The following is a 43,560-nucleotide window of genomic DNA, read 5'->3' on the forward strand; positions in this document are numbered from 1 at the left end:
CCTGCTCGGTGACGTCCACTTCACCGGGGCCACCGCACTGATCACCATCGTGTACGGCGTCCTGGTGCTCCTTCCGGCCATCCTCGGTCTCTCGTTCGGCATGCGCACCACCATCGCCCTCTACGTGGTGGAGATCGTGGTGCTGGCCATCTTCGTGATCGGCGTCCTGGTCCAGGGCGGCAAGGACGGCCTCAGCCTCCTCCCCCTCACCCTGCACGGAGTCGCCGATCCCAAGAGCCTCGCCCTGGCGCTGTCCCTCACCGTGCTCGCCTACGGCGGCTTCGAGGCCGCGGCACCGTTCGCCGAGGAGACCGCCAACCCTCGCCGCAACGTGCCGATCGCCCTGCTCGCCAACGTCGCGATCAGCGGGCTCATCTACGTCCTCGGCTCCTACGCCCTGGTGCTCGCGTTCGGCGTGGACCACATGGACACGATGACCAAGGACCCCAACCCGTTCGTGACCGCGGGCCACGCCTTCGTCCCCTTCGTGGCGGTCGCCGTCAGCTGGGTGTTCATGTCCAGCATCACCAGCTCCTACATCGCCGCCAACCTGGAGACCTCCCGGGTCATCGCGGCCGGCGCACGCGGGGGCCTGTGGTGGGGCGGCCTGTCCCGGCTGCACCCGAAGTTCGGCACGCCCTGGGTGGCGGTCGTCGGCTTCGTGGTGCCGAGCGTGGCGATCGGCGCGCTGTCCACGCTGTTCACCGACCCGGGCACGGCGGCCGGCTTCCTCGGCACCTACGGCACCATCGGCTTCCTGCTGATGTACGTGGTGACCAACGTCGCGCTGGCCGTCGAGTGGTTCAAGGACCGCCGTGCCGGGGAACACGGACACGTCTTCTCCCGGCTGATCTCGCCGATCGTCGGAGCCCTGGTGCTGATCATCCCCTTCTGGGGCGACTTCCAGCCGGGTCAGGCCGCGCCCTACAGCTACCTGCCCGTACTGACGGTCCTGCTGATCCTCGCCGGGTTCGTCTACATGTGGGTGCTGCGCAGCCGCAAGCCCCACGTCATGGCTCGGGCGGCCGCCCTCCTCAGCGGAGAGGAGCCCGACGAGAAACCGGCCGCGGTCATCGACTGACCCGGCCGGCCCGCCGGCACGGCACCGGAGGATCGTTGCGATCCTCCGGTGCCGTGATTGATCAACGCCCTGCCTTGGAGCCGTGTTCGGCCGGGAGGCCGGACGGGGCCGCCGGGCCGGACCCGGGGCGGGCGGACCGCAGGGTGACGGCGGCCAGTACCGCACCGGCCAGGGCGATGAGGCCGGCGCCGAGGAAGGCGGCGGAGAAGCCGTCGGTGAGCGCGGGCAGATTCCCCGGCTCGTCGGCGCCCTGTGCTGCGGCGATGGCGGTCATCGCGGCCAGGCCCAGCGCCGAACCGACCTGGTAGCTGGTGTTGACGATGCCGGAGGCCAGGCCGCCCTCCTCGGGACGGGCGGAGGAGATGGCCGTCCCCAGGGAGGGGATGAAGGCCAGTGACATGCCCAGCGCCGCCACCAGCGAGGCGGGCAGGACGTCGACCTGGAAGTTCCCGTCGGGCCGGACGAACGACAGCCAGCCCATGCCCGCCGCCAGCACCACCAGTCCGGCCACGGTCATCGCCTTGGGGCCGAACCGGCCGATGGCGCGCGGGGCCAGGGCGACCATCCCGATCATGATCAGCACGGTCATCGGCAGCAGCGCCGCACCCGAGGGGAAGGCGCTGTAGCCCAGCACCTGCTGCAAGTACAGGTTCAGGAAGAACCACATCGGGATCCACGCGCCGCCCAGCAGCAACTGGGCGAGGTTGGCCGCGCCCAGGTTGGGCGTACGGAAGATCGACAGCGGCATCAGCGGTTCACGGCGGGCCGCCTGGAACCCCAGGAACACCGCCAGCAGCATCAGACCGGCGGCCATCACTCCCCACGTCCGGGCCGAGGCCCAGCCGACCTCCGGGGCGCGGACGATCGCGTAGACCACGCCGCCCAGGCCGAGGGTGACGGTCAGCGCGCCCAGCACGTCCACGGAGCCGCGTGCCCCGGCGCCGCCGGCGGGCATCAGCACCGGCGCGGCGACCAGCGCCAGGACGGCGATCGGGATGTTGAGGTAGAAGATCCACGGCCAGGACACGTACTCGGTGATGACGCCGCCCAGGAAGACGCCCGCGGTGCCTCCGGCGGGGGCCGCCGCCCCGTAGAGGGCCAGGGCCCTGGTGAGTTCGCGCGGGTTGGCGCCGAACAGCATCATCAGCAGGGTCAGGGCCGAGGGCGCGATGAGCGCCGCGCCCACCCCTTGCACAGCGCGGCCGGTCAGCTCGACCGCCACGTTTCCGGCGGCTCCGGCCACGGCCGAGCCCACCAGCAGGATGAGCCAGCCGGTGCCGAACAGCCGGCGGGCGCCGAACAGGTCGGACAGGCGGCCGCCGAGCAGCAGCAGACCGCCGAAGGCGACGACATAGGCGTTGAAGACCCAGGACAGGTCCCCCTGGGAGAACCCGAGGTCTTCCTGGATCCGGGGAAGCGCCACCCCGATGATCGAGGTGTCCATGATCACCATGAACTGCGCCAGGGCTATCAGCGCCAGCGCCCACCAGTGGCGGGCGGCGGGTGCCGCGGACGAAACAGACATGATCACTCCTACCCCTGGGGGGGTATCGACTGCCGAGGAATGTACCCCTAGGGGGTATCAATTGCCAAGCCCTCGGCATCGACGCGATGCGCCAGGGGCGGGTGTCGCGGTGGAGTCTGCTTTGGCGTGGGCCATCCGGAGTAGCCGCGACCGGGGGAGGAGGGCGGCTGCTACCTGCACATGCTGCGACGCGAGGTGCGGCTATACCCCGTATGGGTAAGCGCCCTCACTGTGAGGACCGGTGCGCGCCGCAGCCGGCGGCTGGCAGGCGGGGCACCGCGATGCTCGGATCGGCGGGCTCCCGCACGGCGGCGCCTGTGCGGTTGTGACGGTGGTGCCGCCACTGGTGGCCTGCGATGGTGCGGCGTGGCGTCTCTGACGCCGGACGGCCGGCGGGCCGGCGTACCGGCCAAGGCGATGTCGGTACGCCGGCCCGCTCACCCGTCCACGACCTTGGTGCCGCTGTTGAGCCGCCGGTCAGGCGCGGCCCCTGAGCATGCCGTGCCAGTAGAGGGCGGGCAGTCCGTAACGTTTGAGGTACCACATGTCGCGACGCTCCTTCTTCAGGTTGATGAAGGGGATGGAAGGAGCGAGAGCGAGGTCGTAGTCGAATTCGGCGAGGAGCATCTTGTCGCGTGCCGTGACGAGCGGGCAGGAGGTGTAGCCGTCGTAGCCACCGGTGGGGGAGTGGCCCGTCATGCCGGCGATGAGGTTCCTGACGACGACGGGGGCCTGTTTGCGGACGGCCGCGCCTGTCTTGGACGTCGGCAGGTTGGCGACGTCGCCGAGGGCGTGGATGTTCGGGTAACGCGGGTGGACGAGGGTGTGGCGGTCGACCTCGACGTAGCCGTGGGGGCTGGCCGGGTCGGCGAGGGAGCTCGTTTTCACCCAGTCCGGGGCGCTTTGCGGCGGGGTGGCGTGGAGAAGGTCATAGGAGATCGTTTCCTTGCCGCCCGTGATGTGGTCGGCGAGTGTCAGTTCGCGGCGCTCGGGGTCGAGGGACAGGAGTTCCGTCTGGAGGCGGGTCTCGATGCCGTATCGGGCGGCGACCTTCTCCAGCTCGCGGGCGTAGGTCTCGACCTTGAACATCGTCGGCTCGGCAAGAGCGAGGACGATGCGGATGTCGTTCAGCCTGCCCTCCCGCCGCCAGTAGTCGGCGGCCAGATAGGCGATCTTCTGCGGGGCGCCGCCGCACTTGATCGGGCCGGCGGGGTGGGTGAACACGGCCGTGCCGGACCTGAGGTTCCGGATGAACTCCCAGGTCTTCGGGGCGTACTCCGGGGAGTAGTTGCTGGATACGCCGTCGCGGCCGACCGATTCGGCGAGGCCGGGGACGGCGGCCCAGTCGAGCTGGAGACCGGGGGCCAGCACCAGGTGCTCGTAGCGGAGTTCGGTGCCGCTCGCGGTGGTGATCGTCCGGGCGTCGGGGTCGACGGCGGTCGCGGCGTCGCGGATCCACTCCACGCCGGGCGGGATGACGGACCGCTCGGACCTGCGGGAGAGCTCGACGGTTGCCTGGCCGCCGCCGGCCAGGGTCCACAGCGGCTGGTACCAGTGGGTGTCGGAGGGGTCCAGGATCGTGATGCCGCTGACGCCCTTGCGGCGCAGCCTGGCGGCGACGGTGATCCCGGCGGTGCCCCCGCCGATGATCAGAACATGGTGGTGGTTCGAGGTGGTGGACATGGATTACTTCCCCCGAAGTAGGGGCGCGCCCTGCCTGGGATAGGTCCCATGCAGGGCGCGCCGGGCTGGATCAGGCTTCGGCCGGGGCGTAGGCCGCGGCCCAGGCGTTGTAGCCGCCGAGCAGGTCGGCGACCTCGGTGCGGCCGGCTCGGCGCAGCAGGCTCGCGGCGACCGAAGAGCGGGCGCCGCCGGCGCAGTGGACGACGACCCGCCGGTCGGCCGGGACCTCGTCCAGCCGCCCGGGCAGCTGGGCCAGCGGGATGTTGACCGCCCCCTCGATCTTGCCGTTCGCCAGCTCGCCGGCGTTGCGGACGTCGATCAGCAGCGGCGGCTCGGCGCCGTCGAGCTCCTCGCGCAGGTCGGTGAAGGTGATCCGCTCGGCCTGGGAGATCTGCTCGGGTGCCTGGGTGAAGGCGTCCTCGGGGTCGGCCAGGTAGCCGGCGGCCGTGTCCAGGCCGATCCGGGCGAGGCGGACGATGGACTCCTCCTCGCGCCCCTCGGGGGCGACCACGATGATCTCCTGCCCGGGCTCGATGACCATGCCGGCCTGCTCGGCGAACCGGCCGTCGGCGGGGATGTTGATCGAACCGGTGAGGTGGCCGGCGGCGAACTCCTGCGGGTCGCGGGCGTCGACGACGACCGCACCGGTGTCGCGGCGCGCGAGGACGTCGGTGAGGGACAGCTTCGTCAGGTGCGTCTCGATCTGCAGCAGCTCCCGCTCCCTGCGGTTGAGGAGCGCGTCGTAGACGAAGTACTTCGGGGCCGGGGGCTGGCCCTCGGTGACGATGTCGACGAATTCCTGCTCGCTCATGGGGAGGCAGGCGTAGTTGCTCAGCCGCTGCGCGCCGATGGTGGACTGCAGTTCGGTCGAGAGGTTCTTGCCGCAGGCCGAGCCGGCTCCGTGCGCGGGGAAGACCCGGGTCTGGTCCGGCAGGGCCATCAGCTTGTGTTGGACGGTGTCGTAGAGCATCTTGCCGAGTTCGTCGGCGGTGACGCCGATGGAGGCCAGCAGGTCCGGGCGGCCGACGTCGCCGATGAACAGGGCGTCCCCCGTCAGGACGCCGTAGGGCACGGTGTCGTCGGAGTGCTCGAAGAGGAGGACGCTGATCGACTCGGGGGTGTGGCCCGGGGTCTCCAGGATCTCCAGGGTGACGTCGCCGAGGCTGATGCGCTCGCGATCGTGCAGCTCCCGAATCGGGAACTCGGCCTCGGCCCGCGCGCCGTAGCCGATCCACGCCCCGGTGCGGGCGGCCAGTTCCAGGTGGCCGGAGAGGAAGTCGGCGTGGAAGTGGGTGTTGATGACGCCTTCGATCCGCAGGCCGTTGGCCGCGGCGTCGTCGAGGTATTCGGAGATGTCCCGGCGCGGGTCGACGATGACGGCGCGTCCGGTCTGCTTGTCGCCGATCAGATAGGAAGCCTGGGACAGGCACTCCAGGTAGTGCTGAGCGAAGTACATGCGGCTCTCCATTGCTCAGGTGTCCTTTCGTGGGGTAGGGGGTCGGGAAGCGGCGGTCCCCACGCGGTGGACCGCCTGACGGTGAAGGTGGTCGCCCTGCTGCGGGCGACCGGCATCGGCGACCCGCCCAGCAGGGCCGAGGTCGGCATGACCGGGAATCCGCCGCCCACGCCGGCCGGGCCGCCCGCCGCGCCCTCCAGGGACGGGTCTGCCGAGTCGGGCGCGCAGGCTCACGAGAATCAGGCTCGTGGAGGTGTCCAGCATCGACGGTCCTTTGCCTCGGTACAGGGGCCACGGTCCTCAGGCCGCGGATCTGTGGTCCTCATGGGTCGATGGTATACCCCTGGGGGTATGTCTGGCACGGTAGGCGACGAGGGAGGATTTGGCAAATACTCCCCGGAGCCCTGGATCGTCGGCGCCCCCGGCCGAGGAGGCCGGGTCAGGGCCGATGCCGGGCAGTCGGGGTCCGCCTGCGGTCGTGCGGGCCGGCCGGTGGTCCCGGCGGCGCGGGCCACGGTCTCCGCGGCGACCACACCGGCTTCCGTGGCGGGACCCCTACCGCTCGATCACTTCCGAATCGTGCGATGCCTTCCAGGCTCGGGATGCGACCCATTCGCCGACGTCTCGGCGGAATAGCAGGAGGACCCCGGCGCACAACGCCAGCAGAGGCACGGCCAGAAGGGGGTTCGGCAGGCCGTAATCAAAAGACAGAGACGCTATCAGGAGAAATGCAAAACAAAGAATTCCTCCCAACCCCTTCAGGAGTTGGACGGCGACCCACGCGCCCCGCCATGTGCCGTAGAGCATCATGGTGAACGGGAGCGTGACGAGCAACAATCCTGTCATCTGCTCATCACCGTCCATGGGAATAAAGGACGCCTGAAGTGATCCCACAAACAGTGCGGTCAACGCCACGCTCACGTTGACCGCCCAGGGGCGGGCGCGCGGTGCGGCGGGCAGCCCTGGCACGGCGAGGCCGGCTCGCTGGTAGACCGGCCAAATGGCGAGGGGGAACGCGGTCTTGACCCAGGCGGAGTACTTGACCAATTTGTGCACGTGCACCTCGGGATCGTCCTGGCCGAGAACGGTCAGATGCGGTGTCCAGTCGGCATCGAACCAGATGGCCGCTTGGATGTGACTGTGCGGTGGCTCTGTGAAACTGACCGGATCATCGGGATGGGGAGGCAGGCCCTTGGGGAAAAGGTCCCGTGTCGCGGCCCTGAACGACTCGTACTGCTCGGTGTCGCGAACGCTGATGAGCACGAGTTCCTCGGGACGATTCCTGGAGACCACCTGCTCCACCTCCCAACGGAGGCTTCGCCCAGGTCCGCAGGCCAGCAGGATGAGGCCGGCCCGATCCAGACCGGCCAGCACCTGGGCTTTCCAGTCCTCATCCGAGGCGTAGTGCCTGTTGGCGCCCACCTGCGGCAGGGTGTCGCTGGGCTTGCCGAGCGCCACCATCGTGCCGAACGGGGCCACGGCGAGAGCCAGTTGCTCTTCCTCGGTGTCCATCGTCGCCGCCCATGGACCTTTCGACGGACCTTCCTGAACGGCCGCGAACCCATCGTCGTCGGCGAACGCGCGCAAGAACAATACGATCTTTTCGCTGTCGGGGAGTGCGTCAAGAGGCTCCATGGCCTGCGTCCGGTTCCGCCGCCCCTGGCGGCCCAACCAGCGTCCGCCGCCCAGCAGAACGGTCATCATCACCAGTTCGATGGCCGTTGCCGGCCAGCCTTGCCTCAACGCGGAGTTGGGGTTCCGTATGGCCGTATAGGCGACGCTGCCGCTGATCAAGCCGGCCGCCATGGCCGCCCAGCCGATGATCTGCAGCACGTATCCCCATAAAGATCGCTGGCGAATCCGAGCAGCCGATCGCGGCGGGCGCGCGTTCGGCGGTCGTTGCCGATCTCCGGTCATGTCGCCTTCCCCTTCTTGTCCAGTCGTGACCAACGGTCACCATAAGCATGACAAAATGTGTCGGCGTGGAGAAGGTGAGAGCATCAGCGGGGCAACAGGTCTGGGAGTCGCAGAGCATGTGGTCGCAGGCGGCCGACGCGGCCAAGCGGACGATCGCCAGGGCCCGGATGGCCGGTTTGCTCCTGGGGATCGCCGCCGCGGGGTTATCCACGGCCGGTGTTCAGGCCATGACATGGAATGCGGCCCTCGGCAGGTCCCTGGTGTTCTTGGGCGCCGCCTCGGCCGGCCTCGCGCCTTTGGCCGCGGCCCGTTCAGGCCCGACGTCACTGCAGAACTGGACCAGACTGCGGTCGGTCAGCGAGGCGCTGAAGAGCGAGCTCTACATGTACCTGGCTTGTGTCGGCGTCTACCGCACAGCGGACGCGGCACGGGCGCTGCTGGACCGCGCCGACCGTATCGTCATGGACGCGGCTGATCTGACGTATCTCACGACTGCCTTCATACCCGTGGCGCGTCCGATTCCGGCGGTCTCCGATGTGGACTCCTACGCAACGGTCCGCCTGGCCGGGCAGATTCACGACTATTACCGGCCGCGTGCGGACCTCATGCGCCGGCGGACGATCCTCATGCGCCGCATCGAGTTCACCCTTGCCGCCGCGGCGGCGACGCTGGGTGCGGCGGGGGCGGCCTTCGGTGCGGAACGGGCCTCCGCCTGGGTTCCGACGCTCACCACGATGGTCGCCGCCGTCACCGCCCATGCGGCGGCCTCTCGCTACGCCTATCAGGAAATCGAGTTTTCCCGCACCGCCGCGGAGTTGGACAGCCTGCTGGCACGGTATAAAACCGAATGTGAATCCGAGGCGGAGGCCGATGATGCCTTCGTCGGCAATTGCGAGGACGTGATTTCGGCGCAGAATGAAGGGTGGATGGCGAAATGGTCGGCAGCATAGGCTCTGCGCTGCCACCGCCGCGCGGCCGGGTTCACGGGCGTCCTGGCGCTCGCCGGGGGAGGCCGCCGGTGCCGAGGACGTGACTCACCCCGCGCCATAGCCGCCACCGCCCGGCGTCTCGATGACGAAGACGTCTCCGGTGCCGACGGGCAGCGAGTCACAGCCCTTCATCGGCGTCACGGTCCCGCCGGTGCGTTCCACCCACTGCCGCCCCACCGCGCCGGGCCGGCCGCCCGCCATCCCGTACGGCGGGACGCGCCGGTGGCTGCTCAGCGTGGTCACCGTCATCGGTTCGAGGAACCGGATGCGCCGCCGGCCGCCATCGCCCCCGCGCCAGCGTCCCGCTCCGCCGCTGCCGCGGCGGATCTCATGGCTTTCCACAAGGACGGGGTAACGCCACTCCAGCACCTCGGGGTCGGTGAGCCGGGAGTTGGTCATGTGGGTCTGGACGGCATCGGCGCCGTTGAAGCCGTCCCCGGCGCCGGAGCCACTGGCCACCGTCTCGTAGTACTGGTGGCGCTCGTTGCCGAACGTGACGTTGTTCATCGTGCCGGAGCCCTCCGCCATCACTCCCAGCGCGGCGTACAGCGCGCCGGTCACGGCCTGTGAGGTCTCGACGTTGCCCGCGGCCACGGCCGCCGGATACTCCGGCGAGAGCATCGTGCCCGGCGGGATCGTGACGTGGATCGGGGTGAGGCAGCCGGCGTTCAGCGGGATGTCCTCGGCCACCAGCGTGCGGAACACGTACAGCACCGCCGCCATCGCCACCGACGACGGCGCGTTGAAGTTGCCGGCCGACTGGGGGGAGGTGCCGGTGAAGTCGATCTCCGCCGTCCGGGCGCGGCGGTCGACGCGGACCGCGACCGCGATCACCGCCCCGCTGTCGAGTTCGTAGGTGCAGGACCCGTCGCGCAGCGCGGTGATCACCCGGCGGACCGCCTCCTCGGCGTTGTTCTGCACGTGACGCATGTAGGCGTGCACGACGTCCAGGCCGAAGTGACGGACCATGTCGCGCAGTTCGCGCACGCCCTTCTCGTTGGCGGCGATCTGGGCGCGCAGGTCGGCGAGGTTGTCGAGCGGGTCGCGGGACGGGTGGACCGCCGAGCGCAGCAGCTCGACGGTCTCGGCCTCCCGCATCCTGCCGCCCTCGACGAGGAGCCAGTTGTCGATCAGGACGCCTTCCTCCTCCACCCTCGTGCTGAAGGCGGGCATGGACCCCGGTGTGATGCCGCCGATCTCGGCGTGGTGGCCCCGGGACGCGACGAAGAAGGAGATCTCGGCGTGCTCGCCCCGGGCCGGCGCGGACTCCACGTCCCCGACGAAGACCGGGGTGACCACGGTGACGTCGGGCAGGTGGGTACCGCCGTGGTAGGGGTCGTTGAGCACGTACACCTCGCCCGGCCGCATGCCCCCGGCGGTTCGCCGCCGCCTGATGAGTTCCTTGATGGACGCCCCCATCGAGCCGAGATGCACGGGGATGTGCGGCGCGTTGGCGATGAGGTTGCCGCCCGCGTCGAAGATCGCGCAGGAGAAGTCCAGCCGCTCCTTGATGTTGACCGAGTGCGCCGTGCTCTGCAGCCGGACGCCCATCTGCTCGGCGATGGACATGAACAGGTTGTTGAAGATCTCCAGCATGACGGGGTCGGCGTCGGTGCCGATGGCGTGCCCGCCGGACCGGGCCGCCACCCGGGTGAGAAGCAGATGGCCGAGGTCATTCACCGCCGCCCGCCAGCCCGGATCGACGATGGTCGTGGCGTTGGCCTCCACGATGATCGCCGGGCCCGTCACCATGTCGCCGGGCCGCAGCCGTTCCCGCCGGTGGAGGCTGACATCGCGCCATGCGCCGTCGACGTGCATCCGGACGCGCGCCGCCTCGGGCGCCCCTCGGCGGCCGCCCGGGACCGGCGTCTCGGCCGCCCGGTCGATGTCGCCCACGGCCTCGACCGACACGGCCTCCACGACGATCTGCCTGTCCCGCATGAGAAAGGAGAAACGCCGCCGGTAGATCTCCTCGAACTCGGCGACCATCGCCTCCACGGCGTCGACCCGGACCAGCAGGGCGGTGTCGGTACCCGCGTAGCGCAGGTGAGCACGGTGCAGGACGCGCTTTGTGCTCGTCCCCTCGTCCCGCAGCTCATCGCGTGCGTCACGCTCCAGCCTCTGCAGTATCGCGCTCAGTTCGGGCAGCACTTCCTCGTTCAGTGGCGCCTCCACCGCGGCCTCCCGCATGGCCGTGACGTCGGCCAGCCCCATGCCGTACGCCGACAGCACCCCCGCCAGCGGATGGATGAGCACCTGACGCATGCCGAGGGCGTCGGCGACCGCGCAGGCGTGCTGGCCGCCGGCACCGCCGAAGGTGGCCAGCGCGTATTCGGTGACGTCGTAACCGCGCTGGACGGAGATCTTCTTGATCGCGCCGGCCATGCCGGCCACCGCGATCTCCAGGAATCCGGCCGCGACGTCCTCGGGCGGACGGCCGTCGCCGATCTCGGCCGCCAGGGCGGCGAAGCGGTCCCTGACGACGCCGGCGTCGAGGGCTTGATCGCCCGTCGGGCCGAAGACGTGCGGGAAGTGCTCGGGCCGGATCCGCCCCAGCATCACGTTGGCGTCGGTGACGGTGAGCGGACCGCCGCGGCGGTAGCAGGCCGGACCGGGATCGGCACCGGCGGAGTCGGGGCCCACCTGGTACCGGCCGCCGTCGAAGCGCAGCACCGATCCGCCGCCGGCCGCGACCGTGTGGATGCTCAGCATCGGCGCCCGCATCCGCACCCCCGCCACCTGGGTCTCGTACTGGCGCTCGAACTCGCCGGCGAAATGCGAGACATCGGTGGACGTGCCGCCCATGTCGAAACCGATGACCCGCTGGAAGCCCGCGGCGGCCGACGTGCGCGCCATTCCCACGATGCCTCCCGCAGGGCCGGACAGGATCGAGTCCTTGCCCCGGAAGCCGTGCGCCTCGGTGAGCCCGCCGTTGGACTGCATGAACATCATCGGCACGCCGTCCAGCTCAGTGGACACCTGGTCGACGTACCGGTCCAAGATGGGCGAGAGGTAGGCGTCGACGACGGTGGTGTCGCCGCGCGAGACCAGCTTCATCAGCGGGCTCGTCGCATGCGACTCCGAGATCTGGGTGAAGCCGATCCTCCGCGCGATCTTCCCGACGGCGACCTCGTGGCGGGAGTGGCGATAGCCGTGCATGGACACGATGGCGACCGAACGGAAGCCGTCGTCGTAGGCCGCGCGCAGATCACGTGCGACCGCGTCCTCGTCCAAAGGGACGAGGACCCGTCCGTGCGCGTCGATGCGCTCTCTCGCCTCGATCACCCGCGTGTACAGAAGTTCGGGCAGCACGATCTCCTGGGCGAAGATGCGCGGCCGGTTCTGATAGGCGATCCGCAGTGCGTCGCGGAAACCTTCGCTGATGACCAGCACGGTCGGTTCGCCCGTCCGTTCGAGCAGGGCGTTCGTCGCCACCGTCGTACCGAGCCGTACGCCCGTGATCTGCTCCGTCGGGATACGTTCACCGGGCGCGACCCCGAGGAGGTGCCTGATCCCGGCGACGGCCGCGTCCTGATAGCGCTCCCTGTCCTGCGAGAGGAGCTTGTGGGTGACGAGTACGCCGTCCGGCCGCCGGCCCACCACATCGGTGAACGTGCCGCCACGATCGATCCAGAACTCCCAGCCGGACGAGGGCGGCGCGACAGGCGACCCGGGCGCACCCGAAACGGCGTCCCCGGATGGAGACGGGCTGAGCGCGTCGTCAAGCGCCATACTCAACGTCTACCACCCCGGCGGACGGGCGGCAGGAGACCGGCACGCGGCTTCCCGGAGACCGTCACCCTCGCGGGTGTGCGTGTGTACTGACGCGGCTGCCGGCCGATGATGGTCCGGTTCCGCCTCGCTTGCGCGACCCTTACCGTGCCCGGCCATATTGGGCCGGTTCGCTCCCCGGTCCGCCCGGCCGTGTGACACTCAGATCGTGACCGATCATTCCGCCGGAAACACCCCGCAGGACGGGCCGTCCGATCGGATCCGATCCGATCGACCGCACTCGGCTCGGGTCTGGGGATATCTGCTGGGCGGCAAGGAGAACTACCCCGCCGACCGCCAGGTCGGCGACATGATCCAGGAGATGTTCCCCGACATCGCGCTGCTGGCGCGCGTGCAGCGCTACTTCCTGGCCCGCGCGGTGCGCTTCCTGGCCGGCGAAGCAGGGATTCGGCAATTCCTCGACATCGGGGCCGGGCTGCCCACCGTCGACAACACCCACGAAGTCGCCCAGCGCGTGGCACCCGAATCCCGGATCGTCTACGTCGACAACGACCCCCTCGTCCTGGTGCACGCCCAAGCCTTGCTGACCAGCACCCCCGAGGGCGCCTGCGACTACATCGACGCCGACGTCCGCGACCCGGAACTGATCCTGAGGAAGGCGGCCAAGGCCCTGGACTTCACCCGGCCGATCGCGCTCACCCTGCTGGGCATCATGGGCCAGATTCCCGACTCCGACGACCCGTGGGGAATCGTGGAACATCTGCTGGACGCGCTCCCGGCCGGCAGCTACCTGGCCCTCAGCGACGGCACCAACACCAATGCGACGCTGAACCACGCCATCGAGACCTACAACGCCAACTCCGCAAGCTCCTACCATCTGCGCAGCCCCGACCAGATAGCCCGATTCTTCGACAGGCTGGAACCGGTGGAACCCGGCGTGGTCCCCACCTCCATGTGGCGGCCGGACCTGCCCGATATCGGCGACACACCGGCGAACGTGGATTCCATGTGCGGAGTCGGCCACAAACCGGCCTGACATACAGGACAAGGCACGGCAGCACGGCCGCCGATGAGCACCCTCGTCAGGATTGCAAGCGCCGCGTCCAGGCAGGTGGCTTTCTCATACACCATCTACCTGGGCGTGGCCTCCGTCCCGAGAAGGGATACGCGGGCTTCGGGCGATAGAGAGCGTGACCACCCTCTATGCCTCCGGAAGGGTCCTGCATGGCCATCCCTCCAACGCCGCAGGTCAAGCCATGACGGGCGCACCCTCCGGGGTCGACACGTCAACGCAGCCGGAAGAACCATCGGACGCCGACGTCATCGCCGCGGCATGCCGTAATCCCGAACGGTTCGCGATCCTCTTCGACCGTCACTATGGGGAGATACACCGCTACGTCGACAGGCGGCTCGGAGCGGATGCCGCGGACGACATAGCCGCGGAGACCTTTCTGATCGCGTTCCGCCGTCGTGGAGTGTTCGACACCGCGCGTGTTTCCGCGCGGCCCTGGCTCTATGGCATCGCGACGCGGTTGATCAGCCGCCACCGCCGTGACGAACTGCGCCGCTACCGTGCGATGGCTCGCATGCACACCGATGACGTCGTGGAGAGCCACGAGAACAGCGTCGCCGGCGCGGTGACGGCGGCAAGCTCGGGGTTAGGCCCGGTACTGGCCCGGCTGAAACATGGCGACCGTGACGTCCTGCTGCTGGTGGCCTTGGCCGAACTCAGTTACCCCGAGGTCATCAGGTGCGCCGCCGCCTGTTGTCGGGAACATGGTGCTTGTTGGCCGTCTCACCGGGCTTCAACAGCGTTGTGGAGGAGGATTCTCTTTGATTCGAGGTTCACTGCCCCGCAGGGCGTTGAAGGTTCATTGAGGTGACCTGATCCGAAGCGTCGGGAACGTCGTATCCGAGGCTGCGTACGACTCGTGTCGTGTCGTTAATGGTTGCCTGGTCCGCCGAATCGCCGCGGATCAGAGTCTGGAGTCTGATGGGCGGCCCAGGTGCGACGAGGGTGGGGACGAAAGAGGGCTGCTCTTTCCATCGCCGTTCGCGGGAGTTCCAGGTGAAGGTGAACCGGGCGACGAGCCCTTCGTGGGTGGCTTGGGCGTTCGCGGTCGGATTGGCGACCTGATTGCCCATTCCGTACGCGACCCACTTGCCGTTGATCTGCTCGAAAGGCTGAACGACGTGTACGTGGTCGCCGAGGATCAGGTCGACATTGCGGGAGCGTAGCAGTGTCGCCGCCAGGTGCCGCTGCTCGGGTGTGGCTTCGTGCTGGTATTCCTGGCCCCAATGGAGGCTGACTATCACGACGTCGGCACCGGATTCCTTGGCGCTGCCCGCGTCTGCGAGGATCCTGTGGGGGTTCAGCCCGTCGTTCACGAGCCAGGGTTTTCCAGGGGGCTCCGGTATGCCGTTGGTGCCGTATGTGTAGGAAAGGTGTGCGATCTTGACCCCTTTGACGTCCAGGATGTTGATCTTCTTCGCCTCTTCCGCGCCGCGGGCCGTGCCGGCGTGCCTGATGCCCGCCTTGTCCAGGGTGTCGAGCGTGCGGCGCACGCCCGGTTCCCCCTGGTCGATGGAGTGGTTGGAGGCGGTGGAGCAGGTGTCGTAGCCGAGCCCGCGGATCGCGTCCACGATCTGTGGCGGTGAGTTGAACACCGGGTAGCCGAGGAAGGGGCCCGATCGTGAGGCCAACGGCGTCTCGATGTGGCAGACCCCCAGATCCGCTTGGCTGATCACGGGCTTGAGTTGGGCGAGCATCGGCATGAAGTTGTACCCGCCCTGTCTTTTGGTGCGCGCGTCGGAGGCCGCCTGATCGATCAGTACTCGGTGCAGAAGAAAATCGCCGGTCGCCGCGACGGTAAATCGATCCGTTTTGTGGCCGTCCGTTTTAGCTGCCCGCTGCAGGCTCGCGGAATGGTGGTCATCGTCGTCGCAGCCGGTCACTGTGGCGAGCCCGAGCGCGCCGATCAACAGGGCGCTTGTCGCGAGCCTGCCCATGGTGGGCCGTTGCCCGTTCGGGAGTTTTGGAATTGATGCCGAAGTTCGCATAGTTGCTTTATTGACATCTCATGCCACTTGAAACAGTAATTTACTGGAAGGTTGATCATCGTTGATAATGCTTTTGTTGGTATTGTGTAGAGCGAATACCGAAGGTGCATATCGCCGGTACGGTGACGCGCGCATCGGTTCGGAGGGGCTGACGGCGCGCATCTTCTGGGCGGTCGTGTCTGTTGGGTTCTGGGTCTTTTGTGCCGGGGTAAACGGGGTTATGAGTACGGGTGCCGATGGTTCGGTGGTAGCCCTGACGTGGAAATGGGGTGCTCGGGTGCCGTTCCCGCTGGTCTGACACGACTCGGCGGCGGCTCGCGAGCTTTCATCGTCGGCTGCGAACCTTGAGGGGAGAGCCGGATGCGACAGCGCGGCCAGTGATCCGCCACTGTGCGCGTCCCCGGTTCGGGATTGAGGTGTTCCGGGTCCGATCCGGTGTCCACCCACCTCGGCCTTCTACGCTCCGCTGTGTGCCCCGTGGCTACCCGAGGGCCCGCGTTTCGTCGTCGCCGCCACGTGCGGTCTCGGCTGTCGACTCGGTGGTGTCCGGCATGGTGCCGCTGCGGCAATGAGTGTGATTTGTGCCGTAATCTGCCTATGTGTCGGTCAGTCTTGCCAAGCTGCTGAACAATCGGGACCTCTCGCTCAGGCTGTGCAACGGAAGCCCGGACGTGGAAGTGGACTGGGCCGACATCAGCGAGCAGGAGGACCCCACGCCGTTCCTCGAACCGGGCACCATGTTGCTGACGACCGGGCTGAGCCTCCCCCCGGGGACCGGGCGCTGGGCGGGCTATGCCGAGCGGATCACGCGGGCGGGCGTTCCGGCGCTGGGGTTCGGGGTCGGGCTCACGCACGGCCGTGTGCCCGAGGAACTCCTGGCCGCGGCCGGACGGCACGGCCTGACCGTGGTGGAGGTGCCCCCGGACACGCGGTTCAGCAGCGTGGTGCGCGCCGTGGCCGACGGCCTCACGTATGACGAGAGGTCCCAGCAGAATCTGGCGTTGGCGCGGCACCGGGCGCTGTTGCGCGCGGCCGCGACGCCGCCGGCCCATCGCTCGCTGGTCGTCGTGCTGGCCGAGCAGCTGAACGCCTGGGTGCTGCTGCTGTCACGGAACGGCGATCTGCTCGCCGGCGCCCCGGACAATGCCCGGCGGCACACCGAGCGGGTCCGGCTCGCGGTGGAACGCCAGCGTTCGTGGCGCGCGGCGGCGTTCGACATCGGTGACGCACAGGTGACGGTGCTCCCGGTCGGGCGAGCCGAGCGGCCCTCCGGGGTGCTCGCGGTCGGCAGGTCGGCCCCGTGCAGCGCCCACGAGCGCGGGGTGATCGATGCGGCGGTCGCGCTGCTCGGCCTGGACGTCGCCCGTGCCGCCGACCTCCTGGACAGCGAGCGGCGAGAGCGGGCCGCCGTGCTCGGACTCGTTCTCGCGGGGCAGTACGAGCTGGCCGAACGGGTGGCCGCCCAGCTGGGTCTTCCGCTGCCCGAGGAGCCGGTCCGGCTCGCGGTGCTCACGACCGAGCCGGAACTGCGCGGTGACCTGCTGGAGGTGCTGGAGAACAATCGCAGCCTGCAGATCGTTTCGGCGCTGGTCGCGGGAGATCCCCGGGGACGCGTCGTGGCGGTGGTGCCCACCGTGGAGGGGGACATCGGCGTGCTGCAGTCGGCGCTGAGCTCGGTGGGCGGGAGCCGCGGCGCCGTCAGCGACCCGCTCTCCATAGCGGAGATTCCCCGGGTGTGGCCGCGGATCGCGGCGCTCGCCGACACGCTGCCCCCCGCTGCCGTGCACCGGCTGCTGACGGTCGGCGACGTGGCCGCTCTGGGGCTCCTCGCGCACGTCGACCCGGGGACCGCGCGCGCCTGGGCGAGCGCGCTGCTGGCGCCGCTGGCGGCTGCGGAGTCGTGCCGCATCGACCTGCTCGGCACCGTACGGACGTATCTCGCCCACAACGGGCACGCGGAGGCGGCGGCAGCCGCGCTCGGGATTCACCGCCGCACGCTGGGATACCGGCTCGAACGCGCCGAGGCACTGCTCGGCAGGCGGTTCTCCGACCCGGGGCTGCGGGCGGAGCTGTGGACGGCGTTGACGATCATCGATAGCGGCACCGGTGACTGACGGCGGACGCGGCCTACGGAGAGCGACGGTGCGCCAGTCCGCGAAATGCGCAGACGACGGGTCGGCACTGCGCGGATCGCGCATTCTGATCAGGGTTTTCCCACCCTCAGTCTTGGGCGATCGGGGTACCGCAAGTACCGACCCGGGAGGCCCGCATGACCGTGACGTCCCAGCCCGCGGAACTCGACCTGTCCTTCGAGGATGATCCGCGCGTCGTCAAGGAGGCGGCGACCGAGGACTATTCGACCCACGTCGTCCCACGCTCGTGGCGGGCGGGACGCTGGTCGCTGGCCATGGCATGGTGGGCGCTGTTCTCCGCCATGTTCTGGCTGTACGTCGCCGTGGCCTCGGCCGACGCGGTCGGTGCGCCCGCGACGATCGCCGGGATGGTCCTGTCGACGGCGACGTACGGGGCCGTCAACCTCGTCCTGTCCCGCTACGCCGCCCGCACCGGACTGACCGTGGCGCTTCTGTCGCGCCGGCTGTTCGGAACGCTCGGTGCGGCCCTGGCGCCGCTCATCTTCGCCGCCACCGCGCTGTACTACGGGGTCTTCGAGGGCTCGATCGTCGCCGTGACCTTCCAGCAGTACTTCGGCGGAAACCTCAAGCTCTGGTACCTGTTCGCCGTGCTCTACGCGCTTCCGCTGGTGATCGGCGGAGTGCGCGCCTGGCTGGACAAGCTCAACGGCGTCCTGCTTCCCTTCTACGTCCTCGGCCTGATCGCGGTCGTCATCGCCGCGACCGTCAAGCAGGGGTATCCGACCGACTGGCTGCACTCGGCCGCGGCGCACGGTTCGCTGCCGGGATGGCTGACGTCGTACCTGATCTACATGGGCGTGTGGATCATGATGATGTACACGATCGACTATGCCCGGCTGGGCCGCGTCGAGGACGCCCGCTTCCACGGCACGGTCACCTTCGGGTGGGTCTTCTACGCCTTCACCTTCGGCGTCAACGGGCTGATCGGCATCTACCTGCTGCGCGCCTGGAACATCAGCGGGTCGGAGACCGGTGTGGTCGAGGCCGTCATCAAGTCCCTGGGGTTCTTCGGCGTTCTGCTGATCTTCGTCTCGCAGACCCGCATCAACACGGCGAACTACTACCTGGCCTCGACGAACCTGGAGTCGTTCGCCGCCCGGGTGTTCCGGCTGCGGCTGCCCCGCGCCGTGTGGGTGGCCGTGGCCGGCTGCATCGCGTACCTGCTCATGCTCACGGACGTGCTCAGCTACCTGCTGCGGGCGCTGGCCTGGCAGGGCGTCTTCGTGACCGCCTGGGTCGCGATCGCGCTCGTGCACATCGCGGTGCGCGGCGCGGACCGCGACGGCCTGCCGGAGTTCCGCCCCGGGCGGCTGGCCCCGCTGTCCGCCGGTGCGGGCGCCTGGCTGGCGGCCTCGGCGGCCGGTATCGCGCTGACCGAGCAGAAGGCCGATCCCACACTGGCGCAACTGGCGCCCCTGATCACCGTGGCCCTTGCCGCGGTGCTGTACTACGCGGCGCTCAAACTGGCACCCAGCGCCCTGCGGGTCCGCGGCGACGACCCCCGCGACGAGGTCGAGGACGTCTGGGAGGCCCGCATCGCCTGCCACGTCTGTGACCGGTCCTACGTCGCCGTCGAGATGGACCGGGACCCGAGCGCGGCCGGTGCCGCCATCTGCTCCGCCTGCGCCGCCGAATCACCGGAGTTGGCCCGCGCCGTGAGCGCGGAACGCTGAGAGGCTCATCAATGAATGCGATCATCACGGCTCGCCCGGCCAGCGGCGACCGGCCCGCCATCACGTGGCGCGCCGCCGGAGACCGCTACGTCCTCATCGAGTACGGGGAGATGAAGCTCGACCTGGAGCTGAACTTCTTCGTCACGTCGATGGCGGCGCACCTGGCCGCCTCGCCGATCAAGGGACTGGTCGAGGCGGCCCCGGGGTTCCGCTCCCTCCTGCTGCAGTACGATCCGGCGACCATCGGCCGCGGCGACCTCGTCGACGCGGTGGAGGAGGTCCACGACGCGCAGCAGTCCGTGCGATCGCTGGTGATCCCCAGCCGGCTGATCACGCTGCCGATCGCCTTCGACGACTCCGAGAGCCGCGAGGCGGTGCGCCGCTATCGGACCACCATCCGGCAGGACGCCCCGAACATCCGCGACAATTCCAATATCGACTACATCGTCGACTACAACGGGCTGCCCGATCGGGAGGCGCTGTACGCCACCGTGACCGGGACCGAGTGGTGGAACGCCTACACCGGCTTCTTCCCCGGCCTTCCCTTCATGTTCCCCCTCGATCCGCGCAACGCCATCACCGTGCCGAAGTACAACCCGACGCGGACCTGGACCGCCGAGGGAGCGGTCGGCATCGGCGGGCCGTGCGTGGCGATCTACCCCGTCGAGGCGCCCGGCGGATACCAGCTGTTCGGCCGCACGCTGACGGTCTATGACGTCCTGGCACGGCACGGCGTCTTCCAGGACGACCCGATCCTCATCCGTCCCGGAGACCGGGTGCGCTTCGAGCGGGTGAGCGAGGAGGAACTGCTCGACCTCCGCACGGACGTGCTGGAGAACAGATACGAGTACGCGATCGAGGACGATCCCTTCTCGGTCGCGGGCTACCTCGCGGAGACCTCGGCCATGCAGGCCGAGGCCGAGAGGCTGCGCATCGCCCGCGAGGCCGCCGCGGAGAAGGTGGAGGTGCCGTAATGTCCGACCGACACGCGCTTTTCGATGTGGTCTCGCCGGGCCTGCAGACATCGGTGCAGGACTACCCGGGACGCCTCGGCCTGCAGTCCAAGGGCTTCTTTCCCGCCGGGCCGGTCGACCATCTCGCGTTCCGCATCGCCAACGCCCTCGTCGGCAACGACCCGGGTGCCGCGGGGCTGGAGATCCCCATGGGCCGGTTGCGCCTGCGCGTCCTCGCCGACACCTCCGTCGCGGTGACCGGGGCCGAGGGCTCGGGCATCACCCTCAACGGCGCGCCCCTCCCGATGTGGGAGACCGTGCGCGTCGTGTCCGGGGACGAGATCGCCTGCTCCATCATCAAGGGTCCCGGCTTCCGGCTCTACCTCGCCGTCGCGGGCGGCATCGACGTTCCGGTGGTGATGCACTCGCGGGCCACCTACACCATGGGCGGCATCGGCGGCGTCGAGGGCCGGGCGCTCTCCAAGGGGGACGTCCTGCACGGATGGAAGGCCGCGGCGCCGCCGCGGCTGCGGGTTCCGATGGCGCTGCGGCCGCCGCTCGTCAACGACTGGGAGATCGAGGTGATGCGGGGCCCGCACGCCGACCCGGACTACCTGACCGAGCAGGACTGGAAGGACTTCGTCGGCCGCCAGTGGAAGGTCGATCTCAACTCCAACCGCGTCGGCACCCGGCTGGAAAGCCACCGGTTCGGATGGGCGCGCGCATCCGGTGGTGTGGCCGGCGGCCACCCGTCCAACGTCCTCGACGGCAGCTACCCGCTCGGCGGGATCAACACCAATGGAGACGTCCCCGTCATCCTCGGCCCCGACGGTCCGACCGCGGGCGGGTTCACCGTGATCGGCACCGTCGTCCACGCGGGCCTGTGGAAGGTGGGGCAGTTGCGGCCCGGCCGCGACACCATCCGGTTCCGGGAGGTCTCCCTCGATGAGGCGCTCGCCCTCGCCGGACGCACCGACTACACCACGAACCCGCACCACTTCGAGGAGCTGTGATGCCGCGGATCGACGTCAACTGCGACATGGGGGAGAGCTTCGGCCGCTGGAGGCTGGGCGACGACCTCGGGATGATGCCGCACGTCTCGTCGGTGAACATCGCCACCGGCTATCACGCCGGCGACCCCGCGACGATGCGGCGTACCGTCGAGGGCGCCGTGGAGCACGGCCTGGCCATCGGGGCGCACATCGCCTTTCCGGACCTGATGGGGTTCGGCCGGCGGCGGATGACCATCCCACCGGACGACGTCGAGGACTACTGCCTCTACCAGATCGGCGCCCTGGACGCGTTCGTCCGCGCGTCGGGCGGCCGCCTGGCGCATGTCAAGCCGCATGGCGCGCTGTACGTCATGGCGTCCGAAGACCCGGCCCTGGCCGCGGCGGTCGCCCGGGCCATCGCCAAGGTCGACGCGGGGCTGCCCCTCATGCTGCTGCACCGCGACACCGCCGACGCGGTGGCGGCGGAGGGCGTGCACCTGGTCCCCGAGGGTTTTCCCGACCTGCACTACGACGGCGCCGGAAAGCTCATCATCGAGCCGGTGAAACTCGCCTGGGACCCGGAGCTCGTCGCCGACCGCGCGGTCCGGATGGTCCTGGAGCGCAAGGTCGCCGCGAAGGACGGCACCGATCTCGAGGTCGACGCCCTGTCGCTCTGCCTGCACGGGGACGCTCCCAACGGCCCCGAGATCGCCAGAGCCGTGCGGCGGGCGCTCGACGACAGCGGGATCGACGTCGTCCCCCTGGCCGACATGCTCGTGACCCAGGACGAGGGGGAGCGCCGGTCATGATCGAGTCGCTGCTCGTCGCCAACCGGGGAGAGATCGCGCGGCGCGTCATCGCGACGGCCCGGCGGCTGGGCGTCCGGACCGTCGCCGTGCACAGCGATGTCGACGCGGAGCTGCCTTTCGTACGGGAGGCCGACGAGGCGGTGCCGCTCGGACCGGCCGCCCCCGCCGAGTCGTACCGTAACGCCGAGAAGATCCTGGCCGCCGCCGAGAGCACCGGCGCGCGCGCCATTCACCCCGGTTACGGCTTCCTGTCCGAGAACGCCGACTTCGCGCGCCGCGTGCACGCCGCCGGGCTGACCTGGGTCGGACCCGACCCGGACGTCATCGACCTGATGGGCGACAAGATCAGGGCCCGGAACGCCGCCGCCGCGGCCGGCATGCCCGTCGCGCCCGGCACCACCGAGCCGGTGGCCGACGAGGCCGCCGCGGTCTCGGCCGCGGCCGGCATCGGGTACCCGATCATGGTCAAGGCCGCGGCCGGAGGCGGCGGGATGGGTCTTGCCGTGGCCACCACCGAGGAGGAACTGCGCAAGCACGTCAGGACCGTGCGCGGCTTCGCCGAGCGCATGTTCGGCGACGCCGGCATCCTGCTGGAGCGCTACTACCCCGAGGCGCGGCACGTCGAGGTGCAGCTTCTGGGGCTCGCCGACGGCACCGTGACGGCGCTGGGCGAACGCAACTGCTCGGTTCAGCGGCGCAACCAGAAGCTCGTCGAGGAGACCCCCGCGCACGGCCTCGACCCGGGCCTGCGCGAGCGCATGATCGCCGCGGCGATCCAGGTCGGCAAGGCCGTCGGCTACCGCAGCGCCGGCACCGTCGAGTGCCTGGTCCACGGCGAGCCGGGCGAGCAGGACTACGTCTTCCTCGAAATGAACACCCGGTTGCAGGTCGAGCATCCCGTCACCGAGGCGGTCTGGGGCCTCGACCTGGTCGAACAGCAGTTGCGCATCGCGTCCGGCCTGCCGCCGTCGGTGGACCTCGCCGCGCTGCGGCCGAGGGGGCATGCCGTGGAGTTCCGGGTGAACGCCGAGGACCCGATCCGTTTCCTGCCCGGCCCCGGTTCGATCACTGAATGGAACGAGCCGGCCGGGGAAGGAGTCCGGATCGACGCGGGCTATGCCCATGGAACGACGGTCACCCCGTCATACGACTCGCTCATGGCCAAGCTGATCGTGCACGCCGACACCCGCGAGGCGGCCCTGGCCCGGGCCCGTGCCGCGCTGGAGTCGTTCACGATCAGCGGCCCCAAGCACAACCTGCCCTTCCACGGCGAACTTCTCGATGAGCCGTCGTTCGCCGCCGGCACGTACACGACCGCGGTGCTCACGCGCATGCGCGCGGCGCGCGGCGCGTGAGCCTGAGCCCGTCAGCTGAAGGAGACCCCCCATGGCCCAGCAGATCGTCGCCGAACTCGCCGCCAACGTCTGGAAGGTCCTGGTCGCGGAGGGAAGCCCCGTCGCCGCCGGGGACACCCTCGTGATCTTGGAGTCCATGAAGATGGAGATCCCGGTCGAGGCGGAGACCGCCGGCACCGTCAGCAAGCTCGCCGTCAGCGAAGGCGGCGTCCTCCAAGAGGGCGACCTGATCGCCGAGATCTCCTGAGAACGACCCGATGACCAGAACGGAAGTACGACCATGACCGCCACCACTGTCTCGCTGCGGCGCCCGGGTGTCCTCGCCGACCGCGTGCCCGGCTCCATCGTCCGCGACGCGATCCTCATCGCGGCCGGCGCGGGATTCACCGGCCTGGCCGCCCAGGTGTCGATCCACACCCCGCTCAGCCCGGTGCCCTTCACCCTCCAGACGCTCGCGGTGCTCGTCACCGGGGCCGCGCTCGGGACGGTTCGAGGAGCGGCGGCCATGCTCCTCTACCTCGTCGCCGGCGCGGCCGGCGTGCCGTGGTACGCCGGTCACACGCATGGCCTCGGTGGTCCCACGTTCGGCTACATCGTGGCATTCGTCCTCGCCGCGGCGCTCGTCGGAGAACTCGCCCGCCGCGGCAACGACCGCAGGGCGCTCAGCACCGTCGGTCTCATGGCGGCGGGCAACGCGTTGATCTACCTGATCGGCACGGTCTGGCTCGCCCTGTCCCTCGGCCTCGGCGCCGAAAAGGCCATCGCGGCCGGCGTCACCCCGTTCCTGCTGACCGACGGACTCAAGATCGCCATCGCCGCCGGCATGCTCCCCCTCGCCTGGCGCTGGACCGGCACCGGCCAGTCCCGGCACTGACCGTGACGGCCGCGTCAGACCTGCGGCCCGTCTCATGAGCGTCCCGGCCGTCACGGTGTCGCGCCGGTTCATTCCGCCCTCCTACGATGTCCGACAGGCTCGACTCGCCCGACTCGCCGCCGGCGCCCATCCGGCTCGATGAGGCCGGATGGGCTCGCGGCGACCGGGGCGCGGGAACCGGTCGGGAGAGGAAGGAATGTCCGAGCTCTATCCGGAGATCGACCCCCACGAACACGGCATGCTGGATGTCGGCGACGGGCAGCTCGTCTACTGGGAGGTGTGCGGGAACCCGGACGGCAAACCGGCCGTCGTGCTCCACGGCGGTCCCGGTTCCGGGTGCACGCCCGCATGGCGCCGGTATTTCGATCCCGGCGCCTACCGCATCGTGCTGTTCGACCAGCGCGGGTGCGGCCGCAGCACGCCCCACGCCGGCGCCCCGGTCATCGATCTGAGCACCAACACCACCGCCCATCTGATCGCGGACATCGAGGTCCTGCGGCGCCACCTGGACGTTGCGGAGTGGCTGGTGCTCGGCGGGTCCTGGGGCGCCACCCTCGGGTTCGCCTACGCCGAACGGCACCCGGAGCGGGTCGGCGAGCTGGTCCTGTTCGCCGTCACCAACACACGGCGCCGCGAAGTGGAGTGGATCACCCGCGACGTCGGCCGGCTCTTCCCCGCCGAGTGGGCACGGTTCCGCGACGGTGTTCCGGCCGCCGATCGGGACGGCGGCCTCGCCGACGCCTACGGCCGGCTGCTGCACGATCCCGATCCCGCCGTGCGCGAGAAGGCCGCGCGTGACTGGTGCGCGTGGGAGGACGCGCACGTCGCCGTGCGGCCCGGTCGGCACGCTGCCGGCCTGCGGGCGGAGGATCATTCCCGCGGTCTCGCCGCCTCGGTGACCAGGCCGAGCTGGGCGTACAGCGCGGGATCGCTGGACGCGCGCACGATGAGCCTGGGCCGGAGCAGTTCGGGTTCGACGGGCTCTCCGGCCAGCAGGCGGGCGAGCATCTGGATGCCTCGCCGCCCCATCTCGTGCATGGGCGAACGGATCGTCGTGAGCGGGAGCGGCAGCTCCGCCGCCAGCGGGGTGTCGTTGAAGCCGACGATCGCGACGTCCGAGCCGGCTCGGATGCCGCGGTCGCGCAGCGCGCCGATCGTTCCGATGGCGGCGAAGTCGTTCACCGCGAAGATCGCCGAAGGGCGCGCGCCGTCGTCCAGCAGCCGCTCGGCGGCGGCGTGGCCGCCGGCCGCGTCGAAGGGCGAGTGCACGATCCGCCGGCCCGGCACATCGATTCCGGCCTCGCGGTAGCGGTCGACGAACCCGTTGGTGCGGTCCTGGCCGGTGCTGGCGTACGGCTCGCCCGCGATGACCGCGACGTTGTCGTGGCCGAGGGCGAGGAGGTGCTCGGCGACCAGGCGTCCCCCGAGGTAGTCGTCGCAGGTGACCGAGGGGTGCTTGCCGGCTCGCCGGTTGACGAGCACGAACGGGACGCCCCGGCCGGCGACCTCGTCGAGGAAATGCGAGTCGGCGTGGGCGTCACCGAAGATCATGCCGTCGACGCGGCGGCCGATGACCATCCTCGTCCGGGCGCGCTGCGCCTCGGGCGCGTCACCGGTGTTGGTGACGAACGTCGACAGGCCCTGCTCGGCAGCGGCCTCCTCGATCCCTTCGTAGATCGTTGCCAGGACGATGTCGGACAGCCGGGGGACCAGCACGCCGACGAGGTTGCTGCGCCGGGTGCGGAGGCTGGTGGCGTGCGGGTTCGGCTGGTAGCCGAGTTCGTCCGCGAGCCGGCGGATGCGCTCGACGGTGGCGGGCGAGGCCGCGCGTCCGCTTTCGCCGCGCTTGGCGTTGAGGACGCGCGAGACCGTCGACACGTGCAGCCCGAGCTGGTCCGCGATGCTCTGCAGCGTGACCGGCCGCGTACCTTCCGTACCCACTGTTCGCCCGGCCTCCGGCAGTTCGTGCCCGTGGCCAGCGGTGTTTCCGCAGGACCCGGGCAAGTGATGTAGCGCGATCGTAACAGTCATTCCTTGACAGCCCCGACGTTGTGGACGATGCTACCCAAACGATTGGCCCAAACGTTTGGGTTTGATCTTTCGGCAGGTAGGCACGTCCTTTCGTGCACAGGCGGAACGTTCAGAGGAGGCGTGGATGAGCAGAGTCGTCGTCCTGTCCACGGGCGGCACGATCGCCACACGCCATGACGCCCACGGGACCGCGCGGGCCACCGACCAGGCGAGCGCGCTGTTCCGGCGGCTGCCCGGCGACCCGGGCGTGCCGCTGGAGCCGAGGGACGTGTTCTGCGTCAACAGCTACCTGCTGACCCCGGCGGACATGCGGCAGATCGCGGAGGCCGCGCACGACGCCCTCACCGACGAGAGCGTGCTCGGCGTCGTCGTCACACACGGCACGGACACCCTGGAGGAGACGGCGTACTTCCTGGACCTGTTCCACGCCGATCCGCGCCCCATCGTGTTCACCGGCGCCCAGCGCCCGGCCGACGCCCCCGACACCGACGGCCCCCGCAACCTGGCCGACGCGATCACGGTGGCGCGTTCCGCCGAGAGCCGCGATCTCGGTGTCCTGATCGCCTTCGACGGCCGGGTCTACGCCGCCCGGGGCACCCGCAAGACGCACACGGTCGCGTCCGCGGCGTTCTCCGCGCCCGACGGCGGCGCGCTGGGCCAGGTGAGCGAGGGCGACGTCGCCATCACCGCGACCCCCGTCCGGCACAAGCCGATGGATCTGAGCGCGTTCCGCCTGGACGGCGCGCGCACCGACATCGTGGCCTGCTATCCCGGGGCCGACACGTCGGCGTTGAGCGCGGTCGTGGACGCGGGCGCCCGCGCCGTGGTCCTGGAGGCCACCGGGGCCGGCAACGCCAACCCCGGCATCGTCGAGGAGGTCGCCCGGCTCACCGCGGCGGGCATCGTCGTGGCGCTGTCCACACGCGTCCACGCGGGGCGGACCGCGGCCCTGTACGGCAACGGCGGCGGCGTCGACCTGGTCGCGGCCGGCGCCGTGCCGACCGGAACACTGCGCCCCTCCCAGGCTCGGATGCTGCTGATCGCGCTGCTCGGCCGTTACGGGGACCCGGCCCGGGTCCGGGCCGAGTTGCGGGCCCGGACCGGCGCCGTACGCGCATTCGCCGGCACGCCGTCCGAGGATCACGACCGGCCGGGGGCGCCGTCCGGCGCGTCCGAAGGCGCGCCCTCCCGGGGCCGCGCCCCGTCCCCACCGGAAGACCGAGCCGGGTCGCACGACGGGCCCGGATGACCGGAGAGAAATCCCGAAGGAAGGACCAGCATCATGCCCAAAGAGATTTTCGTCGCATTCGGCGTTGACGTGGACGCGGTCGCGGGCTGGCTCGGCTCGTACGGCGGCGAGGACTCCCCGTGCGACATTTCCCGGGGGATGTTCGCCGGAGAGGTCGGCACCCCGCGGCTGCTCCGCCTGTTCGGCAAGTACGACCTGCGCACCACCTGGTTCGTCCCGGGCCACTCCATCGAGACGTTCCCGGACCAGACGCGCATGATCGTCGATGGCGGTCACGAGGTCGGCGTGCACGGCTACTCGCACGAGAACCCGATCGCGATGACACGGGAGCAGGAGAGCGCCGTCCTGGACCGCAGCATCGATCTGATCGAGAGGGTCGCCGGACGCCGGCCCACCGGATACGTCGCCCCGTGGTGGGAGTTCTCCCGCGTCACCAACGAACTGCTGCTGGAGCGGGGGATCGCCTACGACCACTCGCTCATGCACAACGACTTCACGCCGTACTACGTCCGGGTGGGCGACAACTGGACGAAGATCGACTACTCGCGTCCGGCCGAGGAGTGGATGAAGCCGCTGGTGCGCGGCGAGGAGACCGATCTGGTCGAGATCCCGGCCAACTGGTACCTCGACGACCTGCCCCCGATGATGTTCATCAAGGCGAGCCCCAACAGCCACGGCTTCGTCAGCCCGCGTGACCTGGAGACGCTCTGGCGCGACCAGTTCGACTGGGTCTACCGCGAGATGGACTACGCCGCCTTCACCATGACCATCCACCCCGACGTCTCCGGGCGTCCGCAGACGCTGCTCATGCTCGAACGCCTCATCGAACACATCAACGGCCACGACGGCGTCCGCTGGGCGACGTTCGACGAGATCGCCGGCGACTTCAAGGCCCGTACCCCACGGGCCTGATCCGTCCGGTCCGCGCCCGGCCGGCGGCCGGGCGCGGCACATCCGGTTCGCGGCCACCCCACGCCCGGAAACGGCAGAACCCGACAGGCGGACCGCGTCGGCGGGTCCCCGGCCACACCCGGCCGGAGCCATCCCCTCCCTCTCCGCAACTCAGAGCCGCACCCCCAGAGCCGCAACGGAGCGGCGCACCCGTCCCACCCCGTTTCATGAGAAGGGTCCTCCTGTCATGACCGCAGTCTCACCCGATGTGACCGGGGGCGGTGCCACCCGGCAACTGCCCCGTGTCGGAAAGCGCGACACACGGAAGGCGACGGTGATCGCCTTCTTCGCGTGGGTCTTCGCCGTCTACGACTTCATCCTGTTCGGCACGCTGCTGCCCGAGATGACCAAACAGTTCCACTGGAGCGAGCAGCGCGCCTCGCTGATCTCCACGCTGATCTCCGTCGGCACCGCCGTGGTGGTCCTCGTCATCGGCCCGCTGGTCGACCGCATGGGCCGCCGGAAGGGCATGATCCTCACCGTCTCCGGAACGGCGCTGGCCTCGGCCGCCACGGCCGGGACCGTCAACGCCGGCTACCTGGTCGGCGTCCGCTCGCTCGGCGGCGTCGGCCTGTCCGAGCAGGCGGTGAACACCACCTACCTCAACGAGGTCTTCGCCGTCACCGAGGACGAGGCCATCAAGAAGCGCCGCGGCTTCGTCTACAGCCTGGTGCAGGGCGGCTGGCCGCTCGGCACGCTGCTGGCCGCCGCGTTCGTCGCGATCTTCCTGCCGATCGTCGGCTGGCGCGGCTGCTTCCTGCTGGCCACCTTCCCGGCCATCGTGATCGCCCTGCTCCGGCGGACCCTGAAGGAGAGCCCGCAGTTCGAGCTGGAGCAGAAGCTGCGGACCCTGCGCAAGGAGGGCAAGAGCGACGAGGCGCGGCAGCTCGCCGCCGAGTACGGCGTCGACCACTCTGACAGCGCCCCGCTGGCGGACATCTTCCGTGGCAGCGCGCTGCGCAACACCATCGTGCTGAGCATCGCGTGGTTCATCAACTGGTTCGGCATCCAGGTGTTCAGCGTGCTGGGCACCACGATCCTGACCAAGGGCAAGCACATCGGCTTCGCCAACTCGCTGCTGCTGTTCATCATCATCAACGCCGTCGGCTACTGCGGCTACCTGTTCCACGGCTGGGCCGGCGACAAGATCGGCCGGCGGAACGTGATCGCCTTCGGCTGGATCCTGTCCGGCATCATGTTCGCCCTGATGCTGACCGCCGCGCACGGCACCTTCGCGGTCGTCGCCATGTACTCGCTCGGGATGTTCTTCCTGATCGGCCCGTACTCGGCGATGCTGTTCTACATGGGCGAGTGCTACAGCACCCGCTGCCGCGCCACCGGGGCGTCCTTCATCAACGCCTTCAGCCAGCCGGGCGCCATCGCGGCCGGCGCGATCATCACCGCGATGCTCGCCGCCGGTTCGAACTGGGGCCACTCCGCCCTCATCGTCGGCGCGATCGGCACGATCGTCTCCGGCTTCGTGATGTTCGCCGCGCGCAAGGTGGACACGGTCGAGGGCTGAGCGCCCCGCCGGATCGCAGCCGAGCGCCTTCCACCAGTGCCGCCCCGGGACGGGCTCGCCCGTCCCGGGGCGATGGAGCGACAGGAGAAACAGTGGAAACCCAGCAGTCGCCGAGCCGGGTCGCCGTCATCACCGGCGCGGCGAGCGGCATCGGCCGAGCCCTGGCCGTCGAGTACGCACGCCGTGGCGTGCGCACGGTGATCGGCACCTATCCCGGGGACCCGCACGACCCCGGGGAGACCGCCCGCCAGGTACGAGAGGCCGGCGGCGAAGGCGTCGTGCACGAGGTGGACGTCCGCGACTCCGCCCAGGTCGAGTCGCTGGCGCAGCGGGCCGTATCGGAGTTCGGGCGCCTGGACATCGCCGTGGCCAACGCCGGGGTGCTGCGCCGGGCCCCGCTCGATGAGCTCACCGACGAGGCCTGGGACGACATGCTGCAGGTCGACCTCACCGGCGTGCTGCGCACGCTGCGGTCCGCCGCCCGGCGGATGGGCGAGGGCGGTGCGATGGTCGCGGTCTCCTCCATCGCCGGTGGCGTGTACGGCTGGGGCGACCATGCCCACTACGCCGCGGCCAAGGCCGGTGTGCTCGGCCTGTGCCGGAGCCTCGCGGTGGAGCTCGCGCCGCGCGGCATCCGCGTCAACGCGCTCATCCCCGGGCTCATCGTCACTCCCCAGTCCTCGGACCCGGTGAACTCCCTGGGCCCTGAGGGTCTCGCCCGTGCCGGCAAGGACATCCCGTGGGGCCGGGCCGGCCGGCCGGAGGAGGTCGCGACCGCGATCGCCTTCCTCACCTCCCCAGACGCCGCGTACGTCACCGGCCAGAGCCTCGTCGTCGACGGCGGGCTCACTGTGCGGATGCCCGCCTGACCATGCCCGGCGAGGAGACGACACATATGCGCGCTCTTGAGAACCGGATCGCCCTCGTCACGGGCGGCGCCAGCGGCATCGGCCGGGCCATCGCCGAGGCGTACGTCCGGGAGGGCGCCCACGTGGTGATCGCCGACCGTGACGCCCTTCGTGCGGCGTCGGTCGCGGCGGAGATCGGCGCGGACGGCGGCGTGGAGATCGACGTCACCGACGCCGCCCGCGTGGAGGCGGGGGTCGCCGAGACCGCGCGCAGGTTCGGGCGGATCGACGTGCTGGTGAACTCGGCGGGCATCCTGACCGAGTCGCCGCTGGTGGAGATGGACCCGGCGATGTGGGCGGAGACCATCGCGGTCGACCTGATCGGCGTGTTCCTGTGCTGCCGGTACACCGTGCCGCTCATGGTGGAGCGGGGGTGGGGACGAGTGATCAACATCGCCTCGCAGCTCGGCATCAAGGGCGGCCGGTCGCTCACCCACTACGCGGCCGCCAAGGCCGGCGTCATCGGGTTCACCAAGTCGCTGGCGCTGGAGGTGGCCGGGCAGGGCGTCCTGGTGAACGCGATCGCGCCGGGGCCGATCGAGACGCCGATGGTCGCGGGAATCACCGAGGAGTGGAAGGCGGCCAAGCGGACCGAGCTGCCGCTCGGGCGGTTCGGCACCCCGGCGGAGGTGGCGCCGACCGCCGTCCTGCTGGCCAGCGACCCCGGCGGCAACCTCTACGTCGGCCAGACACTCGGCCCGAACTCCGGCGACGTCATGCCGTGATGGCGCCGGCCCGTAGGGGCCGCCCGAACGAACGGAGCGATCGGATGTGCGGTGCATGCGGAGAGCGGGGGACCGGTGACTGGGCCCGTCCCTGGATCGGCGACCTCGCGGCCCGGTGCGCGGTGGCGGCCGCCGTCGCGCGGGTCGTGCCCGCGCCGGGCCTGCGGATCTCCGCCGGCGCCGGCGGATGGCTGGTCACCGGGCCGACCGGCGCGGCGGTCGCCTGTGACGGCCTGACCACTCTGGTCGCCGAGGTGCGCGCCCGGGTGTCCGGGCCGGCCGTCCCGATCGACCCCGAGCGCCCGGCCGGCCGGCTCTGCGTGCCGCCGCGCGACCACCGGCCCGGAATCGTCCTGCGCGTCGACCCGGACGGTGCGCCGGACGACGGTGCCGATGCGGCGCTGGAGAGGGCGATGGCCGGTACGGGCGAGGCGGTGGTGCCGAGCCCGCCGCGGGCCCGTGCGGTGCTCGCCGCGCTGGCCTCGCCCGTGTGGCTACCGCGCTGCCAGCTGCTCCGGGTGGAGGGCACCGGCGCCCGCTGGGCTCGCCCGATCCCCTCACCTGCGGCTTTCCCGCCCGGGTGCCTTCCGCCCGGCACAGAGCGTCCCGGGCCGGACGCCGCCTTCGCGGCGGACGTCGTCGTACGGCTGGAGTGGGTGCGCCAGAGCGGTCGCCTGGACGGTGAGGCGACGGCCGTACGCTGCCCGCTGGGGTCCGGGTCGGAGCTGGTTGTCGAGGTACGCGACGGCCATGTCGTGCGGGCCCGCACGGTGAGCCGGGCGTGACCGAAGCTGCGCGCGGGCGCCCGCGAAAGGCTGCACCGTTCGCCGATCGTGCTGCCGCAATGATCCGTATATCTGATATTTTTACCTTTGGCCCGCCTCATCGGAGTCGGCTGCCTTTGTAGTTCGAAGCGCGCGACAGTGACCGGGTGAACACGGAAAGTCGGCGCGCTCCTGAGGAGATCCAATGTCGGACGGACAGTCTTCCGCAGCGAGCAAGGGTGACCCGAAGCTTCCCTCCCACATCCCCCTGGGGGTGCCGACTCCGGCACGGATGTATGACGAGGCGCTGGGCGGCAAAGACCATTTCGCGGTAGATCGGACGGCGGTCGCGAAGCTGTACGAGGTGGTCGGCGAGGAGGTCGCCCGGTCCACCGCAATGTCGAACCGTCACTTCCTCGGCCGAGTGGTGAAGTTCTTGGCGAAAGAGTGCGGCATTCGCCAGTTCATCGATGTCGGTTCCGGTCTGCCGACCGTGCGGAACACGCACGAGATCGCGCAGGAGGCCGATCCCGACTCGAAGGTGGTCTACGTCGACGTCGACCCGATCGTCGCCGTGCACGGCAGGGCGCTCCTGTCCGGAGGGAACACCAGGATCGTCACCGCGGACATGCGAGAGCCGGAGACGATCCTCAACAACCCGCTCACGCTTGAGCTGATCGATTTTGATCAGCCGGTGGCGGTGCTTTTCATCGCGGTGTTCCACTTCATCTCCCGGGCCGACGACCCGGCACGTATCGTGGCGGCCTTCCGGGAGCGCCAGGCGCCCGGCTCCTACCTGGCGATCTCGCATCTGACCACGGAGGACATGCCGCAGAAGATCCAGGACGGCTGGAGTGCGGCGTTCGCGAACTCCACTTCGCCGATGGTCTTCCGCGACAAGGAGGAGGTCCGGGAGATCTTCGCCGGTTACCGCCTTGTCGACCCCGGGCTCGTACGCCTTCACGAATGGCGGCCGGATGGTGAGTCTTCGCTCAAGACCGCCTCGGTTTTCGGTGGCGTCGGACAGGTCGATACGCCGTAAGGATTTGCCGATAGGGCAACGATCAACATGATCGTGGTCTTGACGGATTGTTCTACGACTTCTACGTTCACGCCAACCGAACCTCCGCCTACCCGGAAGGTGCCCGCTCTCTCGACCCAGCCGCCGCCCCAGGGCGCTGGCGCTCCCCCAGGAAGAGCAGGATGAACAGACCCACCCGCAGGTCCGTTGCCGCAGGAGGCGCCGCCCTTCTGCTCACGGCCGGGCTGGGCGTGGCGGCCGCCGCTCCCGCCCAGGCCAGGGCCGACTGCTTCGATCGCAGCATCCCGCTGTCGGTCGAGGAAAGCCGGCTCGGCTACACGTTGCCCGATAACGACAACCCCGACGTCCTGCAATCGGAGACCTTCGCCCGGCAGATGGTGGACGGCGGTGGCTTCGGCGACGTCGCCCCCTCGCTCGCCCGCCACCTGTGCCGCGTCCGGTCGTCGGCCGCGGCCATCCGGCTCGTCAAGCAGACCGGCGAGGAACTCTGGCGTTCCGCCGTGGACCGCGCCCAGCACCGTGGCGACGTACGCGGGAGCCTGCCCGCCAGTGACGACCGGCCGCTTTACTGGACCCGCCTGCAGGCCACGGCCGCGCTGCGCCAGTGGACCCCCGCCTTCTCGCTGTCCTCGCGGGCCCGCGCATCGCTCATCACCGCGTTCGACCGCGCCGCCCGGGGGATGTCCGACATCGACTTCCCCGCCGGGAAAGGCGTCAAGCGGGTCATCGCCAGCGGCTTTGACCCCTACACACTGGACGGGGGCCAGACCGGTCCGGCACCCGGCTCGGCCGGGAACAACATCCGGCACGGCAACCCGTCGGGCGCCACCGCGCTGGCCCTGGACGGCACCCGCTACCGCGCCGCCGACGGCAAGGTCACCTACATCGAGATGTACGTGCTCCCGGTCAACTACACCGAGTTCGCCGCGGGCTATCTCGAGGACACGGTCGGGCCGTTCATGCGTCCCGGTCCGCGACGGGTGGACGCGTCGCTCACCGTCAGCCAGGCCGGCGGGTCCGTCTTCAACCTCGAACAGTGGAACGGCCGGTACCACGGCGCCTACCCGGGCAATGACCTGTCCCAGCCGTGCCCGAGCCAGAACGGCGTACCGCAACTCGCGGTCGGCAACCACGGCTGCAACACCAGCGTGGTCACCCGCTGGGGAGGACCCGCCGCGTTCGACCTGAACACCCCGCCGCAGTGGACGACGGCCACATTGCCGGTCGGCCCGATGATCAAGGCTGACACGGGCGCCTCGGTCCCCCGCCCACCGGGGGACACCTGGCCGGACACCTCGGTCGCCTTCGGCGTCGTCTGGCACACCAACTACACCGAGTTCCCCGACTGCACATCGACCACCCGGGTCACCCGCAACAACCCGCCGCCCACCGAGTTTCCGCCACCGGCCCCGCCGACGCCACCGGACGCCGGCTCGTGCTCCCACAGCGGCGGCGGAGGCAACTACCTGTCCAACGAGAGCGCCTACCGCAACACCCTGCTGCGGGACCGGATGGGCCTGAAGATTCCCGCCGGACACATCCACACGCCCGACATGCAGCACTTCGAGACGGCCTTCAACGTCAGCGACCCGACCTTCAACGCATGGCGTACGGCCATCGTCGCGCAGGGCGGGAACCTCATCCACGCGGTCGCCGACAACTCGTAGCCGGTACGCGGCCGGGTGGCTCTCCCGGAGAAGAGAGGCCACCCGGCCGGTCGCCCAAAATCGCAAACGGACATGGGTAATGGTGTCCTGATGCCGGGGCTGCCGCCGCGTGATATGTGGTCTCCGTGGCTGAATCTCGCACGAGACGGGAAGGGGGCTGAGGTGGCCGAGACGACGGTGGCCGGGGTGATGGCCGAGCTGGCGGAGCTTGAGGACCCGAAGATACGCGAGGTGAACGAGAAACACGGTGACGATCACGGTGTGAACCTCGGCAAGCTGCGCGCGCTCGCGAAGCGGCTGAAGACGCAGCAGGAACTCGCGTGCCGGCTCTGGGAGACCGGTGACACCGCGGCGAGACTGCTGGCGATCCTGATCTGCCGCCCGAAGGCGTTCGAGCGTGACGAGCTGGACGCCATGGTGCGCGAGGCGCGCACACCCAAGGTGCACGACTGGCTCGTGAACTACGTGGTGAAGAAGAACCCGCACTCCGAAGAGCTGCGCCTGGCCTGGTCCGCCGATCCGGATCCGGTGGTCGCGAGTGCCGGCTGGGTGCTCACCACCGCGCGCGTGGCGAAGAAGCCCGAGGGCCTCGACCTCGCAGGACTGCTCGACGTCATCGAGGCGGAGATGAAAGACGCCCCGGATCGCCTGCAGTGGGCGATGAACCACTGCCTGGCTCAGATCGGGATCGAGCACGCCGAGCACCGCGCCCGTGCAATCGACATCGGTGAGCGCCTGCAGGTGCTCAAGGACTACCCGACCCCCCCGAACTGCACGTCTCCGTTCGCGCCCATCTGGATCACCGAGATGGTGCGCCGAAAGCACGATGATTAACCCCGCATCCGCACTCTTCCAGCCCAGCTTGCAATTTTCCCGCATCGGAATCAGCCGGTAGCGGCGATGAACGACTCCACCGTGCGGTTGAACTCGGCCGCGTGCTCGATCTGGGCCCAGTGCCCGCAGCGGTTGAGCAGGACGAGGCGGCTGTCCGGGATGAGCGAGACGAGGTGCAGGCTGTTCTCGTAGGAGACGACGCGGTCATCGCGGCCGTGGATCAGGAGGGTCGGCGCGGTGATCCCTCGGACCTGGGTTCCCAGGGAGAAGTACGGGAACCCCTGCTGGGCGTCGATCCGGTCGTTCCAGCTTGCGAGATGCTCCGGCTTGTCCAGAGCGGCGCGGGACCGTGCTTCGGCGAGTTCGTCGGTGGCGAACGAGTTGTCGTAGACCATTACCTCGACGAGCCGCCTCATATTGGCGGGACTCGGGTCCCGGTATGCCTGGAAGAGCGCCGCCAGCCCTTCCGACGGGCCGTCGCCGGGGGAGAACACGAGGTGGACGGGGGCCGGCACGCCCATCGTGATGAGGTGCGATATCCGGTCGGGGTGCCGCGTGGCGGCTTCGATCGACGTCATGCCGCCCATGGAGTTGCCGACGAGCGCGGCCGTGCCGATGCCCAGGGCGTCCAGGAACTCGACGAGCACCCCGGCATGGTCGTATCCGGTCTCCGCGGTCTGCGTGTCGCTGTCTCCCCAGCCGGGCATGTCGATTGCGAGGACGCGGAACCGGCGGGCGAGCGGGCCGATGTTGGGGCTGAAGTTCGTCAGCCCGGTGGCCCCGGGGCCGCTGCCGTGCAGGAGGACCACGGGATGCCCGGTGCCCGCCTCCCGGTAGCGGACACGGAACTTCTTCAGGTGGATGACGCGCTCTGCGGGCGCCTCGGTCACCGTGCCGGTCATGGTTCATCCCTCTTTCGCAATGTGGGTGCCGGGGTCCTTTTGTCCTAATGGACCGCTGGCGCGCACGCCGGGTGGCGTTCCGTTGGCCGGAACGGATCCGTGCGGCGGCGCGCCCGGCATCTCACACTGCGGCGAACACCACAACGGAGGCACTGATGAACAAAGTGTCGGCGCTGGGGTATCTGGTGGTCCGCGGCCCGCTCGACCGATGGCACGAGTTCGGCACCCAGATCCTCGGGGCACAGCTTGCAGGAGACGGCGGGTCCGGGCCCGCCCGGTTCCGCACCGACGAGCGGGCGTGGCGCATCGAGGTCCAGGACGGCCCTCCCGGGCCGGACACGCTGATCGCCATAGGCTTCGAGGTGGCCAACGAGGAGGATCTCGAGGCGGTCGTCCGCCGCCTGACGGCACGGGGCGTCACCGTCACCGAAGACGACGGGCTGTCGGAAGCCCGGCGGGTCCGGCGCGTGGTGGCCTTCAAGGACCCCGACGGCAACCGGATCGAGATGTTCGTCGGCGCCGAGCTGAGCAAGGCGCCGTTCATCTCCCCGCGTGGGGTGCGGTTCGTGTGCGGCGACCTGGGTCTGGGGCACGTCTTCATGCTGAGCGGGGACAGTGCCGCCGCCGCGCGGTTCTACCAGGACGACCTCGGGTTCAGGTTGTCCGACACGATCGCGCTCGGCCCGGAGAACGGCTACTTCCTGCACTGCAACCCCCGGCACCACAGCATCGCGTTCGCCTCGATCCCCGGGCCGCCGCCCGGTCTGGGGCACCTGATGCTCGAAGTCGACTCGCTGGAGGCCGTCGGCCGCGCCCTCGACATCGCCACCGCCGGGAACCACCCGATCCAGATGAGTCTCGGCGAGCACACCAATGACCACATGACCTCCTTCTACGTGGTGACCCCGTCCGGATTCGCCGTCGAGTACGGGTGCAATGGCCGGCTGGTGGACGCCGCGGACTGGAAGGTGGCTCACTACGACGCCCCGAGTGTGTGGGGGCACCACTTCAACGTGTCGGCCATGCCGGGCGCGGACCCCGCCGCCGGGAAGGTGACCTCATGATCGACCTTGACGGCATCGCCGAGATCCGCGACGGGATCGTTCCACCGGCCATCTACTCCGACCCCGACCTGTACCAGCTCGAACTGGAGAACGTGTTCGGCCGTAGCTGGCTGTTCCTGGCTCACGACAGCCAACTGCCCAAGCCGGGCAGCTTCGTCCAGACCTACATGGCCGAGGACCCGGTCCTGGTCGTGCGGCAGCGCGACGGGTCGGTCAAGGCGTTCCTGAACCAATGCCGGCACCGCGGAATGCGGATCTGCCGCGCCGACGCGGGCACGGCCAAGACCTTCACCTGCAGCTACCACGGCTGGGCCTACGACCTGCAGGGCAACCTGATCAACGTCCCCGCCGAGGACGCCGGATACCACGGGGAAATCGACAAGGCCCGCTGGAGCGCGCACAAGGTCCCCCGGATCGCGAACTACAAGGGCTTCTACTTCGGCTGCTGGTCCGAATCCACGCCGGAGTTCACCGATTACCTCGGCGACATGGCCTTCTACTTCGACGCGGTCGTCGACCGGTGGGACGGCGGGCTGGAACTGGTCCCGGGCACCAGCAGATGGGTCATCGACTGCAACTGGAAGTTCGCCTCCGAGCAGTTCGCCAGCGACATGTACCACGCGCCGATCGCGCACGCGTCGGCGATGCTCGCGCTCACCGAGGATCCGGCCTTCCAGGTCTTTCCGCCCTACGAGGCGCCCGGACGCCAGTTCGCGGGCAACGGGCACGGCTCGGGCGGCAACTGGCTTCCGTCCTGCTGGCCCCGAGCATCAGCATCTTCCTGTGACCACCGACGTCAGCGCCGGTGGGCCCGCGGACCTGCCGTCGGTGAGCGGCAGGCGGTGGGTGCGGCTCTGCCGGGTCAGTGAGGTGCCGGACGACGAGGGGCACCGGATCGACACGGTGCCCCCGGTCTCGGCGTTCCGGCAGGGCACCGAGTTCTTCTGCATCGACGACACCTGCACCCACCAGGACTACTCCCTGGCCGGCGGCTGGGCCGAGGACGGTGTCGTGGAGTGCGCCCTGCACTGCGCCAAGTTCTCGCTGCGCACCGGCGCGGTCATCGCCCCTCCGGCGACGGCGCCGGTCAGGGTGCATCGTGTGGCGGTCGTGGGCGAGTACTTGTACGCCGCGCTGCCGGAGGACTACCTGAAACGGAATGGGGGCTGATATGGGTTGGCTTGAGGACACCTCCGTCGTCGTGACCGGGGCGGGCTCCGGGCTGGGCCTCGCCATCGTCGAACGGTTCGCCGCGGAGGGCGCCTCGGTCGTGGCCATCGACAAGTCCGCGGCGAAGCTGGCGGAACTCCAGGCCCGGGCCGGCGAAAGGATCGCCACGATCACGGGTGACGTCCGTGACTACGCCGACAACGAGCGTGCCTGCGAGCTTGCCGTCCAGCGGTACGGCAAGCTGGACGTCTTCATCGGCAACGCCGGCATCTGGGACTTCAACGAGTCGCTGGCCGGCACCCCCGCGTCGTCGCTGGCCACCGGATTCGACGAGCTGTTCGCGGTGAGCGTCAAGGCGTACCTCCTCGGCGCCAAGGCCGCGCAGCCGCCGCTGGCGGCGTCCCGCGGATCGATGATCTTCACCCTGTCGAACGCGGCGCTCTACCCCGCCGGCGGAGGGCCGTTGTACGTGGCCTCGAAGCACGCGGGCCTGGGGCTGGTGAGGCAACTGGCGTACGAGCTGGCGCCCGACATCCGCGTCAACGGCGTCGCTCCCGGAGGCATGGCCACCGATCTGCGGGGGCCGGAGGCGCTGGGCATGGATCGCACCTCCATCTCGGACGCGGTTCCCATCGACGAGATGCTCCGGCGGCACTCCGCACTGCACCGGGCGCCGCGGCCGGCCGACTACGTCGGCGCCTACGTCCTGCTCGCGGCGCGGCAGGAGTCCGCCACCGTCACCGGCACCGTGATCGACGTCAGCGGCTTCGGTACACCGGCCCGTCCCGCGGATCACGCGGGCACGCGATGACGAGCGAGCAGCACCTGGCCATGGCCGGCGGCGACGCCGCCGGCCATCGGCATCCGTGGCGATCGCGCCGGGGGCGGCTCACGATCGTGCGAGGAGGCGCAGGTCCGTCGCGGGGTCGAGCAGCTTCCCGGCGGACACCATGGCCCTGGTCTCGATGAGCTTCCTGGCCGCGGCCAGGTCCCGCACGGTGTCCAGGCCGGCGGCCGCCACGACGGCTCCGCCGCGTCGCCACAGCGCCAGGAAGCGCCGCGGGCCGGCGCCCGGACGCAGCAGCAGTTCGTCACCCGTGCGGGGCCTGCCGAGCACTTGCAGGGTCAGGCCGTACTGCTCGGACCAGAAGTACGGCAAACCGTCATGGACACGCAGGCCACCGGCCATGGCGGCGCCCGCCACGGCGCCCTGCCGCAGGGCGTTGTCCCAATGCTCGATGCGTCCGGCCGTCGCCAGGTGCGGGTGCGGCTGCACGGTGACGTCACCGGCCGCCCGTATCCACGGGTGCGACGTCCGGCCCTGAAGATCAACGACGATGCCGCCGTCGCAACGGATTCCGGCCGCGGCCGCGAGCGTGTCATTGGGGACGACTCCCACTCCCACGACGACGGCGGCCGCGGGCAGCCGCTCCCCGGTGGACAGCCGTACCTCGCCCACCGTCCCGGAGCCGTGGAACGCCTCCGCCGACGCGCCGGTGCGCACGTGCACCCCGTGTTCGCGGTGCAATGCCGTGACCAGCTCGGCGAGCGGCCGCCCCAGTGCGCCCACCAGCGGCAGCGCGGCCGCCTCCACCACGGTCACGGCGCATCCGGCCGCGCGCGCGGCGGCTGCGACCTCCATGCCGATGAACCCGCCGCCGATGACGACGACCGGCCCACCGGCGCTGATCGCGACCGCCAGCCGTCGCGCGTCGTCGGCGTCCCGCAGGGTCATGACGCCGGGCAGATCACTGCCCGGGATGGTCAGCCGCCTCGCGGACGCGCCGGTGGCGAGCAGGATCCGGTCGGCGCGCAGCGCGCTCCCGTCGCAAAGCCATGCCGTGCGTCGCGCCGGGTCGAGCCTGTCCACCCGGCTCCGCAGGCGCAGGCCGACCGCTGCCGCCCGGTAGTCCTCGGCGGGCACGATGGGCCGGAGCGACGCAGCCTCTCCGGTGCCGAGCGCCTTGGAGAGGGGAGGGCGCTCGTAGGGAAGTTCCGCGCCCGCCTCCACGACGGTCACCTGTCCTTCGAAGCCGCTTCGCCGCAGGGCGAACGCGGCGGCCACTCCGGCCGCGCTGCCGCCCACGATGAGGTAGTGCTCCCGGGCCGCCACTGAGACCTCCGTAACGAGCTCGCCGCCACGCCGGACGGATGTGCGGTGAGGCTACGGCCGCCGTCCGGCGGCGGCTCCCCGCCGTTCCGGGCACCGGGACGGCTCCTTCCGAAACCCGCTCCGCCGCGGAAACGGATCGTTGCGCGGACGGTTCTCGCGGCCGTACCATCTGGAATATCTATTCTAGAGCGCTCGTTCTAGCAGCTCACCCTGGAGGTCGACTCATGATCGACCAGTCGTCGGCCAGCGGCACGCCGTCCGTGCTCTGGAAGGCGTTCGCCGTCCTGGGCGCGTTCAGCCACCGGAACCGGGTGCTGACACTGGCCCAGATCGTGCGCTACAGCGGCCTGCCGAAGTCCACCGCGCACCGGGTGCTGGCCATGCTCGTCGACATCGGCGCCATAGAGCAGGCCGACGGCGGGTACCGCGTCGGCCTTCGCATGTTCTCGCTCGGGACGCTGCCGCCGGAGGCCGCGCTGCGCGAGGCCGCGCTCGTGCACCTGGAGGAGTTGCACCGGTACACCGGCCAGACGCTGCACCTGGCGGTCCTGCGCGGCGCCGATGTCGTGTACCTGGCAAAGCTGCTCAGCCGCAGGTCCGTTCCCACGCCGGCGGCGGTCGGCGGCCGGTTCCCGGCGCACTGCACCGCGGTCGGCAAGGCGCTGCTGGCCTTCTCCGCAGGTGGCAGCGCCGCGGGCGCCCTCACCGAGCCGCTGCGCCGCCGGACGGCCTCGTCACTGGCATCGGCGGAGCAGGTACGCCGCCAGATGGACGTCATCAGGACCGCCGGCTTCGCGGTCGACCGCGAGGAGTCCGCGGACGGGCTGGCATGCGTGGCGGTGCCGGTGCTGGTCCGCGGCCGCGCCGTCGCGGCGCTCTCGGTGGCGTTCCCGGCGTCCGCGGGCAGCGGCCAGGTGCTGGTCGGCCCGCTTCGCCAGGCGGCCGTGGCGATCTCCAGGTCACCGGCGATGCCGCAGTTCTGTGACGCCGGCGTCACGGCGACGGTCCGTTAGGCTCCCGGCATGGTCGACCCGCAAGGTACCCGTGACCAGATCATCGACGCGGCGGAGCGGCTGTTCGGCTCGCGAGGCTACGCGAGTGTGACCATCAGCCAGATCTGTGCCGCGTCCGGTGCTCCCGTCGGCTCGATCTACCATCATTTCGGCAGCAAGTCGGGAGTCCTGCGGGCAGTGCTCATACGCGGGAACGAAGCGTTCTTCGCCGGCCTGCCGGCGGCCGACGAGCCGTCCGGCTCACCTGGCGAGCGCCTGGCCGCCTACTACGGGACGGCCGCCGATCTCGTCGCCAAGCGCCGGGCACTGTTCCGGCTGTTCACTTCACTGCGGCTGCACGACGACGGCAACGACGAGGCGCAGGCGATCATGCGCGAGGTCGATCAGCGCGGCCTGGCGCTCATGGCCGAGTTCATCGAACCGGTGGCCCGCGGCTACGGTGTCGCCGACGCGGCCGCCTGCGCCAGGGAACTCGCGGCGCTCAACATCGTGTACACCACCGGCGTCGTGGCCACCGCCGGCTGCTCCGAGGACGACATCAGGGCCGGAATGCAGGACCTGCATCGGCTCGTCCTGGCATCGATCCGCGACCGCGCCGCCGCTTCTCGCGGCACCCGCTGACCGCCGGGTCCCGCCGCGGTCGTCCGACCGCCGTCCATCGTGCCGGTCGTGCGGCTGTCCTTGGTCTGATCGGCCTCAGCGGAGTTCGACCGCCCCGGACCGGAGCGTGCGCGGCGGCCCGCGGTCGAGGACGGTCACTCCGATGAGCACGTCACCGATGCGGTACGGCCCCGCCGTCGAACTGAACGATCCGGGCGACCAGGCGCCGGCGTTCAGCGGGAGGAAGGCGCATACGCTCGCCGACAGCGACGGAGGGAAGGGCGCGAACCAGGCGATCGCGGCCGCCCGGCTGGAGATGCCCGTCCGCTTCATCGGCTCGGTTGGGGACGATCCCGTCGGGGACCATGCACTGGAACTCCTCCGCGGGGAAGGCGTCGGCGCCAAGGGAGTCGTCCGCGTTCCCGGCGCGGCCACCGGGCGCAGCTTCATCCTCGTCGCCGACGACGCGAACCAGGTCGTCGCCACGTGGCCGGCGCCGCCGACGCCCTCAGCCCGTCCGACGTCGACCGGTCGCTCACCCACCTGGTCCACGGGGACGTGCTCAGCGTCCAGGGAGAGATCCCTCTTGCGGTCGGCCTGCACGCCGCGCGTTCGCGGTACTCATGTTGTGCCCTGGCGAAGGCGTCTTCGGCCGCCCGCAAATCCATGTCGTGGCGTTGCCGACCGCCCAGCATTCGCGCCAGCTCACGCGGCGGCTCTGGCGCGAAGTCGATCCGGTCGGGGACGGGTTAG

At 70.1% G+C, this 43,560-nt stretch carries 38 protein-coding genes and 1 pseudogene (1 of these 39 cut by a window edge); 29 read left to right on the forward strand and 10 right to left on the reverse strand.

Annotated elements, in window-relative coordinates; all coding sequences use genetic code 11:
* Positions 1-1,081, forward strand: partial view of an APC family permease gene (locus AF1_RS00830; RefSeq protein WP_067792320.1) — the 3' portion only. It extends 380 nt beyond the left edge of the window; the window shows 1,081 of its 1,461 coding nt (coding positions 381-1,461); its start codon lies off the left edge, out of view; the stop codon is at positions 1,079-1,081.
* Positions 1,082-1,142: 61 nt separating this feature from the next.
* Here AF1_RS00830 and AF1_RS00835 read toward each other — a convergent pair whose 3' ends face one another.
* The 4 genes from AF1_RS00835 to AF1_RS00850 form a co-directional block, all read right to left on the reverse strand.
* Positions 1,143-2,606: an MFS transporter gene (locus tag AF1_RS00835; protein WP_067792324.1), complete on the reverse strand. Its 1,464-nt coding sequence runs from the start codon at positions 2,604-2,606 to the stop codon at positions 1,143-1,145.
* Between the two features lie 477 nt (positions 2,607-3,083).
* The gene (locus AF1_RS00840; protein WP_067792327.1) at positions 3,084-4,289 is read right to left on the reverse strand and encodes an NAD(P)/FAD-dependent oxidoreductase; all 1,206 of its coding nucleotides are present in this window, start codon (positions 4,287-4,289) and stop codon (positions 3,084-3,086) included.
* A gap of 70 nt (positions 4,290-4,359) precedes the next feature.
* Complete coding sequence (locus AF1_RS00845; protein ID WP_067792444.1) at positions 4,360-5,745, reverse strand: MBL fold metallo-hydrolase; 1,386 nt, start codon at positions 5,743-5,745, stop codon at positions 4,360-4,362.
* Positions 5,746-6,300: 555 nt separating this feature from the next.
* Positions 6,301-7,578: a hypothetical protein gene (locus AF1_RS00850; RefSeq protein WP_067792330.1), complete on the reverse strand. Its 1,278-nt coding sequence runs from the start codon at positions 7,576-7,578 to the stop codon at positions 6,301-6,303.
* Between the two features lie 149 nt (positions 7,579-7,727).
* Here AF1_RS00850 and AF1_RS00855 point away from each other — a divergent pair, with 149 nt between their 5' ends.
* Entirely contained in the window at positions 7,728-8,612 is an 885-nt protein-coding gene (locus tag AF1_RS00855; RefSeq protein WP_067792333.1) for a DUF4231 domain-containing protein, read from the forward strand.
* An 84-nt stretch (positions 8,613-8,696) separates the two neighbouring features.
* Here the strand turns inward: AF1_RS00855 and AF1_RS00860 are convergent, their stop codons facing one another.
* The gene (locus AF1_RS00860; protein ID WP_165488367.1) at positions 8,697-12,383 is read right to left on the reverse strand and encodes a hydantoinase B/oxoprolinase family protein; all 3,687 of its coding nucleotides are present in this window, start codon (positions 12,381-12,383) and stop codon (positions 8,697-8,699) included.
* A gap of 208 nt (positions 12,384-12,591) precedes the next feature.
* On the opposite strand from AF1_RS00860, the gene AF1_RS00865 reads away from it, so the two are divergent.
* Positions 12,592-13,419 carry an SAM-dependent methyltransferase gene (locus AF1_RS00865; protein ID WP_067792336.1) on the forward strand — a complete coding sequence of 276 codons (828 nt, stop codon included), beginning with the start codon at positions 12,592-12,594 and terminating at the stop codon, positions 13,417-13,419.
* Between the two features lie 154 nt (positions 13,420-13,573).
* On the forward strand, positions 13,574-14,266 hold the full coding sequence (locus tag AF1_RS32845; protein ID WP_131732578.1) for an RNA polymerase sigma factor: 693 nt from the start codon (positions 13,574-13,576) through the stop codon (positions 14,264-14,266).
* Here the strand turns inward: AF1_RS32845 and AF1_RS00870 are convergent.
* Positions 14,229-15,392, reverse strand: coding sequence for a CapA family protein (locus AF1_RS00870; RefSeq protein WP_067792340.1), 1,164 nt, complete (start codon positions 15,390-15,392; stop codon positions 14,229-14,231). The two genes, AF1_RS32845 and AF1_RS00870, sit on opposite strands and share 38 nt — an antisense overlap.
* A 650-nt stretch (positions 15,393-16,042) precedes the next feature.
* On the opposite strand from AF1_RS00870, the gene AF1_RS00875 reads away from it, so the two are divergent.
* The 9 genes and pseudogenes from AF1_RS00875 to AF1_RS36090 all read left to right on the forward strand — a co-directional run.
* Positions 16,043-17,557, forward strand: a complete 1,515-nt coding sequence (locus AF1_RS00875; protein WP_067792343.1) for a PucR family transcriptional regulator — start codon at positions 16,043-16,045, stop codon at positions 17,555-17,557.
* Positions 17,558-17,712: 155 nt separating this feature from the next.
* Positions 17,713-19,269: a purine-cytosine permease family protein gene (locus AF1_RS00880; RefSeq protein WP_207394018.1), complete on the forward strand. Its 1,557-nt coding sequence runs from the start codon at positions 17,713-17,715 to the stop codon at positions 19,267-19,269.
* Between the two features lie 11 nt (positions 19,270-19,280).
* Positions 19,281-20,243 (forward strand): carboxyltransferase domain-containing protein, encoded by a 963-nt coding sequence (locus AF1_RS00885; RefSeq protein WP_067792346.1) that lies wholly within the window; start codon positions 19,281-19,283, stop codon positions 20,241-20,243.
* Complete coding sequence (locus AF1_RS00890; protein WP_067792349.1) at positions 20,243-21,235, forward strand: 5-oxoprolinase/urea amidolyase family protein; 993 nt, start codon at positions 20,243-20,245, stop codon at positions 21,233-21,235. The genes AF1_RS00885 and AF1_RS00890 overlap by 1 nt, the downstream gene beginning before the upstream one ends.
* Positions 21,235-22,023, forward strand: coding sequence for a LamB/YcsF family protein (locus AF1_RS00895; RefSeq protein ID WP_067792354.1), 789 nt, complete (start codon positions 21,235-21,237; stop codon positions 22,021-22,023). Before AF1_RS00890 ends, AF1_RS00895 begins: the two co-directional genes overlap by 1 nt.
* Positions 22,020-23,378, forward strand: coding sequence for an acetyl-CoA carboxylase biotin carboxylase subunit (locus tag AF1_RS00900; RefSeq protein ID WP_067792357.1), 1,359 nt, complete (start codon positions 22,020-22,022; stop codon positions 23,376-23,378). The genes AF1_RS00895 and AF1_RS00900 overlap by 4 nt, the downstream gene beginning before the upstream one ends.
* A 31-nt stretch (positions 23,379-23,409) precedes the next feature.
* Entirely contained in the window at positions 23,410-23,625 is a 216-nt protein-coding gene (locus AF1_RS00905; RefSeq protein WP_067792360.1) for a biotin/lipoyl-binding carrier protein, read from the forward strand.
* A 33-nt stretch (positions 23,626-23,658) separates the two neighbouring features.
* On the forward strand, positions 23,659-24,252 hold the full coding sequence (locus AF1_RS00910) for a biotin transporter BioY (RefSeq protein WP_067792363.1): 594 nt from the start codon (positions 23,659-23,661) through the stop codon (positions 24,250-24,252).
* Positions 24,253-24,490: 238 nt separating this feature from the next.
* Positions 24,491-24,889 (forward strand): annotated as a pseudogene (locus AF1_RS36090) (alpha/beta fold hydrolase); the annotation flags it as partial.
* A 233-nt stretch (positions 24,890-25,122) separates the two neighbouring features.
* On the opposite strand, the gene AF1_RS00915 reads toward AF1_RS36090, so the two are convergent.
* A complete protein-coding gene (locus tag AF1_RS00915; protein WP_067792366.1) occupies positions 25,123-26,193 on the reverse strand; it encodes a LacI family DNA-binding transcriptional regulator in 1,071 nt (356 codons plus the stop codon).
* Positions 26,194-26,407: 214 nt separating this feature from the next.
* Between AF1_RS00915 and AF1_RS00920 the strand changes: the two genes are divergently transcribed.
* The 9 genes from AF1_RS00920 to AF1_RS00960 all read left to right on the forward strand — a co-directional run bounded on the left by AF1_RS00920 (position 26,408) and on the right by AF1_RS00960 (position 35,945).
* Positions 26,408-27,532 carry an asparaginase gene (locus tag AF1_RS00920; RefSeq protein ID WP_084262302.1) on the forward strand — a complete coding sequence of 375 codons (1,125 nt, stop codon included), beginning with the start codon at positions 26,408-26,410 and terminating at the stop codon, positions 27,530-27,532.
* A gap of 33 nt (positions 27,533-27,565) precedes the next feature.
* Positions 27,566-28,444, forward strand: coding sequence for a polysaccharide deacetylase family protein (locus tag AF1_RS00925; protein ID WP_067792369.1), 879 nt, complete (start codon positions 27,566-27,568; stop codon positions 28,442-28,444).
* 226 nt (positions 28,445-28,670) lie between these two features.
* On the forward strand, positions 28,671-30,005 hold the full coding sequence (locus tag AF1_RS00930) for an MFS transporter (protein ID WP_067792383.1): 1,335 nt from the start codon (positions 28,671-28,673) through the stop codon (positions 30,003-30,005).
* 92 nt (positions 30,006-30,097) lie between these two features.
* Positions 30,098-30,874, forward strand: coding sequence for an SDR family NAD(P)-dependent oxidoreductase (locus tag AF1_RS00935; RefSeq protein ID WP_067792386.1), 777 nt, complete (start codon positions 30,098-30,100; stop codon positions 30,872-30,874).
* Between the two features lie 26 nt (positions 30,875-30,900).
* Positions 30,901-31,638: an SDR family NAD(P)-dependent oxidoreductase gene (locus AF1_RS00940; RefSeq protein ID WP_067792389.1), complete on the forward strand. Its 738-nt coding sequence runs from the start codon at positions 30,901-30,903 to the stop codon at positions 31,636-31,638.
* A 44-nt stretch (positions 31,639-31,682) separates the two neighbouring features.
* The gene (locus tag AF1_RS00945; RefSeq protein ID WP_067792392.1) at positions 31,683-32,423 is read left to right on the forward strand and encodes a hypothetical protein; all 741 of its coding nucleotides are present in this window, start codon (positions 31,683-31,685) and stop codon (positions 32,421-32,423) included.
* A gap of 184 nt (positions 32,424-32,607) precedes the next feature.
* Positions 32,608-33,444 carry an SAM-dependent methyltransferase gene (locus AF1_RS00950; RefSeq protein ID WP_084262303.1) on the forward strand — a complete coding sequence of 279 codons (837 nt, stop codon included), beginning with the start codon at positions 32,608-32,610 and terminating at the stop codon, positions 33,442-33,444.
* A gap of 161 nt (positions 33,445-33,605) precedes the next feature.
* Positions 33,606-35,111, forward strand: coding sequence for a hypothetical protein (locus AF1_RS00955; protein WP_067792396.1), 1,506 nt, complete (start codon positions 33,606-33,608; stop codon positions 35,109-35,111).
* Between the two features lie 189 nt (positions 35,112-35,300).
* On the forward strand, positions 35,301-35,945 hold the full coding sequence (locus AF1_RS00960) for a DNA alkylation repair protein (protein ID WP_207394020.1): 645 nt from the start codon (positions 35,301-35,303) through the stop codon (positions 35,943-35,945).
* Between the two features lie 50 nt (positions 35,946-35,995).
* Here the strand turns inward: AF1_RS00960 and AF1_RS00965 are convergent, their stop codons facing one another.
* The gene (locus AF1_RS00965; protein WP_067792410.1) at positions 35,996-36,847 is read right to left on the reverse strand and encodes an alpha/beta fold hydrolase; all 852 of its coding nucleotides are present in this window, start codon (positions 36,845-36,847) and stop codon (positions 35,996-35,998) included.
* A gap of 155 nt (positions 36,848-37,002) precedes the next feature.
* On the opposite strand from AF1_RS00965, the gene AF1_RS00970 reads away from it, so the two are divergent.
* From AF1_RS00970 to hcaB, 4 genes are read left to right on the forward strand one after another with little or no spacing between them, the layout of a single operon-like run.
* Complete coding sequence (locus AF1_RS00970) at positions 37,003-37,911, forward strand: VOC family protein (protein ID WP_174548804.1); 909 nt, start codon at positions 37,003-37,005, stop codon at positions 37,909-37,911.
* Entirely contained in the window at positions 37,908-38,780 is an 873-nt protein-coding gene (locus AF1_RS00975; protein WP_084262304.1) for an aromatic ring-hydroxylating oxygenase subunit alpha, read from the forward strand. Before AF1_RS00970 ends, AF1_RS00975 begins: the two co-directional genes overlap by 4 nt.
* A complete protein-coding gene (locus AF1_RS00980) occupies positions 38,740-39,081 on the forward strand; it encodes a non-heme iron oxygenase ferredoxin subunit (RefSeq protein ID WP_242608773.1) in 342 nt (113 codons plus the stop codon). The genes AF1_RS00975 and AF1_RS00980 overlap by 41 nt, the downstream gene beginning before the upstream one ends.
* A gap of 1 nt (position 39,082) precedes the next feature.
* The gene (hcaB, locus tag AF1_RS00985; protein ID WP_067792418.1) at positions 39,083-39,892 is read left to right on the forward strand and encodes a 3-(cis-5,6-dihydroxycyclohexa-1,3-dien-1-yl)propanoate dehydrogenase; all 810 of its coding nucleotides are present in this window, start codon (positions 39,083-39,085) and stop codon (positions 39,890-39,892) included.
* Positions 39,893-39,970: 78 nt separating this feature from the next.
* Here hcaB and AF1_RS00990 read toward each other — a convergent pair whose 3' ends face one another.
* A complete protein-coding gene (locus AF1_RS00990; RefSeq protein ID WP_067792424.1) occupies positions 39,971-41,194 on the reverse strand; it encodes an NAD(P)/FAD-dependent oxidoreductase in 1,224 nt (407 codons plus the stop codon).
* A 224-nt stretch (positions 41,195-41,418) separates the two neighbouring features.
* On the opposite strand from AF1_RS00990, the gene AF1_RS00995 reads away from it, so the two are divergent.
* Positions 41,419-42,207, forward strand: coding sequence for an IclR family transcriptional regulator (locus tag AF1_RS00995; protein WP_174548805.1), 789 nt, complete (start codon positions 41,419-41,421; stop codon positions 42,205-42,207).
* A 9-nt stretch (positions 42,208-42,216) separates the two neighbouring features.
* Positions 42,217-42,828, forward strand: a complete 612-nt coding sequence (locus AF1_RS01000; protein ID WP_067792428.1) for a TetR/AcrR family transcriptional regulator — start codon at positions 42,217-42,219, stop codon at positions 42,826-42,828.
* A gap of 75 nt (positions 42,829-42,903) precedes the next feature.
* On the opposite strand, the gene AF1_RS36095 is transcribed toward AF1_RS01000, so the two are convergent.
* On the reverse strand, positions 42,904-43,140 hold the full coding sequence (locus tag AF1_RS36095; protein WP_067792431.1) for a hypothetical protein: 237 nt from the start codon (positions 43,138-43,140) through the stop codon (positions 42,904-42,906).
* Here AF1_RS36095 and AF1_RS36945 point away from each other — a divergent pair.
* On the forward strand, positions 43,103-43,560 hold a 458-nt coding region (locus AF1_RS36945; RefSeq protein WP_255218765.1), incomplete at its 3' end, for a carbohydrate kinase family protein. The genes AF1_RS36095 and AF1_RS36945 overlap by 38 nt on opposite strands.

Source organism: Actinomadura formosensis NBRC 14204 (genome assembly GCF_001552155.1).
Classification (GTDB): domain Bacteria; phylum Actinomycetota; class Actinomycetes; order Streptosporangiales; family Streptosporangiaceae; genus Spirillospora; species Spirillospora formosensis.

What these genes read in the sequence shown, in the direction of transcription:
- AF1_RS00835 (WP_067792324.1), bottom strand. Translation starts at nt 2,606, where the DNA reads ATGTCTGTTTCGTCCGCGGCACCCGCCGCCCGCCACTGGTGGGCGCTG.
- AF1_RS00840 (WP_067792327.1), bottom strand. Translation starts at nt 4,289, where the DNA reads ATGTCCACCACCTCGAACCACCACCATGTTCTGATCATCGGCGGGGGC.
- AF1_RS00845 (WP_067792444.1), bottom strand. Translation starts at nt 5,745, where the DNA reads ATGTACTTCGCTCAGCACTACCTGGAGTGCCTGTCCCAGGCTTCCTAT.
- AF1_RS00860 (WP_165488367.1), bottom strand. Translation starts at nt 12,383, where the DNA reads ATGGCGCTTGACGACGCGCTCAGCCCGTCTCCATCCGGGGACGCCGTT.
- AF1_RS00870 (WP_067792340.1), bottom strand. Translation starts at nt 15,392, where the DNA reads ATGGGCAGGCTCGCGACAAGCGCCCTGTTGATCGGCGCGCTCGGGCTC.
- AF1_RS00880 (WP_207394018.1), top strand. Translation starts at nt 17,713, where the DNA reads ATGACCGTGACGTCCCAGCCCGCGGAACTCGACCTGTCCTTCGAGGAT.
- AF1_RS00885 (WP_067792346.1), top strand. Translation starts at nt 19,281, where the DNA reads ATGAATGCGATCATCACGGCTCGCCCGGCCAGCGGCGACCGGCCCGCC.
- AF1_RS00890 (WP_067792349.1), top strand. Translation starts at nt 20,243, where the DNA reads ATGTCCGACCGACACGCGCTTTTCGATGTGGTCTCGCCGGGCCTGCAG.
- AF1_RS00895 (WP_067792354.1), top strand. Translation starts at nt 21,235, where the DNA reads ATGCCGCGGATCGACGTCAACTGCGACATGGGGGAGAGCTTCGGCCGC.
- AF1_RS00900 (WP_067792357.1), top strand. Translation starts at nt 22,020, where the DNA reads ATGATCGAGTCGCTGCTCGTCGCCAACCGGGGAGAGATCGCGCGGCGC.
- AF1_RS00905 (WP_067792360.1), top strand. Translation starts at nt 23,410, where the DNA reads ATGGCCCAGCAGATCGTCGCCGAACTCGCCGCCAACGTCTGGAAGGTC.
- AF1_RS00910 (WP_067792363.1), top strand. Translation starts at nt 23,659, where the DNA reads ATGACCGCCACCACTGTCTCGCTGCGGCGCCCGGGTGTCCTCGCCGAC.
- AF1_RS00920 (WP_084262302.1), top strand. Translation starts at nt 26,408, where the DNA reads ATGAGCAGAGTCGTCGTCCTGTCCACGGGCGGCACGATCGCCACACGC.
- AF1_RS00925 (WP_067792369.1), top strand. Translation starts at nt 27,566, where the DNA reads ATGCCCAAAGAGATTTTCGTCGCATTCGGCGTTGACGTGGACGCGGTC.
- AF1_RS00930 (WP_067792383.1), top strand. Translation starts at nt 28,671, where the DNA reads ATGACCGCAGTCTCACCCGATGTGACCGGGGGCGGTGCCACCCGGCAA.
- AF1_RS00940 (WP_067792389.1), top strand. Translation starts at nt 30,901, where the DNA reads ATGCGCGCTCTTGAGAACCGGATCGCCCTCGTCACGGGCGGCGCCAGC.
- AF1_RS00945 (WP_067792392.1), top strand. Translation starts at nt 31,683, where the DNA reads ATGTGCGGTGCATGCGGAGAGCGGGGGACCGGTGACTGGGCCCGTCCC.
- AF1_RS00950 (WP_084262303.1), top strand. Translation starts at nt 32,608, where the DNA reads ATGTCGGACGGACAGTCTTCCGCAGCGAGCAAGGGTGACCCGAAGCTT.
- AF1_RS00955 (WP_067792396.1), top strand. Translation starts at nt 33,606, where the DNA reads ATGAACAGACCCACCCGCAGGTCCGTTGCCGCAGGAGGCGCCGCCCTT.
- AF1_RS00960 (WP_207394020.1), top strand. Translation starts at nt 35,301, where the DNA reads ATGGCCGAGCTGGCGGAGCTTGAGGACCCGAAGATACGCGAGGTGAAC.
- AF1_RS00965 (WP_067792410.1), bottom strand. Translation starts at nt 36,847, where the DNA reads ATGACCGGCACGGTGACCGAGGCGCCCGCAGAGCGCGTCATCCACCTG.
- AF1_RS00970 (WP_174548804.1), top strand. Translation starts at nt 37,003, where the DNA reads ATGAACAAAGTGTCGGCGCTGGGGTATCTGGTGGTCCGCGGCCCGCTC.
- AF1_RS00975 (WP_084262304.1), top strand. Translation starts at nt 37,908, where the DNA reads ATGATCGACCTTGACGGCATCGCCGAGATCCGCGACGGGATCGTTCCA.
- hcaB (WP_067792418.1), top strand. Translation starts at nt 39,083, where the DNA reads ATGGGTTGGCTTGAGGACACCTCCGTCGTCGTGACCGGGGCGGGCTCC.
- AF1_RS00995 (WP_174548805.1), top strand. Translation starts at nt 41,419, where the DNA reads ATGATCGACCAGTCGTCGGCCAGCGGCACGCCGTCCGTGCTCTGGAAG.
- AF1_RS01000 (WP_067792428.1), top strand. Translation starts at nt 42,217, where the DNA reads ATGGTCGACCCGCAAGGTACCCGTGACCAGATCATCGACGCGGCGGAG.
- AF1_RS36095 (WP_067792431.1), bottom strand. Translation starts at nt 43,140, where the DNA reads ATGAAGCGGACGGGCATCTCCAGCCGGGCGGCCGCGATCGCCTGGTTC.